The sequence below is a fragment of the Kribbella sp. NPDC023855 genome (assembly GCF_040639475.1).
Lineage (GTDB): Bacteria > Actinomycetota > Actinomycetes > Propionibacteriales > Kribbellaceae > Kribbella.
Map to the genome: position 1 here is coordinate 1 of NZ_JBFAAA010000011.1, position 56174 is coordinate 56174.

General features: G+C 67.4%; 49 protein-coding genes and 1 tRNA gene (1 of these 50 running past the window's edge). 22 read left to right on the top strand and 28 right to left on the bottom strand.

The window, feature by feature from the left end:
- The first annotated feature begins 463 nt into the window (after positions 1–463).
- Complete coding sequence (locus AB0F51_RS30235) at positions 464–1924, top strand: helix-turn-helix domain-containing protein (RefSeq protein WP_360285359.1); 1461 nt, start codon at positions 464–466, stop codon at positions 1922–1924.
- Between the two features lie 110 nt (positions 1925–2034).
- Here AB0F51_RS30235 and AB0F51_RS30240 read toward each other — a convergent pair whose 3' ends face one another.
- The 4 genes from AB0F51_RS30240 to AB0F51_RS30255 form a co-directional block, all read right to left on the bottom strand.
- Positions 2035–2316, bottom strand: coding sequence for a hypothetical protein (locus AB0F51_RS30240; RefSeq protein WP_360285361.1), 282 nt, complete (start codon positions 2314–2316; stop codon positions 2035–2037).
- Between the two features lie 16 nt (positions 2317–2332).
- On the bottom strand, positions 2333–2764 hold the full coding sequence (locus AB0F51_RS30245; RefSeq protein ID WP_360285362.1) for an ASCH domain-containing protein: 432 nt from the start codon (positions 2762–2764) through the stop codon (positions 2333–2335).
- Complete coding sequence (locus AB0F51_RS30250; RefSeq protein ID WP_360285364.1) at positions 2761–4830, bottom strand: GNAT family N-acetyltransferase; 2070 nt, start codon at positions 4828–4830, stop codon at positions 2761–2763. The genes AB0F51_RS30245 and AB0F51_RS30250 overlap by 4 nt, the downstream gene beginning before the upstream one ends.
- A 400-nt stretch (positions 4831–5230) precedes the next feature.
- Positions 5231–5303 (bottom strand) — tRNA-Thr (locus AB0F51_RS30255).
- 80 nt (positions 5304–5383) lie between these two features.
- On the opposite strand from AB0F51_RS30255, the gene AB0F51_RS30260 reads away from it, so the two are divergent.
- Positions 5384–6721 carry an MFS transporter gene (locus AB0F51_RS30260; RefSeq protein WP_360285365.1) on the top strand — a complete coding sequence of 446 codons (1338 nt, stop codon included), beginning with the start codon at positions 5384–5386 and terminating at the stop codon, positions 6719–6721.
- Here AB0F51_RS30260 and AB0F51_RS30265 read toward each other — a convergent pair.
- The gene (locus tag AB0F51_RS30265; RefSeq protein ID WP_360285367.1) at positions 6672–7877 is read right to left on the bottom strand and encodes an MFS transporter; all 1206 of its coding nucleotides are present in this window, start codon (positions 7875–7877) and stop codon (positions 6672–6674) included. The two genes, AB0F51_RS30260 and AB0F51_RS30265, sit on opposite strands and share 50 nt — an antisense overlap.
- Before the next feature lie 274 nt (positions 7878–8151).
- Here AB0F51_RS30265 and AB0F51_RS30270 point away from each other — a divergent pair, with 274 nt between their 5' ends.
- A complete protein-coding gene (locus AB0F51_RS30270; protein ID WP_360285368.1) occupies positions 8152–8841 on the top strand; it encodes a response regulator transcription factor in 690 nt (229 codons plus the stop codon).
- A gap of 197 nt (positions 8842–9038) precedes the next feature.
- Here the strand turns inward: AB0F51_RS30270 and AB0F51_RS30275 are convergent, their stop codons facing one another.
- The gene (locus AB0F51_RS30275; protein WP_360285369.1) at positions 9039–9362 is read right to left on the bottom strand and encodes a cupin domain-containing protein; all 324 of its coding nucleotides are present in this window, start codon (positions 9360–9362) and stop codon (positions 9039–9041) included.
- 59 nt (positions 9363–9421) lie between these two features.
- On the opposite strand from AB0F51_RS30275, the gene AB0F51_RS30280 reads away from it, so the two are divergent.
- A complete protein-coding gene (locus tag AB0F51_RS30280) occupies positions 9422–10357 on the top strand; it encodes a helix-turn-helix domain-containing protein (RefSeq protein ID WP_360285370.1) in 936 nt (311 codons plus the stop codon).
- Here the strand turns inward: AB0F51_RS30280 and AB0F51_RS30285 are convergent.
- Entirely contained in the window at positions 10338–11207 is an 870-nt protein-coding gene (locus AB0F51_RS30285) for an EamA family transporter (RefSeq protein WP_360285371.1), read from the bottom strand. The two genes, AB0F51_RS30280 and AB0F51_RS30285, sit on opposite strands and share 20 nt — an antisense overlap.
- A gap of 67 nt (positions 11208–11274) precedes the next feature.
- Here AB0F51_RS30285 and AB0F51_RS30290 point away from each other — a divergent pair, with 67 nt between their 5' ends.
- Entirely contained in the window at positions 11275–12126 is an 852-nt protein-coding gene (locus tag AB0F51_RS30290) for a LysR family transcriptional regulator (RefSeq protein ID WP_360285373.1), read from the top strand.
- A 69-nt stretch (positions 12127–12195) separates the two neighbouring features.
- On the opposite strand, the gene AB0F51_RS30295 is transcribed toward AB0F51_RS30290, so the two are convergent.
- The 5 genes from AB0F51_RS30295 to AB0F51_RS30315 are packed head-to-tail and all read right to left on the bottom strand — an operon-like array spanning position 12196 to position 19162.
- Complete coding sequence (locus tag AB0F51_RS30295) at positions 12196–12717, bottom strand: gamma carbonic anhydrase family protein (protein WP_360285374.1); 522 nt, start codon at positions 12715–12717, stop codon at positions 12196–12198.
- A gap of 10 nt (positions 12718–12727) precedes the next feature.
- Entirely contained in the window at positions 12728–13969 is a 1242-nt protein-coding gene (locus AB0F51_RS30300; protein ID WP_360285376.1) for an MFS transporter, read from the bottom strand.
- Positions 13966–15339: a GH1 family beta-glucosidase gene (locus tag AB0F51_RS30305; protein WP_360285377.1), complete on the bottom strand. Its 1374-nt coding sequence runs from the start codon at positions 15337–15339 to the stop codon at positions 13966–13968. Before AB0F51_RS30305 ends, AB0F51_RS30300 begins: the two co-directional genes overlap by 4 nt.
- The gene (locus tag AB0F51_RS30310; protein WP_360285378.1) at positions 15323–15928 is read right to left on the bottom strand and encodes a YbjQ family protein; all 606 of its coding nucleotides are present in this window, start codon (positions 15926–15928) and stop codon (positions 15323–15325) included. Before AB0F51_RS30310 ends, AB0F51_RS30305 begins: the two co-directional genes overlap by 17 nt.
- A gap of 27 nt (positions 15929–15955) precedes the next feature.
- Complete coding sequence (locus tag AB0F51_RS30315; RefSeq protein ID WP_360285380.1) at positions 15956–19162, bottom strand: penicillin acylase family protein; 3207 nt, start codon at positions 19160–19162, stop codon at positions 15956–15958.
- Positions 19163–19302: 140 nt separating this feature from the next.
- Here AB0F51_RS30315 and AB0F51_RS30320 point away from each other — a divergent pair, with 140 nt between their 5' ends.
- Entirely contained in the window at positions 19303–19896 is a 594-nt protein-coding gene (locus AB0F51_RS30320) for a TetR family transcriptional regulator (RefSeq protein WP_360285381.1), read from the top strand.
- Here the strand turns inward: AB0F51_RS30320 and AB0F51_RS30325 are convergent.
- Positions 19889–20830 carry a neutral zinc metallopeptidase gene (locus tag AB0F51_RS30325; protein ID WP_360285383.1) on the bottom strand — a complete coding sequence of 314 codons (942 nt, stop codon included), beginning with the start codon at positions 20828–20830 and terminating at the stop codon, positions 19889–19891. The two genes, AB0F51_RS30320 and AB0F51_RS30325, sit on opposite strands and share 8 nt — an antisense overlap.
- A gap of 104 nt (positions 20831–20934) precedes the next feature.
- On the opposite strand from AB0F51_RS30325, the gene AB0F51_RS30330 reads away from it, so the two are divergent.
- Complete coding sequence (locus AB0F51_RS30330) at positions 20935–22050, top strand: aminotransferase class V-fold PLP-dependent enzyme (RefSeq protein WP_360285384.1); 1116 nt, start codon at positions 20935–20937, stop codon at positions 22048–22050.
- Between the two features lie 55 nt (positions 22051–22105).
- Here AB0F51_RS30330 and AB0F51_RS30335 read toward each other — a convergent pair whose 3' ends face one another.
- Positions 22106–24139 carry a DEAD/DEAH box helicase gene (locus tag AB0F51_RS30335; protein WP_360285386.1) on the bottom strand — a complete coding sequence of 678 codons (2034 nt, stop codon included), beginning with the start codon at positions 24137–24139 and terminating at the stop codon, positions 22106–22108.
- 470 nt (positions 24140–24609) lie between these two features.
- On the opposite strand from AB0F51_RS30335, the gene soxR reads away from it, so the two are divergent.
- From soxR to AB0F51_RS30350, 3 genes are all read left to right on the top strand, one after another.
- Positions 24610–25086, top strand: coding sequence for a redox-sensitive transcriptional activator SoxR (gene soxR, locus AB0F51_RS30340; protein ID WP_360285388.1), 477 nt, complete (start codon positions 24610–24612; stop codon positions 25084–25086).
- Positions 25087–25239: 153 nt separating this feature from the next.
- The gene (snpA, locus tag AB0F51_RS30345) at positions 25240–25875 is read left to right on the top strand and encodes a snapalysin (protein WP_360285389.1); all 636 of its coding nucleotides are present in this window, start codon (positions 25240–25242) and stop codon (positions 25873–25875) included.
- Between the two features lie 77 nt (positions 25876–25952).
- The gene (locus tag AB0F51_RS30350) at positions 25953–26465 is read left to right on the top strand and encodes a hypothetical protein (protein WP_360285391.1); all 513 of its coding nucleotides are present in this window, start codon (positions 25953–25955) and stop codon (positions 26463–26465) included.
- A gap of 154 nt (positions 26466–26619) precedes the next feature.
- Here AB0F51_RS30350 and AB0F51_RS30355 read toward each other — a convergent pair whose 3' ends face one another.
- On the bottom strand, positions 26620–27639 hold the full coding sequence (locus AB0F51_RS30355; RefSeq protein ID WP_360285393.1) for a LacI family DNA-binding transcriptional regulator: 1020 nt from the start codon (positions 27637–27639) through the stop codon (positions 26620–26622).
- A 223-nt stretch (positions 27640–27862) separates the two neighbouring features.
- Between AB0F51_RS30355 and ugpC the strand changes: the two genes are divergently transcribed.
- Positions 27863–28942, top strand: coding sequence for a sn-glycerol-3-phosphate ABC transporter ATP-binding protein UgpC (gene ugpC, locus AB0F51_RS30360; protein WP_360285395.1), 1080 nt, complete (start codon positions 27863–27865; stop codon positions 28940–28942).
- Positions 28943–29047: 105 nt separating this feature from the next.
- Here the strand turns inward: ugpC and AB0F51_RS30365 are convergent, their stop codons facing one another.
- Positions 29048–29977, bottom strand: coding sequence for a glycosyltransferase family 2 protein (locus AB0F51_RS30365; protein WP_360285396.1), 930 nt, complete (start codon positions 29975–29977; stop codon positions 29048–29050).
- A 56-nt stretch (positions 29978–30033) separates the two neighbouring features.
- Here AB0F51_RS30365 and AB0F51_RS30370 point away from each other — a divergent pair, with 56 nt between their 5' ends.
- Positions 30034–32613: a YfhO family protein gene (locus AB0F51_RS30370; RefSeq protein WP_360285397.1), complete on the top strand. Its 2580-nt coding sequence runs from the start codon at positions 30034–30036 to the stop codon at positions 32611–32613.
- Here AB0F51_RS30370 and AB0F51_RS30375 read toward each other — a convergent pair.
- The 4 genes from AB0F51_RS30375 to AB0F51_RS30390 form a co-directional block, all read right to left on the bottom strand.
- Positions 32606–33589, bottom strand: coding sequence for an ABC transporter permease subunit (locus tag AB0F51_RS30375; RefSeq protein ID WP_360285399.1), 984 nt, complete (start codon positions 33587–33589; stop codon positions 32606–32608). The genes AB0F51_RS30370 and AB0F51_RS30375 overlap by 8 nt on opposite strands.
- Entirely contained in the window at positions 33586–34542 is a 957-nt protein-coding gene (locus tag AB0F51_RS30380) for an ATP-binding cassette domain-containing protein (protein ID WP_360285400.1), read from the bottom strand. Before AB0F51_RS30380 ends, AB0F51_RS30375 begins: the two co-directional genes overlap by 4 nt.
- A gap of 87 nt (positions 34543–34629) precedes the next feature.
- Positions 34630–35670, bottom strand: coding sequence for a CU044_5270 family protein (locus tag AB0F51_RS30385; RefSeq protein ID WP_360285402.1), 1041 nt, complete (start codon positions 35668–35670; stop codon positions 34630–34632).
- On the bottom strand, positions 35663–36400 hold the full coding sequence (locus AB0F51_RS30390) for a sigma-70 family RNA polymerase sigma factor (protein WP_360285404.1): 738 nt from the start codon (positions 36398–36400) through the stop codon (positions 35663–35665). Before AB0F51_RS30390 ends, AB0F51_RS30385 begins: the two co-directional genes overlap by 8 nt.
- 220 nt (positions 36401–36620) lie before the next feature.
- Here AB0F51_RS30390 and AB0F51_RS30395 point away from each other — a divergent pair, with 220 nt between their 5' ends.
- Genes AB0F51_RS30395 through AB0F51_RS30410 form a run of 4 tightly spaced genes read left to right on the top strand, consistent with a single transcriptional unit; the run spans position 36621 to position 40497 of the window.
- Positions 36621–36902: a metal-sensitive transcriptional regulator gene (locus tag AB0F51_RS30395; protein ID WP_360285712.1), complete on the top strand. Its 282-nt coding sequence runs from the start codon at positions 36621–36623 to the stop codon at positions 36900–36902.
- Positions 36903–36959: 57 nt separating this feature from the next.
- Positions 36960–37193 carry a heavy-metal-associated domain-containing protein gene (locus tag AB0F51_RS30400; RefSeq protein WP_360285405.1) on the top strand — a complete coding sequence of 78 codons (234 nt, stop codon included), beginning with the start codon at positions 36960–36962 and terminating at the stop codon, positions 37191–37193.
- Entirely contained in the window at positions 37190–38239 is a 1050-nt protein-coding gene (locus tag AB0F51_RS30405; RefSeq protein WP_360285407.1) for a hypothetical protein, read from the top strand. Before AB0F51_RS30400 ends, AB0F51_RS30405 begins: the two co-directional genes overlap by 4 nt.
- 14 nt (positions 38240–38253) lie before the next feature.
- The gene (locus tag AB0F51_RS30410) at positions 38254–40497 is read left to right on the top strand and encodes a heavy metal translocating P-type ATPase (RefSeq protein WP_360285409.1); all 2244 of its coding nucleotides are present in this window, start codon (positions 38254–38256) and stop codon (positions 40495–40497) included.
- A gap of 52 nt (positions 40498–40549) precedes the next feature.
- Here the strand turns inward: AB0F51_RS30410 and AB0F51_RS30415 are convergent, their stop codons facing one another.
- The 5 genes from AB0F51_RS30415 to AB0F51_RS30435 all read right to left on the bottom strand — a co-directional run bounded on the left by AB0F51_RS30415 (position 40550) and on the right by AB0F51_RS30435 (position 46555).
- A complete protein-coding gene (locus AB0F51_RS30415) occupies positions 40550–42094 on the bottom strand; it encodes a glycoside hydrolase family 13 protein (RefSeq protein WP_360285410.1) in 1545 nt (514 codons plus the stop codon).
- 24 nt (positions 42095–42118) lie between these two features.
- The gene (locus AB0F51_RS30420) at positions 42119–43087 is read right to left on the bottom strand and encodes a carbohydrate ABC transporter permease (RefSeq protein WP_360285411.1); all 969 of its coding nucleotides are present in this window, start codon (positions 43085–43087) and stop codon (positions 42119–42121) included.
- On the bottom strand, positions 43084–44013 hold the full coding sequence (locus AB0F51_RS30425; protein WP_360285412.1) for a sugar ABC transporter permease: 930 nt from the start codon (positions 44011–44013) through the stop codon (positions 43084–43086). The genes AB0F51_RS30420 and AB0F51_RS30425 overlap by 4 nt, the downstream gene beginning before the upstream one ends.
- Entirely contained in the window at positions 44013–45395 is a 1383-nt protein-coding gene (locus AB0F51_RS30430; RefSeq protein WP_360285413.1) for an extracellular solute-binding protein, read from the bottom strand. Before AB0F51_RS30430 ends, AB0F51_RS30425 begins: the two co-directional genes overlap by 1 nt.
- A 167-nt stretch (positions 45396–45562) precedes the next feature.
- Positions 45563–46555 carry a LacI family DNA-binding transcriptional regulator gene (locus AB0F51_RS30435; RefSeq protein WP_360285414.1) on the bottom strand — a complete coding sequence of 331 codons (993 nt, stop codon included), beginning with the start codon at positions 46553–46555 and terminating at the stop codon, positions 45563–45565.
- An 87-nt stretch (positions 46556–46642) separates the two neighbouring features.
- Between AB0F51_RS30435 and AB0F51_RS30440 the strand changes: the two genes are divergently transcribed.
- Positions 46643–47887 (top strand): DUF4032 domain-containing protein, encoded by a 1245-nt coding sequence (locus AB0F51_RS30440; protein ID WP_360285416.1) that lies wholly within the window; start codon positions 46643–46645, stop codon positions 47885–47887.
- Between the two features lie 7 nt (positions 47888–47894).
- Here AB0F51_RS30440 and AB0F51_RS30445 read toward each other — a convergent pair whose 3' ends face one another.
- A complete protein-coding gene (locus tag AB0F51_RS30445) occupies positions 47895–49421 on the bottom strand; it encodes an alpha/beta fold hydrolase (RefSeq protein ID WP_360285417.1) in 1527 nt (508 codons plus the stop codon).
- A 186-nt stretch (positions 49422–49607) separates the two neighbouring features.
- Between AB0F51_RS30445 and AB0F51_RS30450 the strand changes: the two genes are divergently transcribed.
- Together AB0F51_RS30450 and dgoD are read left to right on the top strand one after the other, a co-directional pair.
- A complete protein-coding gene (locus AB0F51_RS30450) occupies positions 49608–49796 on the top strand; it encodes a hypothetical protein (protein WP_360285418.1) in 189 nt (62 codons plus the stop codon).
- 6 nt (positions 49797–49802) lie between these two features.
- Entirely contained in the window at positions 49803–50948 is a 1146-nt protein-coding gene (gene dgoD, locus AB0F51_RS30455; protein WP_360285419.1) for a galactonate dehydratase, read from the top strand.
- 81 nt (positions 50949–51029) lie between these two features.
- On the opposite strand, the gene AB0F51_RS30460 is transcribed toward dgoD, so the two are convergent.
- Both AB0F51_RS30460 and AB0F51_RS30465 read right to left on the bottom strand, forming a co-directional pair.
- Positions 51030–51797, bottom strand: a complete 768-nt coding sequence (locus AB0F51_RS30460; protein ID WP_360285420.1) for an SDR family NAD(P)-dependent oxidoreductase — start codon at positions 51795–51797, stop codon at positions 51030–51032.
- Between the two features lie 113 nt (positions 51798–51910).
- Positions 51911–53110, bottom strand: coding sequence for an acyl-CoA dehydrogenase family protein (locus AB0F51_RS30465; RefSeq protein WP_360285422.1), 1200 nt, complete (start codon positions 53108–53110; stop codon positions 51911–51913).
- An 87-nt stretch (positions 53111–53197) separates the two neighbouring features.
- Here AB0F51_RS30465 and AB0F51_RS30470 point away from each other — a divergent pair, with 87 nt between their 5' ends.
- The 3 genes from AB0F51_RS30470 to AB0F51_RS30480 form a co-directional block, all read left to right on the top strand.
- The gene (locus AB0F51_RS30470; protein ID WP_360285424.1) at positions 53198–53782 is read left to right on the top strand and encodes a TetR/AcrR family transcriptional regulator; all 585 of its coding nucleotides are present in this window, start codon (positions 53198–53200) and stop codon (positions 53780–53782) included.
- Between the two features lie 81 nt (positions 53783–53863).
- Positions 53864–54781, top strand: coding sequence for a S1 family peptidase (locus tag AB0F51_RS30475; protein ID WP_360285425.1), 918 nt, complete (start codon positions 53864–53866; stop codon positions 54779–54781).
- A 40-nt stretch (positions 54782–54821) separates the two neighbouring features.
- Positions 54822–56174, top strand: the 5' portion of a protein-coding gene (locus AB0F51_RS30480) for an alkaline phosphatase D family protein (protein WP_360285426.1). Its footprint extends 294 nt past the window's final position; the window shows 1353 of its 1647 coding nt (coding positions 1–1353); the start codon lies at positions 54822–54824; the stop codon falls past the right edge of the window.

The following is a 56174-nucleotide window of genomic DNA, read 5'->3' on the forward strand; positions in this document are numbered from 1 at the left end:
CCGGCCTCCCGCTGACCAGCGGTGGAGCGCAAAACCCGGCACATCCCACACCGTCGCCAGATCGCATCCAGCCGTTTCGGCGCTAGAAACGCCTTGATTGCAAGAAGTGTGACGGTGTTCGACCTGTCAGATGCGGCAGACCTGGGTCGATCCCGTGCAGTGGCGGGCGTGTCTGAGTGTCGCTCGTCATGAATACGGCACGTGGATAGCCTCGGTGCGGTCACGGATGGTTAAAGGGCGTTCAGCGTCTGTCGAGCAACGCTGTGTCTGACGACGAGCCTCAGGACGGCGTGGGCAATAGGTCCAGAACGGTGAGCCGCGGCTGGTTGCCAACGCGAGCGACGAGGTCGTGCAGTCGCACAAGGAAGTTGGCCAGTAGGCGCCGTTTGTCCCAGGTCTCAGACGTTGAGTAAGCAAGGCCGTTCGGAATCGGGCCGGACGGGCGTTCTTGCGGGAGGTCTGGGTGGCGAAGCAGCCGTTGCCGTTGGGCACTTGGGGCAGGATCTCTTCGCGGGCTGTCAGCAGAGATGCCAAGGGTCGGGCGGATAAGTTCGAGGCCAAGGCGAGGTATCGCGACTTCGATGGTCGTACTCGGCGGGTGACCGCTTGGGGCAAGACCGCGACTGGGGCCGAGAACAATCTCAGGACCAAGTTGAAGACTCGTACCAAGTTGCGAGGGTCTTCGGAGATCAAGCCGGATGACCGGGTGGCGGTGGCTGTTGAGCTGTTCCTGGCCGAGGTGAAGGAGCTTGGCGAGCAGGAGGTCATGGCTCCGGGGACGTATCAGACCTACCGGTATCAGTACGACAAGAACCTTGCTCCGCGGATTGCTGAGGTTCGCCTCGGTGAGGTGACGACGCCGAGGGTCAACGACGTCATCAAAGCGATCAGAGACGAGGTCGGCGCGGCTAGCGCTAGGACCTGTAAGAGCATCCTGTCCGGGGCGCTCTCGCTTTCGGTCCGGCATGGCGCTTTGGATGCGAACCCTGTTCGAGAGATCAAGATCCGGCCGGGGACGAGGCGACGGCCGCCGCGAGCGCTGGAGGCTGAGGAGAGGGACGCGTGGTTTGAGCTGCTGCGGCAGGACGAGCGTGCTGTCCGAGCCGACCTCGTGGATCTCTGCAAGTTCATGCTGGCCACCGGTGAGCGGATCGGCGAGGCCTTGGCGGTCACCTGGAGAGACATCAACCGGGAGACCGGCGAGGTCGACTGCAGCCACCAGATGCAGAGGCTGAGAGGGCAGGGCCTGGTGCGCCGCCGAGTGAAGTCCGCTGCGGGTGAACGAAGCCTCCGATTGCCGAAGTGGGCGCTTGAGATGGTTCGCGCTCGGTGGAATGCCGAGACCCCACTGGACTCCCCCGTCTTTCCGGACTCCGTCGGTGGCTTCCGGGATCCTCACAACGTCCAGCGCTCGCTGCGGGACGCAAGACGTCCGATCGGTGGCCAGCGGCGCATTGAGCTCGGTAAGACGCTGAGATCCCATCGACGTAAGGCCGGCCTCACACAGGTCCAAGCAGTTTCGAAGCTCGGCTGGCGCAAGACGAGGATCAGCCTGATCGAGACCGGCCGCGTGAGGTTGGACGCCAAGGATGCGATCGCACTGGCCGATGCATACAGGTTAACCAAGGGCGACCGGGCGGCACTGCTGGAGCTCACCGAGTTGGCAGGCATGCGATCACTGGCCGACGAAATGGCATGGGTTACCGCTCACGTCTTTCGGAAAACAACCGCGACGATCCTTGAAGATGCTGGGCAGACGCCACGGAGGATTGCTGACCAACTCGGACATTCCAGAACGTCGACCACGGTCGATGACTACATCGGCAGGCGTACTCGGAATCCAGAGGCCGCGGGCCACCTAGAGGACGCGCTGCGGAACCTCCACGAGCTGAATCAGGCGCCGTCAGCGAACCCTACTCTCTAGGATTGTTCCAGCCAGGATGCTCTTGACGAGCCGTACATTCAGGCAAGCGCTGACGATGGCCGACGGTTGGCACGGCGAAGCTCTGGGTTCACCACAACTAGCCGTGGTGTTTACAGATCTGCGATGTCTGGCCGCCGTCCAAGGATTTCGGCGTCAAGGTCTCCGTTGCGGATGTCCTTCAGCGCGGCGACGTACCCGATCTCTGTTGCAGTGATGAGCATTCGAAGTGCAGCATCCGACAGAGTGTCGTAGCCCTGATATCCGGATCCGGACCAGATGTTGGCCATTGCTTCATACGCTAACCGCTCATCGGCCGGATCGTGGGCTGTGACGGCGTGCATGGAGGTGACCAGCTCGGTCCAGCTCTCTAGATCGTGCTCCGAGAAAGACATCGCGCTAGGGATCCTCTCAACGACTGACGAGACGGCGTAGTTGCAACGGGTCGGTGGGAGCTACGTAGCGGAAGCTCTGCGGTGGGTTAAACCGTGTGGTACGTCGCAGAACCTGCAGCGGTATCGGCTGATCGAGTTCCTTCGCGTCGGTCACCCTGAGGAGGTGCGCTGCTGGTGCCCCTTCGAGATAGTCCATGAATTCAGACCAGGTCACCCCGAGGCTCTCGCGGTAACGGCGCCACGCCGTGTGCGGGGTAAGCACGAGAACGTCGGCTAGGACGGCGGTGCCGACGACTGCCATCGTCGGTGAGCTGGCGTAGAGGATCAGTGGGGTTCCGGCTGGCGCCCTAACCGGACGGCGGCGGATTTCGATCGTCTTAGAGCCGTTGAGGATGGCTTCGGCGAACCGGGGGCGTAGTGACAACAGCAGCGCTGATGGTGTCGTCATCGGGCCATCCCTTCGGTGTAGATCGCCGCGAACAGGTCCGGCGAGATCCGTCTCGGGCTTTGTGGAGGAGCGCCGGAGACGCCATTGTCCGTTCCCAGCTGTGCGAGCCGTCGAAGGCTCACCGGGCGAGGGAAGAGTTCAGTGTTGGTGAACCGCAGAGCCTCGGCCACCCCGTTGCGGGCGGCACCTATCACATTGCTGAGGTTCCACACACCAAGATGCTGGAAGCGGCTGTGCAGCTCCTCGGGCGGTCCGTGGTGGACAGCGTCGAGCTGCGAACAGGCGATGATCGCCGCGGCAGCACCAGCTTTCCCCTTCCCCCCGCTCATGTACCAAAGGAGTCGCGCAGGCGAATCCATGCTCCAACTGCTGCGTCGACGGTAGTAGACATGTTCACGGTTGAGGCCGAGGCTGTCGCTGCGGGGATAGAGGCTGGACGGCACGCCCAGCAGCTCGACAGAGAAGTCTTGCTTGATCGGAATCAGGTAGGACGGCAACTGACTATCGGCTAGTTTGGCTGGCCACCATACGCGCTCGAGTTCCGAGGCGGCGATCGCATGCATCCCCTGACGCAGAGGGGGCGGTGGGTCTATAGCCGCGATACGCGCCGCTTGTACAGCGAGATGTTCGAGCGTAGAGGCATCGCCTAGCTGATCGATGACGAAGGCATGGAGCCGGCCGTTAGCCTCTAGGAATCCGTCCTCGATTGCTGCAACTCTTGCCTTGCGTTGCAGGGATTCGCCGTCGATGGACAGGACCCTGACGTTCCGAGCCAAGGCCTGGTGACGGAGCCGGAACAGAATCTGCCGGATCAAGGTCTCACCGATCGGCCCTTCACTGACACGGAGATTCAAGATAGACAAAACGTCGCCATCTTGACGAACCCCGTAGTACGCGACAAGTTCGCCGCCGGGGTTGAAGACGCCCACTCGTTCGCCGGTCCCAGAGGTAGCGAAGGTGCGGGCCGCCTGGATCAGGACCTTCGGCTTCTCACCCGCGGTCGTGTTGGCCAGCGTTCCTACACTTTCATCCTCACCACTGGCAATCAACCGCTCCGTAAAGGCCGTGTTCTGTAGCTCGATCGGTCGATAGGACTCGGCTCTGGACAGCTCGTCGATTCGGACCACCACGTCGACGGGCCGCAGGATACGGGTTCCCTGCCGCTGAGCTTCCGGTCCAAGCACCCTGATCAGTTCGTTGTCGACGGTCACGAAGACATTGAGATCTGCTGCGATCGCGTTCGCAACATGCATAAGGTCGAACTCGTCCTGGGTGCTGCGTGGATATCCGCGGATCACTTTGACTGCCTCGGCGAGCAACGAAGCTCTGATTTCGTCGAACCTGTCCTCATCGCGAGGCGCGTTCGGCCACGACTGGATCTTCTGCAGACAGTCCTGCCGAAGCTTGCCGGTGATGACTTGGATCTCCGCGTCGAGTGACTGGGTTCGGAAGAGCTGAAGGCGGTCGCTCAAGTGGTCTTCGACCAGGGACACTGCTTCATCGTGCCTTGGACGTTGCTGCTCCATCAGGTTACGGAGGATGTTCATATCGATCGCCGCGCGCACGAGGACCGTTTCAGGATCGATCGAGTACAGATGCTCGTGCTGATGATCGCGCCACCAAATAGTCAGAGGCTGGCCGGTCTTTCCCCTGCCACGTTTCTCACCAAGTGGAGTGAAGCCCAGACTGAGCCAAACCGGGGCCAGTCCGTAATCGTTCCTGCAACGAGCCAGTATTCCCAGCCGCTCCCGATGACGGCTGCTGATCTCGTCGATCAACTTCCTAGCAATGCCCTGCGCCCGGGCGGAGGGATCGACACAGAGATGGGTCAGGCGTACCCGGTTTCGCGCCAAGGCGTATAGCGCATATCCCACGACGCGTTCATCCAGTCTCGCCAGCAGTAAGGTGCCGTCCACCGCCGCAGCGTCATAGGCAGCCCATGGCAGGTGGCCCAGAGTCGTCCGCGCTTCGTTACCCAGGTCAATCGCGGCCGTGATGGAGTCCCGATCCTGGGGATCAGCGGCCACGACCTCCAGGCTCGTGCTCTGTCGAGCCCCCTGAACCATGATTGGAGATTACTGTCCGCGCCATCACGTCGCTGATGACACAGCGTGTCGGACCAAGCGGCGTTGGACGGCGGCTCCAAGAGACAGGCTTCCCACGAATCCAGCTTCGCGGTGTCCCCGCATGTCGCTCCGCCGATCGGTCGGCGTCGGCGGATCTGGCCACGACGCAATCGCAGCCGCTATTCGAACGCGGCCAGCCAGGGTGGTTGATGGCGCGCGGAGCACGCAGGAAGCGGGCGTAGCCCGCAGAGCGTCGGGTGGGCGGGAGTCGGGCGTAGCGGGCGCGACGGAGGAGCGGCTGCGGAGCGCGCGTGGGAAGAAACCCCCGGCAAAGCGGTCAGTAAGCGGTCGGTTGAGTGCCATTTGAAGATGCCCCGGAGGGCATATCTGCTGGTGAGAGAGCCGACGAGGGGACTCGAACCCCTAACCACCGCTTTACAAGAGCGGTGCGCTGCCAGTTGCGCCACGTCGGCGGGTGCACGGGAGTGCGGGTCCATCGTAGTGGATGGTAAATCGGGGGCGGGTGGGGTGGTCGGGGGCGGAGACTGGACAGATGGGGTCAGGGGTTGAGGAAGGTGGGTCGACGGGGGCTGGGGAGGGTGGGCCGGCGGGGGTTGGGTTGGTGGCAGGGAGTGGACGGGGCGAGGTGAGTGCTGGGGCCGGTGGGGGTGGGCGGGTGGGGGCGGTTGGGGTGTTGCGGGGGAATCCTGGGTTTCGGCGGTTGTTTTGGGCTCGAGGGGTTTCGTTTCTTGGGGATTCTTTGAGTTTGGTTGCGGTTTTGTTGTTTGTGGAGGGGGAGACTGGGGCGGCGTTGGCGGTGGCGTTGGTTTTGTTGGCGGGGGACTTCACGCCGGGGTTGTTCGGGGCGTTTGCGGGGGTGGTTGGGGATCGGGTTGATCTGCGCAAGGTGATGGTGGGGTGTGATCTGGCGCAGGGAGTGTTGGTGCTGGCGATGGCGGCTACGTTGCCGCCGTTGCCGATACTGCTCGTGTTGATCGCGGTGCGGAGTCTGGTGGCTCAGGTGTTTCAGGCTAGTAGCCGGAGTGCGGTGCCGGCGTTGGTTCCGGATGAGCAGCTCGAGACTGCCAACTCGACGCTGGGGGCCGGGACCAATGGACTCGATGCGTTGGGGCCGTTGGTGGCGGCGGGGTTGTTTCTCGTCACCGATGTGCGTGGGATTCTGGTGATCGACGCGGTCACGTTCTTCGTGTCGGCGTTGTTGTTGAGTGGTCTGCCGAGTTTGCCGCCGGCCAATGAGCACAGCGGTACGTCGGTGTTCGCCAATGCCAAGGAAGGGCTCGGGTACATCTGGCGAACCAAGGCGATTCGGGCGATCGGGATCGGGTTCTTTGCGGTGGTCGCGTTCAGCGGGGTTGACGACGTGGCGATGGTGTTCCTCGCCAAGGACGAGCTGCACGGCGGGGACTCGTCGGCGGCGATCCTGTACGCCGGTGTCGGCATCGGACTCGTGATCGGTTACGCGCTCCTCACTCGGCACGCGACGCGGTTCGCCATGCCGGTGCTGCTGATCGTCGGGTTCGCGATCAGCAGTCTGGGCAACCTCTTCACCGGGCTCGCTTGGGCGGTCTGGGCCGCCCTTGCCCTGCAAACGATCCGCGGACTCGGCATCGCGGCCCTCGACGTCGCGATCAACACACACCTGCAGCGCCTCGTACCGGCCGGCATGCTCGGTCGCGTGTTCGGCAACCTGTACGGCGCTATCGGCCTTGCCGCGGGCCTCTCCTATGTCCTCGGCGGTCTTCTGCTGGAACACACCGACGCCCGCACAACCTTCATCGCCGCCGGCGCCGGCGGCCTGCTAGCGACAGCCGTCACCGCCGTCAGCCTGGCTCGGCAGCGTCAACCTCGGCAGCGTCAAGCTCCGCAATAGGCCGCTTCAAAGCACGAGCCCCCGGTACTGCGACCAGCGCGATCCCCGCCATCACCAAGAACGCGGCCAGCGGCCGGTCGACCAGCAGGCCAACAGCGGTCGCAACCAACAGCCCGCCGAGGTTGCCGAACATCCAGATGAGCCCCGCGGCCGTGCCTTCGGCTTCGCCAGTACGCCGTTCGACGAGTTCCAAGACGACAGGCAAGGCGGGCAGCAACAAGAACCCGATCACTGTGATGGCAACGAACGCCATCACCACGCTCGGCGCGAAGGCCAGTGCCGCGCAAGCCAGCGCCGTGATGGTCAGGCTAGCCACCAAGAGGGCTGCTTCAGCATGGCGGCGAGCAACCAGAACCGGTACTACGGCGCTGCCGATCACCCCGGCGATCACGTTGACCAGCAGGATCGTCGAGGCCGTGCTGGCCGTGACGCCGGCCGGCTCCAGGAGTGCTTGGGAGAAGGTGGTCATGGCAACGAAGACCCCGAACGGGAAGAGCGCCAGCACGCTCAGCCGCCTGACCAAAGGATCACCCCAGGCGATCCGCAAGGTACTGCGGTCCGGTCGGCGCCGCTCCGCCTTGTGCTCCCCCGGCTTGCGCAAGGCAACGATCAGGACGACCGCCGCAACGACGGAGAAGATTGCCGACAGCCACAACATCGTCGGAAGCTCATTGCTGTCAGCAAATAGTGCCGACAGCAAGAAGGCGAGGACCATGCCCGCGAAGACACTCGCCGTACCGGCCGCGATCCCGGTCGGCCGGTCTTTAACAGCGAGGTACCGCCCGGTGATGCCAGTGACCGCGTTCAGGACCAGCGGCTGAGCAACCGACGCGACGATCTGGCCGGCCAGCAACCAGCCGTAGTCGTCACCGCCGAGTCGAAGCAGTGCCCCGACCGCGGTCAGCACGGCACCGGCGACGAGGCCGCTGCGGAACCACTTGTCCAGAATCAGCCCGGCCGGAATCGCCAGGACGACGTACAACAGGGGGAAGACCTGGGCGAGCCAGCCGATCGCGCTCTCGGACACCCCGTACCGCTCGGCGGCCACCGTCGTCACGCCGGCGAAGTTCAGCCAGACCAGCTGCGTCGCGGCGCCCACGAGAGCGAACCCGGCCACCGCAACCCAGCGACTCGGCCGCAGCCCGACCTCCACCATCCGCGCTCCCCTCGGCCAAAATGCTTACCGAACAGTAGCCCCTCCGACCCCGCGCCGCACCCCCCATCAGCAGAGGGATTTCTTCATTCTTTGACTATTTAAAGAGGAGTGGATACTGCGAGCAATTGCCTCTGAGATCAAGCACCTATTGTGGCGCTTGTCACGAAAACAACGCTGTAACGCCCAACGGACGAAGAAGACGCGCTGGCGACCACCGGCGGGACCGCCGAATTCAGCGATACTCGGGAGAGGTCTGAACTGGGGAGAATTATCGGTGCGCGTACTGCTAGCAGGAGTTGATCGGGAATGCGTGGCCGCCACCGCCCGCACGCTGCGCAGGTTGTCGATGGCGGTCGACGTCTGCCATGACGGAGCCGCCGCGCTGGAGCGCATCGGCGTCCACGCGTACGACGTGGCCGTCCTCGACAGCGAACTGCCGGCGATCCCGGCCGTCGAGGTACTCCGGAAGGTGGCCGCGACCGGCGAGGGGCCGTGCCTCCTCCTGCTCACCCAGTCGCCAGAAGTCGAGGATCGCGTCGAAGGACTGGCCCTCGGCGCCGACGACGTACTGTCCTGGCCGTTCGAGACGATGGAGCTGGTGGCCAGGGTCCAGGCCCTCGGCCGCAGGTCGGTACCTGCCCTTCCTCCCGTACGGCGTTGGCAAGGCGTAGTACTCGATCTTCCCAGGCACCAGGCCAGCCGGGAGGGCCGATTCCTTCCGTTGTCGCCGAAGGAGTTCGCGGTGCTGGACGTGCTGATGCGAGCCGCCGGCGTCGTGGTCAGCGCCGAGGAACTGCTCGAGAAGGCGTGGGACGAGCATGCCGATCCCTTCACCAACGCGGTCCGCGTCACGATGATGACGTTGCGGCGAAAGCTCGGACCACCCGCCTTGATCGAGACGGTCCCCGGCGTCGGATATCGACTTCGGCGGGTGGCCGAGACTGCGCCAGCCAGGTGCGGCTGACGCGATGCCAGCCAGGTGCGGCTGACGCGATGCCAGCCAGGTGCGGCTGACGCGAGCCGGGAGCTCGGGCTGTCCGCCCCGGAAACCCGATCCCCGACTCGCGGCGTAGTGACGTCACCACTGCCGAAGATTCAACCCGACGGCGGCTAACAGCGGCATCAAGAAATCCCCTTACGCCACCTTTATCCGTCCTGTGCTTACCCTTCGGGATAGAACAGGAACAACGTGCAGCCGTCCACCGATTGCGGCACGTGGGAAGACCCAGCCGGGGCGTGGATGAATGACCCGGCCGGATAATCCCGGATTCCATCGTTGAAAACACCGGAGACCACACAAACCTCCTCCGGACCCGGCTGGTGGACGTCGATCCCTTCCCAGCGGGACCCGGGATCCATCTCGAGCACGTGCGCCGAGGCCACCTCCCCCGACCACAGCGTCCGCAGCCGGATCCCGGGGAAGAGCTCACGGACGGGTACGTCGTCGGCGGTCGCCCATTCGAAGTTCTGCATGCCCTCGATCATCAGTTGTCCACAGCTTTGTCCCCAGTGTCTGGATAGTCCCGGTCGGGTACTTTTCTGCCATGACCACCCATCGGGTCGTGGCGCTGGTGACGGCGCCGCAGGCGAGCTTCGAGCTGGGGTGCGCCGCCGCGGTCTTCCGCGCCGAGCCCTACCGCTTCGACGTGTGCACCGAGCACCCCGGCCCGATCCGGACCACCGAGGGCTTCGACATGGTGGTGCCCAAAGGCCTGCGCACGCTCAACCACGCGGACACGATCGTCGTACCGGGCTGGTTGCCGATCGGCGCCGAGCCGACCACACCCGTACTCCGCGCGCTCCGGCAAGCCCACAAGCGTGGTGCCCGACTGGTCAGCATCTGTTCGGGAGCGGCCGCCCTGGCGGCCACCGGACTCCTCGACGGCCGCCGGGCAACCACCCATTGGCGGTACGCCGAAGAGCTCCAGCGCCGCTACCCCGCCGTGAAGGTCGACCCGGACGTGCTCTACATCGACCACGGCGACATCGCGACCAGTGGCGGCTCGGGCACAGGGATCGACCTGTGTCTCCAGCTGGTCCGCAACGACCATGGCGCCGCGTACGCCGCCCGCAGAGCCCGGCTGATGGTGATGCCGCCCCATCGCGAAGGCGGTCAGATCCAGTACCGCGCCGAACCCGACCCGGCGCCCACCGCCTCGCTCGGTGAGCTCCTCGACTGGGCGACCGACCACCTGGCCGAGCCGATCACCGTCGACGACCTGGCGAAGCGGATCAACGTCTCTCCGCGAACCCTCGCGCGCCGTTTCGCCGAGCAGCTCGGCGCGACCCCGGGCCAATGGTTGCTGGCTCAACGCATCGCGCGAACCCGTGCCCTGCTGGAGGAAACCGACCTCCCGATCGAAACCATCGCCAATCGCGTCGGCCTCTCGTCCGCCACCAACCTCCGCCGCCGCTTCCGCAACGCAGTACGGACGACCCCGAGCGCCTACCGCCGCGCGTTCAGGGCGCGACTCGGGTGACGGCCGCGGTGGCGTTGGCCGTGACGATCGCGGCGATGGCGAGCCACTCGACCAGGCCGAGAGTCTGATCGAGAACCACCCAACCGACCAGTACTGCGAGCAACGGGTTGACGCTCATGAACAAACCGAAGAAGCCGGCCGGGACGCGTCGCAACGCGACCAGATCAACCAGGAAAGGAACGGCTGACGAGAGCACACCCGCCACCACCGCGTAGGCGACGTACTGGAGAGACGGCTGGTGATGGAAAAGAATCCACAGGCCCACTGGCAGGTAAGCGATGGCCGAGACCGTCGAAGCGGCAGCGGCGCCTTGGGCGGAGGGAAGGCGGCTGCCCAGCGTGCGGTTCAAGAGGATGTACGCCGCCCAGCACGCAGCCGCGACCAACCCCAGCGCGATGCCGAGGTAGTCGGTCGTGGGCTGCGGGCGCATCAGTACGACGACGGCCGCGCCCGCCGCCAGGGCGCAGTACAGGTCGAGTCTTCGGCGGGAGGCTGACAGGGCGATGGCCAACGGGCCGAGGAATTCGAGTGTGACCGCGAGGCCGAGGCCGATGCGGTCGATGGCGGTGTAGAGGGTCAGGTTCATCACCGCGTAGACCAGGGCCAGCGCGAGGACGGGCGACCATTCCCGCCGGGTGAAGGCCCGGAAGCGCGGCCGGGTGATGCTCACGAGCACGATGGCAGCCACCCACTGACGCACGGCGACAACGCCTGCCGGACCGAGCGCGGGAAACGCGAGGGCACCGGTCGCCGCGCCGACCTGGTTGGAGAGCGCGCTGCCGAGCATCATCGCGATCCCACCGAGTCGGCCGCTTTCACGGACGGTCTCGGGTTCTACTACGGCTGTCATACCGTCAGCGTGTGCCTGCCGAAGCAATACGCAAAATGCATGTGGCGAAGATCTATACGATGGGCGTATGGATGTGGAGCTTCGTCATCTGAAGACACTGGTTGCGATTGTGGACGCAGGCAGTTTCACCGACGCCGCGATCGACCTCGGGGTCTCGCAAGCGGCCGTGTCGAGGACGTTGGCCTCGCTCGAGCAGACGCTGAAAGTCAAGCTCCTCCACCGGACGAGCCGGACCATCGCGCTCACCCCGACAGGAGCCCAGCTCGTACCGCGCGCACGTCGCCTCCTGGCCGAGATGGACGAGCTGATCAGCGAGGCAACCTCCGGCCACGCGCGGCTCCGGGTCGGCCACGCCTGGTCCGCACTCGGCCGGTACACCGCTGCCTTTCAACGGCGCTGGGCGGAACAGCACCCCGACGTCGACCTGCTACTGATCCGCACCAACACCCCGAGCGGCGGCCTCGCCGAGGGCGTCTGCGATCTCGCCATCGTCCGCACCCCACCCGACGAGAAGCACTTCGCCGTCACCGAGGTCGGTCTCGAACGCCGCTTCATCGTGATGGCCGCCGACGACCCCTGGGCCCGCCGCCGCTCGATCCGGCTCGACGAGGTCCGCACCCGCACGGTGATGTCCGACCGCCGGACCGGTACGACGTCCGCCGACCTCTGGCCGACCGGCGACCAGCCCCGGTTCGAGGGCACCGCCGACGTCGACGACTGGCTGGCCCGGATCGCGGCCGGCACGGTCGTCGGCATCACCCCGGAGAGCACGGCCACGCAGTACCGGCGGGCAGGTGTCACCTTCCGTCCGCTCCGCGACGCCCCGCCCGTTGCCGTCCGGGTCATCTGGCCGCGGCAGGATCCCCACCCCGCGACCCAGGACGCCGTCGCCCTGATCGCAGAGCTCTACCGAAGCTAGCCGAGCCGCCCGGCCCGAGGGCTAGCCCGAGCTGCCCGCCGAGGGCTATCCGGCCTGCTCGGCCGAGGGCTAGCCGACCTGTTCGACCGAAGCCGCGTGCCGCCGAGCCAGGTGGTGGTAGACCGTCGCGTTGTGATCGACGAAGAGCTTGGCGGTGCCTTCCAGTGGGATGATCTTCTTGGCCGGACTGCCAAGAGCCACGGACTCTCCCGGAATGACCGACCCCGGCGTGACGGTAGCTCCCGCGGCGACCAGCGTGCGTGCGCCGATGACGGCCCCGTCGAGCACGATCGCGCCGTTGCCGATCAGCGCCTGCTCGCCCACCGTGCAGTCGTGAACCAGGCACTGGTGACCGACGGTCGCGTTCTTGCCGACCTCGCAGATCCCGTCGCCGACGTGGATGACCGAGTTGTCCTGGATGTTCGCGCCCTCCCGGATGATCACCTGCCCCAGGTCGGCGCGGATCACCACGCCGTACCAGATCGAGGCGTCCTTCTCGACGACCACGTTCCCGACCAGGGTGGCGGTCGGCGCGATCCAGGCTTCCGGGTGCACGGTCGGGCTGACGCCCTCAAAGGAAAACAGCGGCATGACCAGCAGACTAGGCGACCGACTTGATCTTCTTCACCAGTACTGCGCCCAAGAGGGTGACCGCCGCGGCCAGGACGTACAAGACCGGATAGCCACCGAGCACCTTAACGACCGGCGCGGCGATCGCGGGGGCGATCACCTGGGGCAAGGAGTTGGCGATGTTGATCACGCCGAGGTCCTTGGCCCGGTCGCGGGCGCTCGGCAGGACCTCGGTGAGCAGGGCGAAGTCGACCGACAGGTAGACGCCGAACCCGATGCCCAACACGATCGCGCCGGCGATCGCACCACTCCAGGTCGGCCAAACCGCGAGCACCAGCGCACCGAGCGCCATCACCACGCCGGCCCAGGTGACGAAGACCTTCCGGCGGCCGAGACGGTCCGACCAGCCACCCGACCAGACCGCGGTCAGCACGACGAAGACGCTGTAGATCGCGACCAGGATCAGTACGCCGGTCCCCGGGTCGCCGTAACCAACCGCATCCTGCAGGTAGAAGAACAGGTAGAGCGTGCCCAAAGCATTGCCCAGGTTGAGCAGGAAGCGGGTCAGCCAGGCCCAACCAAAGTCCGGGTAGCGCCGCGGGCTCACCCAAAAGCCACGAACGAAGTCGACCAAACGGAACAGCGGACGCTCAGGCAGCCGCCGATCACCACTGGCCCGCAGATAAGGGAGCACCGAGACAAGCAGGAAGACAGCACAGGCGATGTACCCCGCACGGATCCCTCCGAAGGCCGTGGCCAACCCGACCCCGGCGAGGCCACCCAGCGTCTGCGCGAGCGCGACCCAGCCGCCCACCGAACCACGCTGCACCGTCGGCACCCGGTCCGGAACCGCCGCGGTGATTGCCGCCAGCAACGCGTTGCAGAACAGTTGCACCAGGCACCAACCGAGCAGCATCCCGGCCGTCGAACCCGAGACCGCCAGGATCAGCAGACCGGCCACCCCTCCGATGGCGCCGGCCAGCACCCACGGCGCCCGGCGCCCGAACCGCGAGGTGGTGAGATCGGAAATGGCGCCGAACAACGGATTCGCGACCACCGAGATGGCGGCGCCGACACCGGTCACCAGGCCGAACACGAACTCCTTGTTCGCCGGGTCGATCGCGTCGGCCTGCTGCGCCAGCAGCACCTGAATCGGTCCGATCCAGGCAGCGAAGACCCCGACGTTCGCGAGCACCACACCAAAAGTCCACCGGCGGCTCACCCGGTCGATCGGCTCGGCCAGCGCCTGGTCAGGCAGCCGCGGGGTGGTCATTCCCGGCTCTTGGCGATCACGTCGCGGTACCAGTGGTACGACGACTTCGGGGTCCTGGTCAGCGTGTCGTAGTCGACGTGGATCAGGCCGAAGCGCTGGGTGTAGCCGGCAGCCCATTCGAAGTTGTCGAGCAGCGACCACTGGAAGTACCCGCGAACGTCCACGCCGTCGTCGATCGCGCCCTTCAGCGACCGCAGATAGCCGTCCAGGTAGTCGATCCGGCGCTGGTCCTCGACCACGCCGTCCACCGGCTCGTCGTTGATCGCGCAGCCGTTCTCGGTGATGTAGATCGGCGGCAGCTTGTCGCCGTACCGGGTCTGGAAGGTGCGCAGGATCTCGCCGAAAGCCTCCGGCACGATCGGCCAGCCGAAGTCGGTCTTCGGGTAGTCGTCCATCGCGCGCGGCTCGAACGGCAGGCCCTCGGGGATCGGCAGGCCGTCGGTCGCGGCCGTGTCCGGGTTGCCGGTCGGCGCGCCGACGCGGGCGGGCGCGTAGTGGTTGAGGCCGAACCAGTCGATCGGGGTCGAGATGATCTTCAGGTCCTCGGCAACCGGACCCGGCATCCCGTCGCCGATCCCGGCCGGGTACTCACCGAGCACGATCGGGTCGGCGAACATCCAGTTGATCAGGTTGTCGTAGAGCCCTGCCGCCTCGACGTCCTCGGCACTGTCGCTGGCCGGCCAGGTCGGCGAGTGGTTCGACGCGATGCCGATGTTCGACGCGCCACCGGCCCGCAGAGCCTGTACTGCGCGGCCGTGCGCCAGCAGCAGGTGATGCGCCACCGGCAACGCCTCGAAGCCGAGCGACTTGCCCGGAGCGTGGCCACCCATGCCGTAACCGAGCAACGTGAGCACCATCGGCTCGTTGATCGTCATCCACAGCGGGACCCGGTCGGCGAACCGCTCGGCAAGAATCGTCGCGTAGTCGGCGAACCGCTCGGTGATGTCCCGGTTCAGCCAGCCGCCCGCGTCCTCCAGCTCCTGCGGGGTGTCCCAGTGGTACAGGGTCGGCGCGGGTTTGATGCCAGCGGCAAGCAACTCGTCGATCAGCCGGTCGTAGAAGTCCAGCCCGGCGCCGTTGGCCAGGCCCTTCCCGCCCGGCTGCACGCGCGGCCAGGAGAATGAGAACCGGTAGACGTCGACCCCGAGCTCCCGCAGCAGCGCGACGTCCTCGACGTACCGGTGGTAGTGGTCGCACGCGACCGCCCCGGTGTCGCCGTTCACGATCCGGCCGGGTTCGGCACAGAACGTGTCCCAGGTCGAGGGCCCGCGACCGTCCTCGGTCACGGCCCCTTCGATCTGGTACGCCGACGTCGAGACGCCCCACAAGAAATCGGGGCCGAAGGCAAACGGGTTACTTGTCACTGGCATCAGCCTCTTTGTCGGGGGCAGTGTCCTGGGGCCGGGGCTTTTCCGCCGGCCGGACGATGACGGCTGTTCCGTACGCCGCCACCTCGCTCATCGTCTGGGCAATCTCGGTGCAGTCGAACCGCATCGCCAGGATCGCGTTCGCACCCATCTGCTGGGCCATCTGGCACATCCGCATCACCGCGACGTGCCGCGACTCGGCCAGCATCTGGGTGTACTCCGGCACCTCGCCGCCACCCAGCGACCGGAAGCTGGCGGTGAAGTTCGACCCGAAGTCGCGGCTCCGCACGGTCAGCCCGAACACCTCGCCGAACACCTTCTCCGCGGTGTACCCGGGCAGGTCGTTCATCGTCGAGACCAGCACCGGGTACGGCGAACCCTGCGGCGCGACGTGGGGCACGTTCTGCTGCCGGGCCGGCTGGTACCCGCCGGGCGCCTGCCCGTAGCCAGGCTGTCCGTACCCCTGCGGCGGACCCTGCTGGTAACCGGGCTGCGGGGCGTACCCCGGCGGCGGTCCCTGCTGGTATCCCTGCGGCGGCGGACCCTGCGGCGGGTAGGGCTGGTTCGGGTTCGGGGGAAAGTTCTGGTTCATGCCGTCATCTTTCCAGGCACTTGGGGGTCATTGCCGGTAGACCTGCAGCTCGTAGACCGAATACCCGTACGACGTCGCCCGCCGGGTGCCCGTCATCCGCACGTACCGCGCCTGAACCGGCGCGAACCGGGCCACATCCTCTCCCCCGTTGCCCGTGCTCGTCGCGAACACCTGCTGCCAGTTCACGTTGTCCCGCGACACCTCGATCCGGTACGCCGACCCGTACGCCGCCTCCCACTGGAGCACCACCCGGCCGACCGCCTGTTCAGTGCCGAGGTCCACTTTCAGCCATTGCGGATCCGACCAGTTGCTCGCCCAGCGCGTCGTCGGATTGCCATCGACGGCCTTCGACGGTGGCGAGTCGAACCAACCTCGCTCGTAGCTGCTCGCGGTCGCCGTCCTGCCCACCGCCAGGTTGCTGAGGTCGTCCCCGCGCCGCGCCGGGAACTCGATCACCTGCTGGTACGTCGGCCGGTTGACCCACGCGATCCGGTCCTGGGTGATACCGCCCATCGGCTGGTGCACGATCTGGTCCGCGCAGTACTGGTCGCCCGCGGCGCAGTCACCGGTTCCGGGGTACGTCGTCGTCGCCGGCACCTTCGTTGCCGCTAGCAAGGAATCGGCGAGCACCGATCGGCAGGCGGCGAGCGATCCGCCACCGCAGTACGTGATCGGTTGTGCGGTCTTGACCGGATCGCCGAGCACCTTGCGCAGGTCGCGCTGGACGAATCCCCACCAGCCGTTCTGGAAGGCGGAGCCTTGCGCGCTCGGCCGCTCGTCGATCTTCTGGGCGCTCACCAGCGCGTTGTAGAGGTCCGGCCCGAGGCCCTGGAACTGGGCCGGCACGAGCAGTGGCCACCAGGCGTCGAGGATCCGGATCGCCGCGGCGTGGTCGTAGGTTTTCGAGGCCTCGTTCGGCGACTTGCGATGACTGCCCGCCGCCTGCCAGGCCTGCAACTTCGCGACCGCGTCGGCCACGGCCGGGTCGGTGATCGGCGCGCTCTTCAGGACCCGCAACAGATACGGGAGCACCTGGTCGGCGCGCAGGTCGACCGTCGCGGCCGACTCCATCGCCTCGACCAGCTTGCCGCGGGTGAACTTCTGACCGGACCCGATCACGGCCTTGATCCGGTCGTCCAGCGGCTGGCTGCGGTAGACCGAGTTGTAGCCGAAGTTGCCGTCGGCCGCCGAGAAGCCCGGCGCCTGCTTGTTGTTCCAGCTGGTCAGGTAGTCCTGGTTGACCACCTGGGGATGCTGCGCCGGCGGCGTGTACGTCGCCCGGTTGGTCGTCGGGTTCCAGCCCTGCCACTCGTACGTGCTCCAGGTCGGCAGGTTCGGGTCGGCACCCGCGGCACGGACCGGGTTGTCACCGGAGTTGTAGTACGCGATCGAGTTCTTGTCGGTGTAGAACCAGTTGAAGGTGTAGCCGATGTTCTCCGCCGCCTTCTGGAAGTCGGCCGCCGAGTGGATCGCGTCGGGATCGTTGAACAGCATGAACCCGAGCGCGGACCCCGCCTCGTTCCCGTACGTCGCACGGTTCTTGGTGAACAGCACCGGCCGGCCGGCCACCGTCCCGCGATGCGTGACGATCCCGTACTTCGTGCGCTGGGCAACCAACGTGTACGACCCGGCGGGCTCCGACGAACCGAGGCTCGAGTACCACGCGTTGTGCCGCTCCAGCTTCTCGATCGGTACACACTGACCGCGGAACACGTAGTGCGTCGAGTTCTTGGTCGGCGTACCGCCACCGGGCTCGCACAGCGGCACGGCGTACGTGTCGGTGATGTCCTGGCCGGCCGAGGTCGCGCTCCAGGAGTAGTCGGCTCCGCGGCCGATCAGCGTGTAGAAGTTGAGCCCGGCGAACGCGACACCGCGCGAACTGACGCCCGGTCCCTGGAGTTCCTGGCGGAGCAGGAGTTGCGGTGCGAAGTACCCGGTCTGCGGGCCGTAGACGGCGATCGGGTTGCCGCTCGCGGTGTGCTGACCGGAGACGAGCAGCGCGTTCGACATGCCCTTGGGTCCGAAGCCTTCGGGGAACAGTCCCGCGTCGAAGATGCCACGGAGCGATTCCTTGCCCTGGGCCCGTTGCGGCGGCTTGATGCCGTCGCTGCTCTTCGGCTTCAGCGTCGTGGTGGCGGTCTTGGCGGTGGCGGCCGAGCCGGTCTGGTTGATCACCTCGGGTTCCGGCGTCACCGAGCCGCGATCCGGCATCGCCCGGCCGGCCGGGTTCGCGCCGACATCTCCGTAGGGGAAGGACGTTCCGTTGTGCACGGTCGTGTTCGCCTCGGGGTCGTTCTGGGAGCGGAACGACTCCCAGACCTTGGTGCCCTGGGCAACGCCGTACTTCGCCTGCGCCTCCAGCAACGCGAGCGCGGAGGCCATCTCGCCGCCACCGCCGGTCCCGAAGATGCCCGCCACCACGGCCGCGGTGGCGACCACGTCGGTCACCTTCCAGGGCTGCGGGGTCGGCAGGCCGAGAGCGACGTACTCGCCCGGATAGGCGATGCCGACGGTGTTGATGTAGTGGTTGACGCCGTCCACCCAGGCCTTGATGTCCTTCTGCATCTTGAGCCCGTTGGCGCCGTAGCGCTCGTCGGCGTCGTCATACTGCTGCTGCAGCTCGGCTTCGGTGTACGGCGCGGTCCGCCAGAACTCCTGCTCGAACGCGCGGTTGCCTGGTGCTCCCCCGGCGAACGGGGTCAGCTGGCCGCGACCGAGATGCCGGAAGACGTCCATCACGAAGAGGCGGTCCTGCGCACCGGCGTACCCGGCGCCGAACATCGTGCCCTCACGGGTGGTGCCGGTGATGTGCGGGATGCCGCGGGACTTGTCGCGCACGATCGTGACGTCCGCGCGCGGCTGGAAGGTGCTCGCGACGTCGGTCGGCGGAACCCCGAAGGACGCGTCGTCGAAGTACGGGTCGAGGCCCTCGTCGGTGATGCCCTGGGAGTTCCAGACCAACCGCTCATAGGGCTTGAGGGTGTCGCTGAAGTGTGGCGGTCTGCTCCCGAAGCCCTTGAAAAGAAGGAGATCCGCGAAGGTCGCGTTGCCGTTCTGCCCCGGTGGGACGATGTCGGAACACTGCCCCACGCAGTAGTCGGCGGGTGGAGTGGCGGCAGCAGCGGCTGGCTCGGCCTGGCTGGTACCGGACAGGCCGGCGGCCAGTACTGCGCTGACGGCGAGCGCGGCTGTCGTCGTACGGACAACGTGGGTGAGTGCGGGGCGGCGCGTCACGGGTCCTCCCTAGGAGCATCTTCAGCTGGATGACGCCAGGGAACGTCAGAAACTGACGATGACTCACTAGTAGCATCAGGTCAAGAGTCTTGGACGCTTGACCTGGAAGCCGTAGTGTGAGACCGGTCGAGAGGAGATCGATGCCCCGGGTCCCCGCACAGGAGCGGCGTGCCGACCTTGTCCAGGCCGCGATCCAGGTCGCCACCCGGGAAGGTCTGGCCGCCACGACCACCCGCCGGATCGCCCAGGAGCTCGGCATCTCGGTCGGGATCGTGCACTACTGCTTCCGGTCCAAGGAGGAGCTGCTGCACGAGGTGATCCGGGTGATCTCGGACGCTCAGGTGGTGGCGGCCCGCTCGGCGATCACGCCGGGAGGCGATCTGGCCGGCAGCGTGCGCAACGCCTTCCTCGGCTTCTGGCAGCTGGTCGAGTCGACGCCTGAGGAACAGTTGCTCACCTATGAGTTGACCAGCTGGGCCTTGCGTAATGCGGAGACCGAGCCGTTGGCACGGGAGCAACGGGCCAGCCAGCTGGCCGGGATCGAGGCGATCCTGGCGGCCATCTCGGCGGCGACCGAGGTGGAGTGGAAGGTGCCGGCGGAACAGCTCGCGCGGATGACGCTGGCGATCACCGACGGAGTGACGCTGGGCTGGCTGGTCGACCGCGACACGGCGTCCGCAGTACAGGCGCTGGAGACCTTCGCCGACCAGTTGCTGGCGCTGGCGATCAGTTGAGGGACGCGGGCTTGGCGGCGAACGTGTTGCAAGCTGCCGGGTCTGCCGCGTCGAAGCCTGCCCGGGACCAGCGGCTGTGGCTGGTCTTGTTGCCGTGGGTGCGCTTCGGGTTCCACTCGTCACCGCGGTTGCGGACGGTCCACTTCCACTTCAGCAGCCAGGATCCGCGGGCCGGGAAGAACTGCTTGTCGGCGCCGAGGTAGACGCCACTCAGGCAAGAGGCCTGCAGCTCACGCCGGCGACTCTCGAGCAGCTGCATGGTCGTGCTGCTGCTGACCTGCTCACGGAAGTGCGACGCCTGCAGGATGCCGGCCATCGCCTGGACGTGATGCCCGTACTCGTGCGCGATCAGGAACGCCATCGTCGTCCGGGCCCAGAGCGGGTCGTAGGTCGCGTGGTTCTTCAGGTCGTAGTCGGCGCTCATGAAGATGGTGCCGTCGCAGTACACGGCGGTGCTGGTGAGGTCGCAGAACGAGTTGGCCGACTTACCGGCGTACACGACCAGCTTGGGCGGCCGGAACTTGAAGCCGGCCTCGCGTATCACCGGCTCCCAGGACTTGTTCAGGCACGCCAGGAACTCGGTGTAGTAGAGCCTCACCTTGGCCAGCGAGGTCGCTCTGGCCGTCGGCTCCTTGCACCGCGAGGCGGGGATGCGCCCGACCTTGTAGAGCCGGCTCTGCAGCACCGTGCGGTTCTGAATCGCCATCGGTTCCGCCGTTGCGGTCGGCCCGGTCGGCGACGGCGACTCCGGTACTCCGGAAGGCGCGCTCGGGGCGAGCGTCGGGGTGGGGGTGGTCACCGCGGTCGTCGGGGGGACCGTGCCGGTCGTAGGGCGGTCCGACTCGGCCAGCCGGGCGGCGAGCACGCCAGAGCCCGCGGCCACCGCCAGCGCCGCACAGATCAGCACCACACGACCCCAGCGCCCATTCCCCACCGGCAGACCATATCCCGGCGCTGACAACGACTGCCACCACCGGCAACTTTTAGTGACGGAGCCATGGCAGATCGATGCTCGAAGCTACTATGGTGAATCGCACCATGGGGATACATGAGCGGCATCGGCTGACCGAGGTCATCAACGCCAAGGGGACTTTCACGCCGCTCGGGGTCTCGCGCAGCTCAGCCGGAGTGGCTGCCGCCGTCGCCGGGGCACTTCCCGAGTTCTTCGTGATGGACGAGCTCGCCGACCGGGCCAGCGACGCCCTCGCGCACGCGACCGGAGCTCAGGCCGGTGCGATCACGCACTGCACCGCGGCCTCGATCACGCTGGCCGTGGCGGCCGTCATGACCGGTGTCGATCCCGACCGGATCGCGGCGCTGCCGGACACCAGCGACCTGCACGACCACGTCGTCCTGCCCGCTTCGCAGGTCGTCGACTACGGCCAGTCGAACGTGCAGGCGATCCGGCTCTCCGGTGCGTCCGTGACGCTGGCCGGTAGCGAAAAGCGTTGCAGCATTGACGAACTGGACGAAGCACTGGCCGGCCCGGACGTAGCTTGTCTGCTGCTGGTGGCATCGCGACTCGTGCCGGGCGAGGCGATGGACCTGACCGCCGCAGTACGGGCTGCTCATCGGCGTGGCGTACCGGCGATCATCGACGGCGCCGGCCAGTTCCCCCGGGCAGCGGACCTTCTTGCGACGGGGGCGGACGCCGTACTGATCAGTGCGCAGAAGTACCTGGCCGCGCCGACCGCCGGGCTGGTGCTCGGAACGCATCGACTGGTGGCAGCGGTGCGTGCCCAGGGCAAGGGAATCGGGCGCGCGATGAAACCGACGAAGGAAGCGATCGTCGGTGTGCTCGCGGCACTGGAGGAATGGCACGCGATGGATCGGGCCAAGTGGGAGGCCGACCAGGCGGCGAAGGTGCTCGCGTTCGTCAGTGCGGCCAACGAGTTGCCCGGGCTGACTGCCGAAGTACTGCCTGATCCGACTGGTCTGCCGCTGTCGCGCGCGCTGCTGACGGTGTCCGGCGGAATCGATGCCACAACACTGGCCGCCGAGTTGCAGGCCGGTACGCCGCCGATCTACGTCGAGACGGCGCACGCGCTGGACGGCCGGCTCGTCTTCGAACTGGTCCCGCTCGACGCGGACGAGCTCGAGATCATCCTGACCCGGCTGGCAATGGAGCTGCAGGCAACGGAAAAGGGCGAGTAGGCAAGCAAAAACCCCGGCGACCGTTGCCGGCCACCGGGGTTCTGTTCACGCTGGATCAGCGGTAGGTCTTGTTGCCGCCTTCGTAGCGGTTGCTACCACCCTCGGAACGGCGCGGGCCGCTGCCCGAGCGCTCCGGACGACGGCTGCCACCGCTGGCGCCACGGCCCTGGTAACCGCCGCTGCCACCACCGAAGCGCTTGCCGCCGCGGTTGAACCCGCCGCCGCCACGCGTCGGCTTCGGCGCGGGCAGCTTGACCGGGTAGCCCGACGGCTTGGTGCCGCCGGTCAGCTCGGTCACCAGACCGTCACCCGGACGGGCGCGGACCGGCTCGGTGGCGACACCGGCCGACTCGGCCATCCGGATCATGCCCCGGCGCTGGTGCGGCAGGAGCAGCGTGACGACCGCGCCCTTGCCACCGGCGCGCGCGGTACGACCGGCGCGGTGCAGGTAGTCCTTGTGCTCGGCCGGCGGGTCAGCCTGGACGACCAGGCCGACGTCGTCGACGTGGATACCGCGAGCCGCGACATCCGTGGCGACCAGCACCGGGACCGAACCGTCCTTGAACTGGTCCAGCGTCCGGTTCCGGGCGCCCTGGGTCAGGCCGCCGTGCAGCGCCGCGGCCATCACGCCACGGTCGCGCAGCTGGGTGGCGACACGGTCGGCGCCCAGCTTGGTCCGGACGAACACGATGGTGCGGCCGTCGCGGCTGGCCAGCTCAGCCGTCAGCGACTGCTTGTGACCCGGCTCGATGACGAGCAGGTGGTGCTCCATCGTGGAGACGGTGGCCTGGCCGGACTCGGTCGAGTGCGTGACCGGGTCCTTCAGGTAGGTCTTCACGATCTTGTCGACGTCGTTGTCCAGCGTCGCCGAGAAGAGCAGCCGCTGACCTTCCGGCGGCGTCATGTCGAGCAGCGTGGTGACGGCGGGCATGAAGCCCATGTCGCACATGTGGTCGGCCTCGTCGAGCACGGCCACCTCGACCGCGCCCAGGTCGGCAGCGCCCTGCTCACACAGGTCGATCAGCCGGCCGGGGGTGGCGATCAGCAGGTCGACGCCGCGACGCAGCGCGTCGATCTGCTTCGGGTAGGGCAGACCGCCGGCGATCAGCTTGATCGAGACACCCATCACGTGGGCGAGCGGCTCGAGCGCGTCGTGCACCTGCATGGCGAGCTCACGGGTCGGCACCAGCACCATGCCGCGCGGACGGCGCGACTCGGTGTGGCCGCCGGCCAGCCGCATCAGCGTCGGCAGACCGAAGCCGAGCGTCTTGCCCGAACCGGTCTGACCGCGGCCGAGCACGTCCTTGCCGGCCAGCGCGTCCGGGATGGTGGCTTCCTGGATCGGGAACGGCGTGGTGATGCCGTCCTTCGCCATCCGCTGCACCAGCCGCGGGGCGAGCCCGAGCGCCGCGAAGCCATTGCCCTCGGCAACCTCGCCGAGGTCCTCGATCGGCTCGAACTTGCGCTCGGGGCGGTCGTAGGCACGGTCGCCGCGGTCGTAGTTGCGGGCCGGACGGTCGCGGTCGAAACCACGGCTGTCGCGGTCGCCACGGTCGAAGCTGCGGGCCGGACGGTCGTCGCGGTCGAAGCTGCGGGCCGGGCGGTCGTCGCGGTCGAAGGTGCGCGCCGGGCCGTCGTCACGAGCGGGGCGGTCGTCACGGGCCGGGCGGTCGAAACCGCGGCTGTCCCGGTCGTTGCTCCGGAAGGCCGGCTTGTCCGAGGAGCCCTGGTAGCTGCTCTTCGGGTACGACGACGTCGGCTGGGTGCTCTTCGGGTAGGAAGAACGGTTGTCGCTGCCACGGCTGGGGGTCCGCTCGGCGCGGTAGCCCTTCACCGGGGCGTCACGGCGCTCGCCACGGCTGCCGCGGTCGGAGTACTGCGAGGGGCCGCCGCGCCGCTCGGGGGCGGGGGCAACCTTCTCGACCCGGGCGGAGCTGCGCTCGGTACCGGGGGTGCTGGGTGCATCGAGTTCGGCGGCCATCCGCTCGCCGTACGACTGGCTCTGGAACTTCTTGTGCCGCGGCTTCTTCCGGTCGGCGGCCTCGTTGCCGTCGGCGGGTACAAACTGGTCCTGGTGGTGCTGGGACACGCAATCTCTCTCTCAACGTCACGGACGGATGCCGGATCGGAGCCGCACGGGAGCACCGGCCACAAGCTTCGCAGAGTTCACTGCACTGGCCGGTCATCGTGCTGGGCAGGAGATTAGGCATCGACCTGCGGGTGCTATCGCGTTGCACCCATCTTCGCCGGTGGTCCATCAGCGGGATGCTGAAACCGACGGGTCGGAGCGCCTGGGGAATGCTCTGGTGACGCGATCGCGCACCGACGCCGAAAAGTATACCCCGAATCGGCTCGCGCCCTGACCACACCCACTCAGGCGACCTCGACCCCGGGCGTTCGTCGCCCGCGAAGGGTGGAGAAGGCAGGCTGTCGAGCGAGCACCGGGGTTGGCGCCTCGCAGTACTGGGATGAATGCCTGCACTGTGCTCAGTGAGGCGTGACTGACTCGACATGCTCAAGTTCGCTTCAGCTCTTGTGCGGGCGTCCTAGGGTGAAGGTATGGCGGAGGAGACCATTCCCAGCAAGGACCACTGGCTGTCGATCGGGGAGATCGCGCACCGCTCCGGAGTCGCCTCGTCGGCCTTGCGGTTCTACGAGGACCAGGGCCTGATCACCTCCCGGCGGACCGCCGGGAACCAGCGGCAGTACCTGCGCAGTACGTTGCGCCGGATCGCCTTCATCCAGGCCGCCCAGCGAGTCGGCCTGGCGCTGGCCGAGATCAAGGCGGCGCTGGACTCACTGCCCGACGACCGTACTCCGACCCGCTCCGACTGGAGCCGGCTGTCGAAGTCGTGGCGCGGCCGGCTGGACGAGCGGATCGCCGAGCTCGAGCGGCTGCGCGACGACCTGGACGGCTGCATCGGTTGCGGCTGCCTGAGCCTGCAACGCTGCAACCTCTACAACAAGGCCGACCGGCTGGCCGAACGTGGACCGGGTGCCCGCATTCTGAACGTCGGCATACCCAGCGAGTTATGACGGTCATAGAGCCGGCGTCGGAGAACGAGGGTTAACCCCCGAGTTCTTCCCGATCTGGTGCGGTTTTCTTCACCGCTTGGCAACATCCCGGTCTGTAGCGATCAGTAATCCACTGGTCGCTTTCCGCCACAGACCCGGAGTGAGGCCCTCCCCATGTCGCATCGCCGTCTCCTGACTTCCCTGACCGGGCTGGCAGCAGCCGCCGCCCTCGCCGTACCGGCGTACGCCGCCGCCCCCAGCACAACCGCCACGCCCACCACCATCGCGAAGTACACCGGATCACCCCAGGACGAGGCCGCCACCAAGGCGTTCTACGAAGCGGTGATGAAGTCGGCCCGCGCGAAGCAGGCCCAGCAGGCCAAGGCGGGCAGGAAGGCCACCGCGGTCACCGTCACCTACGCGGTCGACGCCCCGACCTTCGCATCCCAGATCGCTTCCAGTACGTCGATCTGGAACTCCTCGGTCAGCAACGTGAAACTCGTTGAGGGCAGCAACTACGACTTCTACTACACCGAGGGCAACGACTCGCGTGGGTCTTATGCCTCGACCGACGGCCACGGCGGCGGCTACATCTTCCTGGACTACGCCCAGAACCAGCAGTACGACTCCCTCCGCGTAACCGCCCACGAAACCGGCCACGTCCTAGGTCTCCCAGACCACTACTCCGGCCCCTGCTCCGAACTGATGTCCGGCGGCGGCCCCGGCCCCTCCTGCACCAACCCCAACCCAGACGCCACCGAACGCGCCAAGGTCAACACCCTCTGGTCCAACGGCTTCACCAAGCCCTGACCCCACCCAGCCGGCTGCGCCCGCCCCCGCAGCCGGCTGTTTGACCTTCAAGTCGCTTGAACGCTGACGCTGGCCAGATGCCAACCAATACAGCCGCCGCTTCCGATCCGACCATGGAAGCCATCACCCAGGCAGTCGCAGAAGGCCGGTCGGGCGGCGTCATCTCAGCCCGCGACAAATTCCTGGCTCTGTGGTCGACCATCGGCGTCACCGGCGACCCACTCCACCGCTGCACCCTGGCCCACTACCTAGCCGACCTTTACGAAGACCCGGCGCAAGCTCTCGCCTGGGACATCCGTGCCTTGGACGCCGCCGACGCGATCACCGAACAACGCACCCAGTCCCACCACCCCGACCTCCACATCGCCGGCTTCTACCCCTCCCTGCACCTCAACCTCGCCGACAACTACCGCCGCCTCAGCTCCTTCGAAGCAGCCACCACCCACATCACCGCCGCGCAGTCCCACTCCCACCACCTCCCCCAAGACGCCTACGGCACCCTCCTCCACACCGCCATCCAAGAAGTAACCACCGCCATAACCCACCAAAACCCCACCCCACGCCCCACCGCCCCGTCCCCCACAACCTGACCCCGCCCCGGGGAGGCTATGTGCTGTGAACCCTGCTCGCCCTAGGCCGAGGCCCACGCCACCCCCAGCGCGCGGCACTTCCCCAGCCAGCACAGGCCTGGCGCACTGTTTTTTGTTTTGTTGTTGCTTTTTTGCAGTTGCTGGAGTTGTTGGGCTAGCGGTGGGGGCCGGTGGTGTTGCGGACTACTAGTTCTGGGCGGAAGAGGAATTCTGTGTGGGGGGTGGTGTGGCCGCGGACTTCTTCGAGGAGGGATTGGACGGCGGCCAGGGCCATGGCGTTGACGGGTTGGCGGATGGTGGTCATGGGGGGATCGGTGAACTCCATCATGGGGGCGTCGTCGTAGCCGACTACTGAGAGGTCGGTGGGGACGGCCAGGCCGCGTTGGCGGGCGGCTCGGATGACGCCTAGGGCCATCATGTCGGAGCCGCAGACGACCGCACTGACGCCTACGTCTAGGAGGCGCTGGGCTGCTGCGTGGCCGCCTTCTACGCCGAACATGCTCAGTTCGATCAGTTCGTCCAGGTCGGAGTCAGCCAGGCCGAGTTGGGCCTTCATGGTGGTGCGGTAGCCGGCGAGTTTGCGCTTCACCACCGTGAAGCGTTCGGGGCCGGAGGCGAAGCCGATGCGTTGGTGGCCTAGGTCAACCAGGTGGGAGACGGCCAGTTCCATCGCGGCGTACTCGTCGGAGGAGACGAAGGGGGCCTCGACGCCGGGGAGCCAGCCGTTGACGAAGACGACGGGGAGGTGGCGTTCGACCAGGGACTGGTACCGGCCGTGGTCGGCGCCGGTGTCGGCGTGCAGGCCGGAGACGAAGATGATGCCGGAGACGCCGCGCTCGAGCAGCATCTCGACGTACTCCTCCTCGCTGGCACCCGACGGCGACTGGGTGCACAGCACCGGAGTGAAGCCGCGTTGCGACAGGGCCGACTCGATCACCTGGGCGAAGGCGGGGAAGATCGGGTTGATCAGCTCCGGCATCACCAGGCCGATCAGCCCGGCCGAGCGGCGCCGCAGCCGGGTCGGGCGTTCGAAGCCGAGGACGTCGAGGGCGGTCAGGACCGCCTGTCTGGTCTCCTCCGCGACGCCTGGCTTGCCGTTCAGTACCCGGGACACCGTTGCTTCGCTGACGCCGGCCTTGACCGCGATGTCGGCCAGCCTCGCTCTACTGCTCACGGCGGCACCTTACCCATCGGTCACTGAACTTGCAGCAAGATGTTGCAAGAAATTGCAGGGCCGTTCTGCGCAGAAGTGTCCAGCAGGTGAACACAACGGACATCTCACACCCGGTAAACCTTGTCAGGAGCTGCCGCTCAAGTCAGGATGGGCGCACCCCCGCCCGGGGGCCTTTACTCGGATCGTCCGGCACGTTCCTGCCGGTGAAGGAAGGTACACAGTCATGGCTACTGTCTCGTTCAAGGCGGCATCCCGGGTCTACCCCGGTTCTGAGAAGCCCGCCGTCGACAAGCTCAACCTCGAGATCGAGGACGGCGAGTTCATGGTCCTCGTCGGCCCGTCCGGTTGCGGCAAGTCCACCTCGCTCCGGATGCTCGCCGGCCTCGAAGAGGTCAACGAGGGCTCCATCTACATCGGCGACCGCGACGTCACCCACCGCCCGCCGAAAGAGCGGGACATCGCGATGGTGTTCCAGAACTACGCCCTGTACCCGCACATGTCGGTCGCGGACAACATGGGCTTCGCGCTGAAGATGCAGGGTGTCTCCAAGGAGGACCGCGCCAAGCGGGTCCAGGAGGCCGCCAAGCTGCTCGGCCTGGAGGAGTACCTCGACCGCAAGCCGAAGGCGCTTTCCGGTGGTCAGCGTCAGCGGGTCGCGATGGGTCGCGCCATCGTGCGTAACCCGCAGGTCTTCCTGATGGACGAGCCGCTGTCGAACCTCGACGCCAAGCTCCGCGTCCAGACTCGTACCCAGATCGCCGAGCTGCAGCAGCGTCTCGGCGTCACCACCGTCTACGTCACCCACGACCAGGTCGAGGCCATGACGATGGGCGACCGGGTCGCGGTGCTCAAGGACGGTCTGCTCCAGCAGGTCGACACCCCGCTGAACCTGTACGACAACCCGAAGAACCTGTTCGTGGCCGGCTTCATCGGCTCGCCCGCGATGAACCTGCTGACCGGCGACCTGGTCGAGGGCGGCGTCAAGCTCGGCGACTACACCGTCCCGGTGTCGCGCGACATCCTGGCCAAGGCCGGTAACGACAAGACCGTCTCGATCGGCGTCCGTCCGGAGGCCTTCAAGGTCTCCGACAACGGCCTGCCGGTGCACGTCGCCGTGATCGAGGAGCTCGGCGCTGACGCGTTCCTCTACGGCACCGCCGAGCACGACGGCAACCACCAGCAGATCGTGGCCAAGATCGGCGCCCGGATGAACGTCGAGAAGGGCTCGCTGATCCACCTGGAGGCCCAGCCGGACAAGCTGCACCTGTTCTCGTCTTCCACCGAGGAGCGCCTCACCGCCTGATTCCCAGGTCCCGTACTACGGACGCCGGCCCCGGAGCGACTCGTTCGCTCCGGGGCCGGCGTTTGCGTCAGGACCGCGTTGCGCCGCGGACCGGCGTCGGGCGGCTCAGTTCCGCGGGGTCAGGTTGGTGTCCTTGACCAAATAGTGCGGCCGCTGCTTGGTCTCGTAGTAGATCCGGCCGATGTACTCGCCGATCAGCCCGAGCATCATCATCTGCAACCCGCCGAGCCCGGTGATCGCGGCGATCAGCGTGACGTACCCGGGCATCTCCACGCCCTGCGTCGCCGCCACCACGATCACCCAGATCGCGTAGACCACCGCGACCAGGGTCAGCATCATGCCGATGTAGATCGCCACCCGCAGCGGCTTGTTGTTGAACGACAGCAACCCGTCCAGCCCGTACTCGAACAGCTTGCGGAACGACCACCGGCTCCCGCCGTTCTCACGCTGCACGTTCTCGTACTCGAAGATGACCGAGTCGAACCCGATCCAGGCGAACAGCCCCTTGGAAAACCGGTTGTTCTCCCCCAGCTCGAGCAGCCCGTCGACCGCGCGCCGCGACAGCAGCCGGAAGTCGCCGACTCCGTCGACGAGTTCGACATCGGCCCAGTGATTGATCAGCCGGTAATAGGCCCGGGCGAGCAGCGTCCTGGTGGCCGGGTCACCGGCCCGGGTCCGCCGGGCGATCACCTGGTCGAAACCGTGGCCGTGGAGCTCGACCAGCCGGCCGATCAGCTCGGGTGGGTGCTGCAGATCGGCGTCCATCACGATCACCGCGTCGCCACTGGAGTGCCGCAGGCCGGCGAGCATGGCGGCTTCCTTGCCGAAGTTCCGGCTGAACGAAAGGTAGCGCACGCTCGGGTCAGCGTTGGCGATCTCGATCAGGGCGTCGAAAGTGCCGTCGGTACTGCCGTCATCGACGTAGATGATCTCGTACGACGCACCGGTACCGGCCAGTTCCCGACGGACAGTCTCGTGGAACCGGGCGATCCCGTCTGCCTCGTTGAAACAGGGAACTACCAGCGTCAGCCGCATTGCACTCCAGGGGAGATCGACCACCTGGCGAGGAGTGTAGCCTGGCGCCCGGACCGTTGAACCGCCCGCACTTCCCGGAGGACAACCCTTTGCAGTCGGTGCACGAGGCAACCGTCAACGGCACTCCTCCGCGCGGCAAGCCGGCGGCGCTGGTTGCCGGGCTGGTGGCTGCGGCCGGGTTCGTCGTGGCGGGGATGATCCGCGGGACGTATCCGTTCGGCCCGGCGTCGCGGAGTACGAACGACCTCGGGGCACAGTATGTCCCGTTCTTCGCCCATTTCTGGGACATCCTGACCGGGAACGCCCAGGGCGACCTGTTGTTCAACTGGCAGAGCGCGTTCGGGGTCGGGTTCCTCGGCGACTACGGGGTCGATCTCAGCAGTCCGTTGTCGTTCCTGGTGGTGCTGTTCCCGCGCGACGACATTGATCTCGCGGTGTTCGTCATCACCACCCTGAAGCTCGCGTTGGCTGCGGCCGCGATGGCAGCGCTGCTGATCCGGATGCGACCGGGTCCGTGGTGGCTGGCGGCGGCCCTCGGCGCGTCGTACGGGCTGTGTGGGTGGGCGATCGATGACGCTGCCTACGTCCCGATGTGGCTCGACGGCCTGATCGCGTTGCCGATGTTCTGCCTCGTTGCGGAGTGGTCACTCCAGCGCAAGCACCGAACGATCAGTGTCCTCGTGGTCGCCGTGTTCTGGGTGTCGAACTTCTACACCGCTTACATGGCGACGATCGCGGCCGGGCTGTTCCTGGTGGCTCGCCTGCTGACCAGCGAGCAGGGCTGGCTCGACCGATTGCGCGGAGTACTGCGCCATGCCCTCGTGACCGTGCTCGGCCTGGCATTGTCGGCCCCCATCCTCATCCCGGTCTTCAAGGCGAACGGCCTGGCCGCTCCCTCCCCTCCCGGCGTCTTCGTCCCTGTTCCGCTGGAGAACTTCTTCGCGCGACTCCTCCCCCTCTCTGAAGGCGTAGGCCGAAGCGCCAGCCTGTACGTCGGTACCGCGGCCCTGCTCCTGGCCGCGACGCTGCCCTTCAACTCAGCGGTCAAAGCGGTCACCCGGATCACCTGGACCCTTCTGGCCGTCCTCGTCACCGCCTCGTTCCTCTGGACGCCGACGCACGAGATCTGGCACGGCTTCGACTCCCCGAACGGAAGCCAGTACCGGCAGGGCTTCGTTCTCTGCGGCATTCTCGTGATCGCCGCCTGGTTGTCGGTCGCCGACCGCATTCCCAACTGGAAGGCGTTGGCCGGCGGTACCGCCATCGTGGTCACGCTCGCCATCCTGACCCAGAACAGTCCCCTGCTGACCAACGGCAGCATCATCGTCCTCGCGTGCTCGGGCGTCCTCATCCTGCTGGCGCTCCTGGCCGTCCAGTACGCCGGCCGCCCGCACCTGGTCGCGCTCATCTCCAGCGTCGTGGTCATCGCGGCGGTCGGCGTGGAACTCACCTGGACCGCGGTGGTCGTCGACGAGCAGCGCTCCAAGGTTCTGAGCGCCGCCGCACCACCCTGGGGATCACACCAGAGCGAGCTGGCCGACAAGGTCCGTGAGGCCTCCGACTGGCCGCAGTACCGGACTGATCCTGGGACGAAGCAGACGCCCAATGATCCTTTGCTGCTGGGCGGTCAAGGCGGCGGGTACTACAGCAGCCTGCTTCCTGCGAGCCTGAACCGCACATTCACCGACCTCGGCTTCGGCTGGGTCGGGTACGGACGCGCTTCGCATTCGCTCGACAACGCCGTGACGGACGCGATCTTCGCAGTCGGTGCCCGGCTCGACAACGACACCATCCGACGGGCCGAGGCCCTGCCGCTGGTCACCGTGCATCCCGAGCCGCCCGCCGACGCGCCCCAGCCCGACAACGCTTTCGCCTTCCAGGAAAGGCTTCTGGGCGCGAAGGTGTACGACGTACCGGAGTACAGGGGGCGCCGCACCGCTACGCCAGGTGTGGTTTCGCTGACCGCGCAGTGCCCGGTCGGCTCGTCGGTCCATCTCATCCTGCCCCGGGTCACGGGGAGGGCGCGGCTTGGTCAGTACGGCGAATGGAAGGAGTTCTCCGCACCGCGGCGGCCCGGTATCACCACGAGCAGCGCGATGCTGGAGCTCGGGTCGACGCCCGGGAGCGGAGTAGTTGCCATCGAGCTCGAGATCGTCGCCTCGTCGGGACGGCTCCCGATGACCGGGGCGATCGGTTGTCTCGACCAGGCCAAGCTGAGGGCCGCGATTGCCGAACGGCGCGCGTCGGGCGCCACCAAGGTGAAGACCGGCGGCCACTCGATCGTGGCAACGCTGAAGCCCGACAGCACCGGACTCGCGGTGGTCTCCGTACCGCGCGTGCCGGGCTGGCGCTGCTCGGTCGATGGCGGCAAGGCGCAGGAGCCCACCGAGTTCGGAGGACTCCTGGCTGTGAAGCTGCCCGGGCCTAGCAAGAGGCTGAGCTGCGGCTACCGGCCGCCAGGCCTGGAAGTCGGCCTGGCAGCCGGCGCAGGCGCCGCCCTGATCACCCTTGCGCTGCTACTGATCCCGGTACTCCGGCGGCGCCGTCGCAAGCTGGCGCAGACCCAGCAGACCCAGCAGACCGAGCAGCCGGAGCAGCCGAGGCAGCCGGAAGAGGCAGAGCAGCCCGCTAGTTGACGTCGCGCCGCCGGAAGACCAGCGCCCCGAGCAGCACCAGCGCCACGGTGGCGATGCTGAGGTACCAGGCGCCGTGCTCGAACGACAAGTGCTTCTCGATCATGTTGCAGGTGTAGTTACCGCCTCCGCCGTCACATTCTTCGACGAAGTACTTCGCTCCGTGGCCGATGAACGCGTCGAAGTTGAGCCTGATCAGCCAGGGCTGGGTCTGCACCAGGAAGCCGCCGAACACGGCCTCGACGATGACGACGTAGCCCATCACCAGCCCGATCGCCGCCGCCGTGTGCCGGAGCAACAGCCCGACCACGCCACCGAGCGCCGCTCCGACCGCCGTCATCAGCACTATCCGGCCGGCCCGCTCGAACAGGTCACCCCAGACCTCGCCCGTCGTACTGGCCGTGGTCCCGTAGTGGTCGACGATCAAATAGGTCCCGAGCATCAGGATCGCGGTGATCCCGATCGCCACCGGCACCAGACCGATCGCGGCGCCGGCCAGTTTGCTGCCGTAGACCCGCAGGCGGCGCGGCTCGAACGTCAGCCAGTTGCCGATCGACCCACTGCTGAACTCGGCGCCGACGAAGCTCGCCCCGATCAGGAACGCGATGAACACCAGCAGGTACGACGTGCCCTGGAGCAGGCTCGGCATCAGCTCGGCGAACACCGTCTGCGGCTTGCCGAACTGCTCGAGCGTCGGCGGTCCCGGGCAGAACTCCTTGAGCGGAGGCTTCGGATCGGGCGACGAGGCATAGGAGGCCTCACACTCCTTCTGGTACTGCGCGCCGTTCAGCTTCCAGTCCTTCTGCGCCTCCTCGAAGTAGGTCTGGGCCTGGCGTTGCTCGGCCGCCGAGAGCGGCCGGGCCTCGCGCCAGGTGGCGAACAGCAGGAACGCGGTGATGATCAGCACCGCGGCGACGCCGATGACGGTCAGTCGGCGGGCGACCAGCCGGCGGAGCTCGACCCCGGTGAGCCGGATCACTGGTCGCCTCCCAGGCCCTCGTCGGCGGTCAGTTCCAGGAAGACCGACTCCAGGTCGGCACGGACCGGGACCAGCTCGGACACGTACAGCTCCTGCTGGGCCAGGCGCTTCGTCACGTCGGCCGGATGCTCGGCGCCGTCGACGAGGAGATACTTGCCTTCGGCCCGTACCGACAGTCCGGCGGCGGTCAGGATCGTGGTCGCTCGCTCCTGGTTGGCCGCGTACTCCCCGGCCAAGGTGTCCAGGGCCACCTTCACGGTCGCCTTGCCGCTGCCACCGATCACCTCGGCAACGGTGCCCGAGGCAAGCAACCGGCCGTGGCCGATGATCGAGACGGTGTCCGCGACCTGCTCCACCTCGGCGAGGATGTGGCTGCTGACCAGGACCGTCCGGCCCTGCTCGCCCAGCCGGCGCATGGTCTCGCGGATCTCCCGGATACCGGCCGGGTCGAGGCCGTTGGTCGGCTCGTCGAAGATCAGCAGGTCGGGCTCCTTGAGCAGGGTGGCGGCGATCGCCAGCCGCTGCTTCATGCCGAGCGAGTAGGTCTTGAACCGGTCCTTGCCCCGCTCTTTCAGCGAGGTCTGTTCGAGCACGTCGCCGACCCGTTGGCGGGGCGCCCCGATCGCGTCCGCGAGCAGTTCGAGGTTCTTGCGGCCGCTGAAGGCGGGGAAGAACTTCGGCGACTCGACGATCGCGCCGACCCGGCCGACGACGTCGGGCAACCGGTCCGGCACCACCTGGTCGAACACGGTCATCGTGCCGGCGTCGGCCCGGACCAGGCCGAGCAGCATCCGGATCGAGGTGGTCTTGCCGGAACCGTTCGGCCCGAGGAAGCCGTGCACCCCACCGATCGGCACCTCCAGGTCCAGACCCTGGACCGCGACCACGCGTTTGCCCCGCCGGGTCCGATATGTCTTCCGCAGCGCCTGCGTACGGATCGCCAGGTCGGGCATGCCGCCCCTCTCGTTCAGACCCCCTCGGCGAGGGGGACGCTATCCTTGCAGGAGGAGACGTCCACCTCGCCGGGTTTGTTGCTCGGATCAGCGAGCCGGCCGTACGCCGATCCGGTCCGCGATGCCGGTGGTGACCGAGCTGAAGCTGCGCGCCCGGCCGCGATCCTCACCGCTGGTGGCCACCGTGCGCTCGCCGATGAAGTCACCCGAGCGCGGATCGATGATGATCTCCTGGCGCTCTTCGCCGTCGTCACTTCCGTAGGCGATGCCGACCCTGCCGTCCAGGTTCGCCGCCCGGTCCGACACCTCCAGGTGGTCGAGGTGGCCGAGCGCCCGGTACAGAGCGGACCGCACGTCGGCGGGTACCTGGCCGGTGCGCAACGCGTCCGCGGCGTACACGAGCAGTTCGGTCTCTCCACGGCTGTTGCGGGGGGCGTCCTTCTTCAGCCGGTCGTACAACGCCTTCGGATCACGCGGGAGACCGGCGGCCCACTCGGGCGTCGGGTCCTGCCAGCGGCCCGCTCTGGTGCACGGCTGCTGGCCCGCGTCCAGATAGAAGTCGCCGCACTTGGCCCGGAGAACCTCCGGCTCGCTGCCGGACATCAGCTTGTTGACGGCGTCGAAGTCCTCCTGCGAACCGCTGACCAGCTTCCGCCGGCCCGTGGACGCACTGCGCTGCATCCACTCCTGGGTCCGATCGGCCGGGATCCAGGTCTCGATCAACGACTCCTCGAGGTAGCTGACAGCCCTGTTCGGAGCAATTTCCGTCATGTTCTCGTACCAGGCGTGGGTCACCCGGTAGAGGTACTTGCCCGGTGGGACCACCGGGTCCTTGGCGACGACGTGATCCGCCGCGGCGTTCAACTCGGCCTTCGCCTCGGCGCTTCCACCCGGGGAGTTCGTTGTGATCGCGAATCCGCCCACCACCAGAGCGACGATCGCCGCGGCTGCCGTCAGCGCGTACGCCCAGCGGGGCCGGCGGCGTACCGGACGATGGACGGCTGCCAGAAAGGTGGCGCGGGTGGCGCCGAGCTCGGCCTGGTCGGTCCGGACGTCGCCGTGCAGGGCGCCGAGAGCGCGATCGAGGTCGTCCTCGGACCACAGGTCGATCAGCTTGTCGTCAGTCATGGTGCATCGCCTCCTCGGTTCCAGCTGGTGTCAGTTGAGCGCCGGCAGCCTTGCTGCGCAGTTGGCGGCGAATCCGGTGCAACCGTGAGCGAACCGTGCCGACCGGGATGCCGAGTGCCTCGGCCACTTCGACGGTCGTGAGCTCGGCCCACGAGGTCAGCAGCAGGACGTCGCGGTCGCCGTCGGACAGTTCGGCGATCGCCGGCGCGATCTGCCGGGCCATCGCCTGGGCGTCCACCCGGTCGGCCACCGGCCCGTCGTGCGAGGCCTGGTACGCCGTACTCCCGGCGTCGGCCCGTGCCGTCGCCCGGAGTCCGCGGATCTCCTGGCGGACGTGCCGGTGGGCGAGGTTGGTCGCGATGCCGTAGAGCCAGCCGCGAACGGCGGCCGTGGCGGGGTCGTAGGTCCGGCGTTGCCGGAAGGCGGCCAGGAAGGTCTCGCTGACCAGGTCATGGGCGGGTTCGGGGCCTACCCGGCGGGCGAGGTACCGGTGCAGCGGCGCGGCGTAGGTGTCGAAGAGACGACCGAACTCCACCGCCGCGTCTGCGCCACCGAGTTGGGGCCGGTCCTCGCCAGACGTGGCCCCAGCCGCGGCCGAGCCTTCGCCGGTGGGGGTCCGACCTTCGCCAGTGGTGGCCAGGCCTTCGCCCCTGGCCAGGCCTTCGCCGGGTGACGGACCGCCGTGTGTGCCGATGTCAGCCTCCGGGCTGTTGTAGCGGATGACTCTCATGCCTGTTGTTGCCCGCTGGGCGTCGCGACGTTCACGGTACGGCGCGATCGGGGTCGGCCGGTGACCCGGCGGACGCTCTGCGTGATACCCCCACCCCGTATGGATCAGGACTTGCATTCCATACCCATAGGGGGTAACTTTTCGGGTGTCGACATACCCCGCAGGGGTAGCAGTTTGGGAGAAGGAGACCGCCATGACCACCGAAGAGAGCACCGAGCACGTGCACGGGTACACCTCGGAGAAGTCCAGCCACCTGAAGCGGCTGCGCCGGATCGAGGGGCAGGTGCGCGGCCTGCAGCGGATGGTCGAGGAGGACAAGTACTGCATCGACATCCTCACCCAGGTGTCGGCGGCCACGAAGGCGCTGCAGTCCTTCTCCCTCGAACTGCTGGACGAGCACCTGTCGCACTGCGTGGTCGACGCCGCGCAGAAGGGCGGCGTGGAGGCGGAGGAGAAGATCCGCGAGGCCTCCGACGCGATCGCCCGGCTCGTCCGCAGCTGAGCTGCGCGCTACCCCTGCACCACCCCGAATCAACACATCCGAGCTAGGAGTCTTGCCATGACCACCACGACCTACTCCGTCAACGGGATGACCTGCGGACACTGCACCGCCGCCGTGACCGAGGAGCTCGGCAAGCTGCCGGGCGTCCAGGAGGTCAAGATCGACCTCAACGCCGGCGGCACCTCCGCCGTGCACGTGACGAGCGAGTCGGCGCTGGACGAGACCGCCGTCCGCGAGGCTGTCGACGAGGCGGGCTACGAGCTCGCCGCCGCACCGGGCGCGGGCGCATGACCAGGGCTGTCGCGGTCCGGCTCGGCGCGTTCGCTGGTGCACTGGCGCTCGCCTTCGCCGGCGCGTTCGCACTCGGCTCCGTGGTCGACCCGGTCGCGGCAGCCGACCCGGCGCCGCCTGGCGGCCACGCCGAGGGCATGCCCGCGGGCGAGGCCGAGGGTGGCGAGCACGGTGGTGGACACAGCGAGCCCGACGCGCAACCGCCAGGGCTCGCGGTGTCCCAGTCCGGCTACACGCTGGTGCCGAAGGCCACGTTCTTCGAGCCCGGCAAACCGCAGACGCTGAGCTTCACGATCCAGGGTCCGGACGGCAAGGCCGTCACGCAGTACACGGAGACCCATGAGAAGGACCTGCACCTGATCGTCGTACGGCGGGATCTGTCCGGGTTCCACCACGTGCACCCGACCCGGGCCGCCGATGGGACGTGGAGCATTCCGTTCACGTTCACCGCTGGTGGCACGTGGCGGCTGTTCACCGACTTCCAGCCGACCGCACTCGGCAAGACGCTGACACTGGGTGCCGACGTCAACGTCTCCGGTCTCTACATCCCTGTCCCGCTGAACGAGCCCGTGAGCGTCTACTCGGTCGACGGGTACGACGTGACGCTGGCCGGGACGCCGGTCGCCGGCAAGGAGTCCGAACTGACCTTCAGCATCAGCAAAGCGGGCAAGCCGGTCACCGACCTGCAGCCGTACCTCGGCGCCTTCGGGCACCTGGTGTCACTGCGCGGCGGCGACCTCGCCTACCTGCACACCCACCCGTCCACCGAGGCGAAGGCGGGGATGAAGGGCGGACCGGAGATCGAGTTCGGTACCACCTTCCCGACCGCCGGCACCTACAGCCTGTTCCTGGACTTCCAGCACGCCGGCGAGGTCCGCACCGCGGAGTTCACCGTGAACGTCGGCAGCACCGGTACGGCGATCGTTCCGCCCACCGAGCTGCCCAGCGCGAGCCAGACCCCGGCGCCGAGCTCGAAGCCGGGCCAGACACCGGGTCAGACACCGGGCCCAACGCCGGGGCACGAAGAAACCCCGCACGGCCACTGAAAGGAGGCCCAGCAATGACCACACCGGACAACTCCGTCGAACTCCTGATCGGTGGCATGACGTGCGCCTCCTGCGCCAACCGGGTCGAGAAGAAGCTCAACCGGATGGAAGGCGTCACCGCCACCGTCAACTACGCCACCGAGAAGGCGAAGGTGACGTTTGCCGAAGGCATCAGCACCGACGACCTGGTGGCCACCGTCGAAGCGACCGGCTACACCGCTTCGTTGCCAACTCCCCCTGTTGCCGACAGCCCCGAAGGCGCCGAGCCGGCCGATGAGCTGAAGCCGTTGCGTCAGCGGCTCATCGCCAGCATCGCCCTCGCCGTACCGGTGATTGCTCTGGGCATGATTCCCGCGCTGCAGTTCGACTTCTGGCAGTGGGCGTCGCTGACGCTGGCTGCCCCGGTCGTGACGTGGGCGGCCTGGCCGTTCCACAAGGCCACCTGGACGAACCTGCGGCACGGCGCCGCGACGATGGACACGCTGATCTCGGTCGGCGTCGTCAGCTCCTTCATCTGGTCGCTCTACGCGCTGTTCCTCGGCGAGGCGGGCACACCGGGGATGAAGATGCCGTTCACGCTGATCCCGTCCCGCGGCAGCGGCGCCGAGGAGATCTACCTCGAGGTCGCGGCCGGCGTGACCACGTTCATCCTGGCCGGCCGGTACTTCGAGGCTCGCGCCAAGCGGCGCTCGGGTGCCGCGCTGAAGGCCCTGCTCGAGTTGGGCGCCAAGGACGTCGCCGTACTGCGGGATGGCGTGGAGGTTCGCATCCCGGCGGAGCAGCTTGCCGTGGGCAACGAGTTTGTCGTCCGGCCGGGCGAGAAGATCGCCACTGACGGCGTGATCGTCACCGGCAGCAGCGCGGTGGACGCGTCGATGCTGACCGGCGAGTCGGTACCGGTCGAGGTCGGCGAGGGTGACACCGTCGTCGGCGCGACCGTGAACGCCGGCGGGCGGCTCGTAGTACGGGCGACTCGGGTCGGGTCTGACACTCAGCTGGCGCAGATGGCGCGGCTGGTGGAGGACGCGCAGAACGGCAAGGCCGCCGTGCAGCGGTTGGCCGACCGGATCTCCGGGGTGTTCGTGCCGATCGTGATCGGGCTCGCACTCGCGACCTTGGGCTTCTGGCTCGGGAACGGGTCGCCGGTCGAGGTGGCGTTCATGGCTGCTGTCGCAGTACTGATCATTGCTTGCCCTTGTGCACTGGGGCTGGCGACGCCGACCGCGTTGATGGTCGGGACCGGGCGTGGGGCTCAGCTGGGCATCCTTATCAAGGGTCCGGAGGTGCTGGAGTCGACGCAGCGGATCGACACCGTCGTACTGGACAAGACCGGGACCGTGACGACCGGGCGGATGGCGCTGGTCGACGTACTGCTGGCCGAGGGTGAGGAGCGAGCCGAGGTACTGCGGCTGGCGGGGGCGCTGGAGCACTCCAGTGAGCACCCGATCGCCCAGGCGATCGCGCGAGGCGCTGCCGATGAGGTTGGCAAGCTGGCTGCGGTCGAGGACTTCGGGAACGTGGAAGGGCTCGGCGTACAAGGGATTGTCGATGGGCATGCCGTACTGGTCGGTCGCACGAAGCTGCTGGAGGAGTGGAGTCAGTATCTGCCGTCGGAGCTTGCGCATGCGAAGGAGCACGCGGAGGCTGAGGGCAGTACTGCGGTCGCTGTCGGGTGGGACGGCAAGGCGCGGGCTGTGCTGGTTGTCGCCGACACGGTGAAGCCGAGCTCGGCCGAGGCGATCCGGCAACTGAAGGCGCTCGGGTTGCGGCCGGTGCTGCTCACCGGTGACAACGAGGCGGTGGCGCGGAAGGTGGCGGCCGAGGTCGGCATCGACGAGGTGATCGCCGAGGTGATGCCGGTCGGCAAGGTCGACGCGGTGAAGAAGCTGCAGAGCGAAGGCCGTTCGGTGGCGATGGTCGGCGACGGCGTGAACGACGCCGCCGCTCTGGCCCAGGCTGACCTGGGACTCTCGATGGGCACCGGCACCGACGTGGCGATCGAGGCGAGTGACCTGACCCTGGTCCGAGGCGACCTCCGCTCGGCCGCCGACGCGATCCGCCTGTCCCGGCGCACCCTGCGCACCATCAAGGGAAACCTGTTCTGGGCTTTCGCCTACAACGTCGCAGGCCTCCCCCTAGCAGCCGCCGGCCTCCTCAACCCCATGCTGGCAGGCGCCGCCATGGCTTTCAGCTCAGTCTTCGTAGTAACCAACAGCCTCAGACTAAAAAGCTTCCAACCCCTCACCCCCACCAAGTAACTCCCTACAGAAGGAGCGGCGAAGTGGCCGCTCCTTCTGTGCTGTCTGCAGGTCAGCGGAGCCAGGCTGTGGTGTCTGGGGGGAGTTTGGCTTCTTCCAGGGGGTTGCTGGTGAGGAGGAGCTCGGTGTGGGTGGGCAGCGGGATGGGGTTTGCGGTGAGGTTGGTGATGGAGGTGAGGTGTTCGCGGGCGAAGGCTAGGACGCCGGGGGGTGTGGTTAGCCAGGTCAGGGTGCCGTCGCCCAAGAGTCTGCGGCGGAGTTCGAGGGCGTTGCGGTAGAGGGCGAGCATGGAGTTCTGGTCGGCCGACTGGGACTCGACGGTGAGGTTTTTCCAGTCGGCGGGTTGCGGTAGCCACGTCGTACCGGAGCCGAAGCCGAACGGGGGTTCTTTGCCGGACCACGGGATGGGGACGCGGCAGCCGTCGCGGCCGCGGTCGGTGCCGCCGGAGCGGACCCAGAGCGGGTCTTGGAGCAGGTGGTCTGGGAGGTCTTCCACTTCAGGCAGACCGAGCTCCTCACCCTGGTAGACGTAAAGGCCACCGGGGAGAGCCATCGCGAGCAGGGCAGCCGCGCGGGCTCGGCGCTCGCCGACGACGGGATCGGTCGGCATGCCGTGCTTGCGGTCCTGGTGGGAGAAGGACGTGTCAGGTCGCCCGTACTTCGTCACCGGGCGGGTGACGTCGTGGTTCGACAGCACCCACGTCGGTGGCGCGCCGATCGGCACATGGGTCGCCAGCGTCAGGTCGATCGACGCCCGCAACTCCTCCGCGTCCCACGGCCGGGACAGGAAGTCGAAGTTGAACGCGGTCTGCATCTCGTCGGATCGCAGGTACAGCGCGAACCGCTCCTGGTCCGGCATCCACATCTCGCCGACCAGGAACCGCCCCTCGTACTCATCGGTGATCCGCCGCCAGCCGCGGTACACGTCGTGCACCTCGTCGTGGTCGGTGTACGACTCCTCCACACTGTCCAGGTCCTTGAACAGCACGGCCGCACTGTCGATCCGGATCCCGTCGACGCCACGGTCCAGCCAGAACCGCAGGATGGCGTGGAACTCCTCCACCACCTCGGGATTGCGCCAGTTGAAGTCCGGCTGCTCCGGCGCGAACAGATGCAGGTACCACTGGCCGTCCGGCACCTGTGTCCAGGCCGGTCCGTTGAAGATGGACTGCCAGTCGTTCGGCGGCTGCCCATCCGCTCGACCGTCACGAAAGAGGAACCGCTCCCGCTCAGGCGATCCGGGCCCGGCCGCCAGCGCCTGGACGAACCAGTCCTGCTGATCGGACCCGTGGTTCGGCACGATGTCGATGATGGTGCGGATCCCGAGCGCGTGCGCCTCCTCGATATACGCCTCGGCCTCGGCCAGGGTCCCGAAACTCGGGTCGATCGCCCGGTAGTCGGCCACGTCGTACCCGCCGTCGGCCATCGGCGACGGGTACCACGGGTTCAGCCAGATCGCGTCGACTCCGAGGTCCGCGAGATAGGGCAGCCTGGATCGCAGCCCGGCGAGGTCACCGATCCCGTCACCGTTGCCGTCGGCAAAGCTGCGCAGGTAGACCTGGTAGATCGCGGCTCCGCGCCACCACGTTTCCGACATTGCTTCTCCTTGAGGGTTTAGGGATCAGCCTTTGAGGCTTCCGGCGGTGAGGCCCGCCATGATGCTGCGCTGGAACACGAAGAAGACCAGGATCGTCGGCAGGGATGCGATCACCAGCGAGGCGATCAGCACGTTCTGCGGCATCTGTGCGGACAGCGACGCGATCCCGACGCTGATCGACATCTTGTCCGTCTCCGGCAGCACCAGCAGCGGCCAGACGAAGTCCTTCCAGACCGTCACCACGGACAGGATCGACACCACGCCGAGGATCGGCCGGGACACCGGCAGCACGATCGACCAGAGGATCCGCATCGGCGACGCGCCGTCGATCTCCGCCGCCTCCAGCAACTCACGTGGGATCGAGTCGAAGAACCGCTTGAGCAGGAAGATGAAGAACCCGTTCGCTGCCGCCGGCAACCAGATCGCCCACGGGGTGTTGAGCAGGTCGAAACCGAAGATCGGCACGTCCTTGGCGACCAGGTAGGTCGGCAGCAGCAGCACCATCGGCGGGATCATCAACGTGGCCAGCATCAGCGCCAGGATCAGCTTGCCGAAGTACGGCCGCAGCTTCGACAACGCGTACGCCGCGGTGACGTCGATCGCAAGCGTGAACAGCCACGCGCCACCGGCGTACAGGGCGGTGTTCTTCAGGAAGACGCCGAGCTGGAGCTGGTTCCAGGCGTCGGCGTAGACGCCGAAGTCGAGGCTGGTCGGGAAGAAGCTGGGTGGGATCTGGGCCAGCTCGTCGGGCGACTTCAGCGCACCGGTCACCATCCAGTACAGCGGGAAGACGAAGGCCAGCGTGAAGGCGATCACCACCACGACCAGGACGGTCCAGTAGATCAATTTGCCGCGCGGGGACTGCAACGACAACGGCGACACCAGGCTCCTGGTCTCGGAGCCGCGGGCCTTGTCCTTCTTCCTCGTACTCCGCGGCGCCGGCGCCGGTGTGGTTGCCTCCAACACCCTTCGCGGTTGCAATGTCGTTGTCATCGGCCACCTTCGTTGTCTCGGGAGACGCGCAGGTAGATCGCGGAGAACACCATCAGGACGACCATCAGCATCAGCCCCAGCGCGCCACCGCCACCGAAGTCGCCGAAGTTGAAGGCGTACTGGTACATCAGGTAGGCCACCGTGACGGTCGCGTTCTCCGGACCACCACCGGTCAGCAGGTACGGCTCGATGAACACCTGCATCGTGGCCACCACCTGGAGCAGCAGCATCACCAGGAGGATCAGCTTGGTCTGCGGAATCGTCACGTGCCAGACCCGGCGGAACAGCCCGGCGCCGTCGAGCTCGGCGGACTCGTACAGCTCGCCGGCGATGCTCTGCAACGCGGCCAGGTAGATCAGCGTGCCGGTCCCCAGATTCATCCAGGTGGAGACCAGGACGAGCGAGATCAGCGCGGTCGAGGAGGAGTCCAGCCAGCTGAGCGGCCCGAGGCCGAACACGTTGAGGATCTGGTTGAACAGTCCCGCACCGGGATCGTAGAACCACTTGAACAGCAGCACCCCGACGGCGGGCGGCAGCATCACCGGGAGATACACGACGAACCGCAAGTACGCCCGTGCGTGCCGCAACTCGTTGAGCACCACGGCGAGCACGAACGGCACCGCGTACCCGACGATCAGGGCCAGCCCGCTGAAGGCGGCGGTGTTGATCCAGGCCGACCGGAAGGCCGGATCGCCGATCACGCTGCGGAAGTTGTCGAAACCGACCCACCGCGGCGGATCGACGAAGTTGTTCTCCTGGAAGCTGAGGATCACCTCGCGGACCATCGGATACCAGGAGAAGAAGGCGAAACAGATCAGCGCCCCGCAGAGGAACCCGTACGCCGTGAGGTTCCTGCCCACCGCGCGGCGCGCCGCCCCCTGCGGAAGGGAGCGGCGCACCGGCGGCTTGGCGGCCAGTTCGGTCATCAGGTGTTCTTGGCGAGGATCTTGTTCGCCTTGCCCTCAGCATCCGAGAGCAGTTTGTCGATGTCGGCGTCCTTGCGGGTGAGGACCGCGGACATCGCCACATCCAGTACGGCGTACAGCTCCTGCGCCTTCGGCGGCTCGAGCTTGTTGGTGATCTTGGCCCGCGCCTCGACGTACGGCGTGAAGTGCTCGACCGGTACCGTCGCGAACTTCTTCCGCAGGGCGGTGATCTCCTGGCCGGGCTTGCTGTCCCCGTAGAGGTCAGGGATCGGCAGGCCGACCGGACGGCCCTGGGCCTTGGCGCGCTCGTAGTTGAACTGGCCCTGGCCCGGCGTCAGCTCGTGGAACTCCAGCCAGAGCAGGCCGGCCTTGATCTTCTCCGGGGTGGCCTTCGGGTTGAACATGTAGCCGTCGCCACCACTCAGCGACGCCTTGCCCTCCGACTCCGGTACCGGCGCGACGCCGTAGTCCTCGAACTTGCCCTGGAAGTCGTTGTTGACCGACTGGACCACGTCCGGCGCACCGATCATCATGCCGAGCTTGCCCGAGCCCATCATCCGCATCAGGTCTTCCCACTGCAGCAGCTGCTTGGTGCCCATGCTGTTGTCGTCCCAGCGCATCTTCTTCAGGTTCTCCAGCACGGCCTTGCCCTCGGCGCTGTTGAACGCCGCGTTCTTGCCGTCGTCGCTCACCATCGAGCCACCCCGGGCGTACAGCGAGGCGGCGAAGTGCCAACCGCCGGTGTTGCCCGCGCTGTACTCACCAAAGCCCGTGTAGCCCGCGCCGAGACCGGCGATCTTCTTGGCGGCTTCCTGCACCTCGGCCCAGGTCTTGGGCGGCGAGTCCGGGTTCAGACCGGCCTGGGTGAAGAGCTTGCGGTTGTAGACCAGGCCCATGTTGTAGTTGTTGCGCGGCAGGCCGAAGGTCTTGTCGCCGTCCTTGAAGACGCTCTGCACGTCCGCCCGGATGTCCTTGAGTGCCTTCACGTCACCGACGTACTGGCTGATGTCGGCGGCCTGCTTGGCCTTGATGATCTTCTGGACGTCGGTGTAGTAGACGTAGAACACGTCCTCCTGGGTACCGCCGGCCAGCTTGGCCTGGAAGGTGTCCGGGTTGATGCAGGGGAACGCGTCCTTGCTCTGGATCGTGATGTTCGGGTGCAGCTTCTGGAAGGCCGCCACGTCCTCGTCCCAGCCGGCGCGTTCCTTCGGGTTGCTCTTCGGCGGCTGGCATCCCACGGTGATCGTCACCGGCGCGTTCGCGTCGCCCGACCCCTGGGCGGCCGGCTTGTCCTCGTCCCCGGATCCACAGGACGCGGCCGCCAGGCCGAGCCCTGCCACGAGCAACAGGCTGAGTGCCCTGCGGTGGCTCGTTGTCCTCATAGATCTGCCCCTCTGCTCTCGAATGTGGTCCGTACGGTAGGCAACTCGACCGAAGAGCGCAATACTTCGATGAGATATTGCAAGAACAGGACGACGGCTCGGAATGTGAGGGCATGCCAAAAGGGCGAAGCAGGTGGTCACCTACTTCGCCCTGAGTGATCGATCAGTTACCCAACGGCCTTCGCCGTCGAGGCGCGCACCACCAGTTCCGGCTCGAACAGCAACTCGTCGGCCGGTACTGCGGCGCGCTCGATCAGCGCGACCAGCATGTCGACCGCCGCGCGGCCCATCGCGTCGATCGGCTGCCGGACCGTGGTCAGCGGCGGATCGGTGCAGTTCATCATCGCCGAGTCGTCGTAGCCGATCACCGAGACGTCGCCGGGCACCGACAGGCCGGCCCGGCGTACCGCGCGGATCGCTCCGAGGGCCAGGATGTCGCTCGCGCAGACGATGCCGGTGACGCCTTGTTTCACCAGCCGGGTGGCGGCCGCGTGCCCGCCCTCGAGCGAGAACATGGTGTGTTCGACCAGCGCGGGATCGGCCTCCGGCGAGGCCAGGAACGTGTCCAGCTTGCGCCGGGAGGGGATGTGGTCACGCGGGCCGAGCACCATCCCGATCTTCTGGTGTCCCAGCGCCCGTAGGTGTCCGAGCGCCATCTCGGCGGCGACCACGTCGTCCGACGAGACCTGCGGGAAGCCGAGGTGGTCGACGGCCGCGTTGACCAGCACGGTCGGCAGCTTCCGCTCCTGGATCAACTCGTAGTGCGCGTGCGGCGCATCGGCCTGCGCGTAGAACCCGCCGGCGAAGACGACACCTGAGACCTGCTGCTGCAGGAGCAGGTCGACGTAGTCGGCTTCGGACACTCCACCGACCGTCCGGGTGCAGAGCAAGGACGTGAAACCTTGCTGGGCCAGTGCTCCCCCGACGACCTCGGCGAAGGCGGGGAAGATCGGGTTCTGCAACTCCGGCAGGACCAGTCCGACCAGGCGGGCGCGGTCGCCGCGCAACTGGGTCGGCCGCTCGTAGCCGAGCACGTCGAGCGCGGTCAGCACCGCCTCGCGGGTCGCCTCGGAGACCCCGGGTTTGCCGTTCAGCACCCGGCTGACGGTCGCTTCACTCACGCCGACCTTCTTGGCCACCTCTGCAAGACGTCGAGTCATAGCGCAAACACTACGCCATATTCCGCAAGTTCTTGCGGCCGCTTACGTTCGTTACCCGATCCGTCAGGAACTGAGACACTGGTCGACGTGCCTCGTTTCGTCGCCACCCGCCCGGACACCGGACTGCTCTCGCTCCCGTGGGACATCCCGCTGGAGGACTGGCCCGACGACCAGCTGGTCGCGCTGCCGCGCGGTATCTCACGGCACGTGGTCCGCTTCGTCCGGGTGAACGGCACCGTGTACGCCATCAAAGAGGTGATGGAACACCTCGCGATGCACGAGTACCGGCTGCTCCGCGACCTCGAACGCCTCGACTCCCCGTCGGTCGAGCCGGTCGGCGTGATCACCGACCGGGTCGACAAGAACGGCGAACCGCTCGACTCGATCCTGGTCACCAAGCACCTGCAGTTCTCCCTGCCGTACCGCGCGCTGTTCTCCAGCACGCTGCGACCGGACACGGTCAACCGGCTGATCGACGCGCTCGTCGCGCTGATCGTCCGGATGCACCTGCTCGGGTTCTTCTGGGGCGACTGCTCGCTGTCGAACACGTTGTTCCGGCGCGACGCGGGCGCCTTCGCGGCGTACCTGGTGGACGCGGAGACGGGCGAGCTGCACCAGGACATCTCTGACGGGCAGCGCGCGCACGACCTCTACACCGCCGAGATCAACCTGTTCGGTGAGCTGTCCGACCTCGAGGAGGGCGGTCTGCTCGACGCGGACATCGACCCGTTGGAGACGATCCACTCGATCACCGCCCGGTACGAGGCGCTCTGGAAGGAGCTGACCGCGCCGGAGGAGTTCCACTCCGACGAGATGCACCGGCTGGACTCGCGGATCCGGCGGCTCAACGAGCTCGGTTTCGACGTCGCCGAGATCGACATCATCACCGACTGGGACGGCAGCCAGGTCCGGATCCAGCCGAAGGTCGTGGACGCCGGCCACCACAGCCGCCGGCTGCTCCGGCTGACCGGCCTCGACGTCGAGGAGAACCAGGCCCGCCGGCTGCTGAACGACCTGGACTCCTTCGCCGCCTCGACCGACCAGCAGAACGAGGACGAGGAGATCGTCGCGCACCAGTGGCTGACCGAGGTCTTCGAGCCGGTCGTCCGCTCCGTACCGCGCAACCTCAACCGCAAGCTCGAGCCGGCCGAGGTGTTCCACGAGGTCCTGGAGCACCGCTGGTTCCTCTCGGAGCAGGCCGGCCACGAAGTCGACACGATGGAAGCGGCCCGCTCCTACGTCGACGAGGTCCTAGCCGCCAAACCAGACGAGAAACTAACCCTCCCCCCAGCCCCGCCCCCCGGCACCACCATCGACCCCGACCGCGACTGACCGCGGGTTACGACCCGGCACTTCTGGGGGGCTGGATGCCTGGGCAGCCCCGGTCTATCTGGCCGGTTTCGAAGTAGGTGACGACTTCCGCTGCGCAGGCCGGGACCTTGGTGGTGGAGACATGGGCGTCGTCGGCGACCGTGTAGATCGTGCCGCCGATGGTGTTGCGGGTCTGACGGGACCAGTCGTAGACGGACATGAACTCGTAGCGGTGAGCACTCAGGACCAAGGAGCCGGTGGTTGGGCGGAGGGTGGCTTGCTGCGGCCGGAGTGGCCAGCGGGAGCAAAGGGCGGTGGTGCCCCAGGCTCGTCCGGTCACCGGAAGACGCTGCTGGAGTTTCTGGTAGTCGTGCCAGGCCCTCTCGAAGGTCGGGCGGCTGCTGTCCTCATTGCAGGTGACAGCCAGGTTCATGGTCATGTTCTGCATCTCGGGTGCGCCCGGAAGCGGCGCGGACGGCTGCCTACCGAGTAGCAGCTTGACGGTCGGCGGTGCGACCGGGCCCGTCGCGGTGAGCAGCTCGGACAGGGCCTGACCCGCGGGGACCCACTCGGTCGACGTACGGCCGGCCAGGTTGGCGATCACCGAGCCGTCGATCGGTCGCGGCAGGTCGGCGTACAGCTTGGGGTTGGCGTCGTACGCCTCGACCAGCCTCAGCACCTGCGCCCGCACCTGCTGGGCTGTCCTGCCCAATCCGTACGTCGTCTTTCGATCCGCCAGCCACGCCGCAAAGCGCCCGAAGTTTCGCTCCATCGCCGCAGCACTCTCCTGGATGTGCCGGTCGAAACGGGTCCACGGCGGTGCGGGGCTGTCCAGGAAGACCCGTCCGGTGTTCTTCGGGAACAAGCTCCGGTACACCGCGCCCAAGCGGGTGCCCCAGGAAAAGCCGAGCAGGTTCAGCGTGCGGTCACCCAGCGCGGCCCGCACCTGGTTCACGTCCTTCGCGACGGTGTCGGTGGTGAGCTGCCCGATGAACTCCGGATCCGAGTTCGCGCACTTGTGGTTGACGACCACTTGGGCGTCGTAGATCTTGCGTGCCATCTGCTCGGTCAGCGGACCCGGCCGGTCCGGACCGTTCAGGGGGAGCTCGCAGGCGACCTTGGTGCTGTAGCCGACTCCCCGGGGATCGAAGCCGATGATGTCGTACTGCTCGTTCAGCGAAGCCATCTCCTGGTTGCGGAGCATGACCCGCAGGACCGGGTCGAGATATCCACTGCCACCGGGACCGCCGGGCAGCACGGCGACGCTTCCTCTCTTGTCACCGGTGGCTGCGAGTCGCGTCATCGCGATCTCGATCGTCCGCCCGCCGGGATCGTTGTAGTTCAACGGCACCCGGACCGTCCCGCAGTCGAGCCGGTCCATCAAACCGCGGAACGTCGCGAGCTGATCCGGAGCAACACCCAAGCTCCGGATCACCTCGTCGGAGTACCTGGGGCACGACTTCCACGAAACAGCCGTCGCAGCTCCAGCCGGCGAAAGCTGCGCAGCCACCACCGCCAGCACCACCACAGCGCCGAGCAAGCATCGAATTCTCATGCCCCTGATCCGACCATCCCCAATGTTTCCTCACCGTTTCCCCCCAGGACGAAGCGCCGGCTTCCCTCCTCGGCGGAGGCCGGATGGTGGGTTCGGCGTGGCGTCGTCGGAGATTCGTTCGGACTTCTGTTACTCAACCCCGCGCGGATCATCGTCGGCGGCGAACTCGCGCGGGCCGGGGACCTGGTGCTGGAGCCGATCCGCGCCACCTTGCGCCGGACCGCGATGGGCCTCACCCGCGACGCCGAGGTGGTCGCCGCGGAGCTCGACCTGGGGGCCCGCGCGGGCGCGTCCGGCGCGGCCGCTCTGGTCCTGCGACAGACCGACCAGTTGGTCACTGCCCTGCTCGCCGCCGGGAGAACGCCAACCGAATGAGGCCGTGTGAAGATCGTCGGGTACGAGACTTTCCTGGTGGCGCCGCGCTGGCAGTTCCTGCGCATCGACACCGACGAAGGCATCAACGGCTGGGGCGAACCGATCGTCGAGGGCCGGGCGGAAGCTGTCCAGGGCGCCCTCACGGCGCTGATGGAGCAGCTCGTCGGCAGCGATCCGCTCCGGATCGAGGACCACTGGCAGACGCTGGCCAAGGGCGGCTTCTATCGCGGTGGCCCGGTGCTGTCGAGCGCACTGGCCGGGATCGACCAAGCGCTGTGGGACATCAAGGGCCGCTACCACGACATCCCGGTGCACGAGCTGCTCGGCGGTCCGGTGCGTGAGCGCGTCCGGGTCTACACCTGGGTCCACGGCCGCGACAACGCTGAGCTGGTCGACGACGCGCAAACCAAGGCGGGCAAGGGATTCACCGCGATCAAGCTCAACCTGGCCGAGGCGCTGCCGCCGATCCCATCAGCCGCCCAGATCAGCGCGATGGTGTCCCGGGTGGCGGCGCTGCGGCATGCACTGGGTGACGGCGTCGACATCGCCCTCGACTTCCACGGACGATTCAGTACTGCGGCGACGCGGCAGATCTTGCCATTGCTCGAGCCGCTGCTGCCGATGTTCGTCGAGGAGCCGGTGCTGCCCGAGTTCGCCCGGGACCTGCGCCGGGTCACCGAATCGACGAGCATCCCGATCGCGACCGGCGAGCGGCTCTACTCCCGGTGGGACTTCCGCGACGTGCTGACCACCGGCATCGCGGTGGCGCAGCCGGACATCTCGCACGCCGGCGGCATTTCCGAAGTACGCCGGATCGCCGCGATGGCGGAGGCGTACGACGTGGTCGTCGCACCCCACTGCCCGCTCGGCCCGATCACGCTGGCCGCGTCCTTTCAGCTGGACCTGGCCACCCCGAACTTCCTGATCCAGGAGCAGAGCCTCGGCATCGAGTACGGCGGCGGCAACGCGCTGCTCGACCATCTCGTCGACCCGGACGTGTTCAAGTTCGTGGACGGCCACGTCGAGCGGCTGGCCGGCCCAGGCCTGGGCATCGAGGTCAACGAGGACGCAGTACGAGCCGCAGCTGCCGAGCCCCACACCTGGCGCTCTCCGCTGCTACGCCACCCCGACGGCTCCTTCGCTGAGTGGTGAGCCTGGGGTGGGGGCGCTGGGTGAGCTCAGCGATAGGGGTGGGGTGACTCGGCGCCGGGATGGAGCCGACGTCGGGGTGGTTCAGCGTGGGGGCATGCGGAGGGCGCCGTCCAGGCGGATGACCTCGCCGTTGAGGAGTTGGTTGGTGACGATGTGGTCGACCAAGGCGGCGTACTCCGAGGGGCGGCCGAGGCGGGCTGGGTGGGGGACTTGCTGTTCGAGGACCTTGCGGGCTTCCTCGGGGAGGCCGGCCAGCATCGGGGTTTCCATCGTGCCGGGGGCGATCGTGACGACGCGAATGCCCTTGTCGGCAAGGTCGCGCGCGGCCGTCAGGGTCAGGCCGACTATGCCGCCCTTGCTCGACGCGTATGCCGCCTGACCGATCTGGCCGTCGTACGCGGCGATCGACGCGGTCATCACGACGACGCCGCGGTCACCGTCCTCGCCGGGCTCGAGTGCGATCATCCGCTCGGCGGCGAGCCGGAGCACGTTGAAGGTGCCGATCAGGTTGACCTCGATCACCTGCCGGAAAGTTGCCAACGGCAACGGACCTTTGCGGCCGACGACCCGGCCGGGGGTGGCGATGCCTGCGCACGTGACGACCAATCGCAGGTCACCCAGCGACGCCGCCGCATCGAGAGCAGCCGTGACGGCGGCCTCGTCGGTGACGTCGGTCGGCACGAAGACGACCCGCTCCCCCGCCTCGTCGGCGATCGCCTTCCCCGCCGACGAGGGCAGGTCGCAGATCACCACACCGGCACCGGTCGCGGCGAACCGGCGTACGGTCGCCTCCCCGAGCCCGGAGCCACCACCGGTGACCAGCACGACATCGGACGGGCCAAGCTTCATCGAACACTCCTTGGTGGGGGGGTCGCCGGTTGCTCGAGCGCCGGCGGTGTTCAGGTGGGTGCAGCGCAAGGCAGAGGAGGTGCCTCGATGCGGTGTTCATCGTGGCACCTCCTCTAACGCCGCGATGTGCCCGCCTGGGCGCCGCCGGTGCCGAGCAACCGGCGATTCACCCCACGCAGTAAATCGCGGCTGATCACCAAGCGCTGGATCTGGTTGGTGCCCTCGAAGATCTGGGTCACCTTGGCCTCGCGCATGTAGCGCTCGGCCGGGAACTCGCGGGTGTAACCGTAGCCACCGAGCACCTGGACCGCGTCGGTGGTCACCTTCATCGCGGCGTCGGTACAGATCAGCTTGGCGATCGCGGCCTGCTGGGTGAACGGCCGGCCGAGGTCGCGGCGCCGGGCCGCCTGGATGTACGTCGCCCGGGCGGACTCGGTCGCCGCGGCCATGTCGGCGAGCAGGAACTGTAGTCCCTGGAAGTCGGAGATCGGGTGCCCGAACTGCTCCCGGCCCAGCGCGTACGACGCGGCGAGGTCGAGCGCCGCCTGCGCCAGCCCGACCGCGCAGGCCGCGATCCCGAGCCGGCCGGAGTCGAGCGCCGACAGGGCGATCCGCATCCCGTCGCCCTCGTTGCCGATCAGGTTGGCAACGGGCACCCGGACGCCGTCGAAGTTGACCAGCGTCGTGGTGGAGCCGGTCAGCCCCATCTTGCGTTCGGGAGCGCCGAAGCTGAGGCCTTCGACCGAGGCAGGCACATGGAAGGCCGAGATGCCGTGCTTGGGATCGGCCGAGGTCCGCGCGAAGGTGGTGTAGAAGTCGGCGTGCGAGCCGTGGGTGATCCACGACTTGGTGCCGGTCAGCACGTAGTGGTCGCCGTCGCGAACCGCCTTCGTCGTCATCCCGCTGATGTCCGAACCCGCCTGCGGCTCCGACAGCGCGTAGGCGCCCAGCAGGTCGCCGCCGATCATGTCGGGCAGCAGCAGCTCGCGCTGGTCCGGCGTACCGAAGGTGGCGATGGCGTAGCTGGTCATGGTGTGGACGGAGAGGCCGACGCCGACCGACATCCAGGCGGCCGCGATCTCCTCCAGCATCTGCAGGTAGACCTCGTACGGCTGCTCGGCGCCGCCGTACTGCTCGGGGTAGGGCAGGCCCAGCAGGCCGGCCTTGCCGAGGGTGCGGAACGCCTCCCGTGGGAACACCTCGGTTTCCTCGGCCTTGGCGGCGAACGGCGCGAGCTCGTGCTCACACAGGTCGCGGACCAGACCCAGCAGCTCGGTGGACTCCTCGGTCGGGAGCAAGCGATCGACAGCCATCGGACACACTCCTCTCAACAGCTACCGAAACGATACTACGATTGATACTGAAGAACATAGTTCAGTATCGTTCTATGCTGTCTCGATATGACAACAGTCGTCCCTGGGCGCCGCACCCGCAGGCAGTCGGAGTTGCTCGACCGGCTCCTGTCCCTGTTCCTCACCCAAGGCTTCAGCCGATTCACCCTGGACGACCTGGCCGCCGAGCTGCGCTGCAGCAAAACCACCCTGTACGCGCTGGCGCCGAGCAAGGAACAGCTCGCCGTCGAGGTGGTCAAGCACTACTTCAAGAACGCCACCGCGGAGGTCGAGTCGGCGGTCGCCAAGCAGACCCGGCCGGACCGCCGAATCGCGGCGTACCTGAACGCGGTCGCCGACGCGCTGCGGCCGGCCAGCCGGACCTTCCTGGACGACGTCTCGACGTTCGCGCCGGCCCGCTCGGTGTACGAGCGGAACACCCGGATCGCGGCCGACCGGGTCCGCTCGCTGATCGAGGATGGCATCGCCGCCCGGGTCTTCCGGCCGGTCGACATCGGTTTCGCCGCCGAGATGATCGCGCACACCATGCAGGCGATCCAGCGTGGCGACATCGCCCGGCGGACCGGCCTGACCGACGCCGAGGCGTACCGCGAGCTCTCCTCGTTCGTGCTGCACTCACTCCGCCAGGACTAGAACGGGAGCAGGCCGGGAAATCGCTGTCAGCAACCGGTCAATCTCGCGCGGTTGAACCTCTGGCAGTGGAAGGCTGTCCCCATGACGACAGCCCACCTCCGCCGCGCCGTGGCGATGCTGGCCACCGGCACCCTAGCCCTCACCGTCCTCCCCGCCGCCGCCGTTTCTGCCGCCCCCACGGCTGCCCCGACCGCTGCCCCCGCAACCGTCCCCACGCAGCGTGAACCCCGCACCGCGGCTGCCATCACCGCCGCCCTGAACGAAGACGTCAAGATCCCCGGTACGGCCTGGATGACCAAGCCCGACGGCACGATCGTGGTCTCCTACGACTCCACTGTGGTGGGCGGCAAGCTGACCGCGCTGACCAGAGTGACCAAGCAGTTCGGCAACCAGGTCGTGCTGGAGAAGCTCCCTGGCAAGCTGAAGAAGCACCTCGGTGGCGGTGGGGCCATCTACGGTGGCGACTACCGCTGCTCGCTCGGCTTCAACGTCCAGCGCAAGGGGCGGTTCTACTTCCTGACGGCCGGCCACTGCGCCAACGAGGCCGCGAACTGGTACCACGACGCGAACCACACGAACCGGATCGGCACGGTCCACCACTCCAGCTACCCGTGGAACGACTTCGCGCTGGTCCCCTACCGCACGGGTCTCAAGCCCGGTGGCAGCGTGAACCTCTACAACGGCCGCTCCCAGGACATCACCACGGCGATGAACCCGGGCCTCAACCAGCTGGTCTACCGCAGCGGTTCCACCACCGGTCTCCGCAGCGGTCGCGTCACCGGCCTGAACGCCACGGTCAACTACGACGACGGCCGCGTGGCCGGCCTGATCCGGACCAGCGTCTGCGCCGAAAGCGGCGACTCCGGTGGCCCGCTGTTCTACCGCCAGTACGCCTTCGGCCTGACCTCCGGCGGCACCGGCGACTGCAGGTCGGGCGGCGTCACCTACTTCCAGCCGGTGTACGAGGCGCTCAAGCTGTACGGCGTCTCCGTCTACTGATCCGTTCCTGAGCTTGGCCCCGACCGGTAGCGTTTTCTGAATGCAGCTGAAGTTGGGGCCTCTGCTCCGGTACGTCGACGAAACGCGGGCGACCGTCTGGGTGGAGACGACCGAGGCCGGTGAGGTCGAGGTCCTCGGGCACCGCGCCCAGACGTGGTCGGTGCACGGGCACCACTACGCACTCGTGCTGGTCGAAGGACTGCGGCCAGGCAGCGTGACGCCGTACGAGGTGCACCTGGACGGCGCGAAGGTGTGGCCGCTGGACGACAGTCCTTACGGGCCGAGTGTGATCCGGACGCCCCAGGCCGACGGGGCCTTCCGGCTGGCTTTCGGATCGTGCCGGCGGTCCGCGCCGTTCGACGAGCAGGGATTCAAGGATTTCGGGCCGGACGCCCTGGTGGCGCTGGCCGAGCGGATGGCCGCCGGTGACGCCGAGTGGCCCGACGCACTGTTGCTGCTGGGCGATCAGGTCTACGCCGACGACCCGTCGGACGCAGTACTGGAGAAGTTGCGGTCGGCTCACGGTGGCCGGCAGGGGTCCGAGGTCGCCGACGAGATCGGCAACTTCGAGGAGTACACCTGGCTGTACGACGATGCCTGGCTGACGCCGGCAGTCCGGTGGCTGTTCTCGACCGTGCCGCTGTGCATGTTGCTCGACGACCACGATCTGCGCGACGACTGGAACACGTCGCTGACGTGGCGGCGCTGGGTCAGCACACAGCCGTGGTGGCACGACCGAGTGGTCGGCGCCTACGCCTCGTACTGGGTCTACCAGCACCTCGGCAACCTGTCGCCGGAGCAGCTGGACAAGGATCCGACGTACGCCGCGATGCGCGGGCTGGACCACGAGGACGAGCGCAGCTCCTACCTCGACGCCTTCGCCTGGGAGGCCGACGAGGACCCGGCCTCGACCCGGTGGAGTTTCTACCGCGACTTCGGCGCCCGGTCTCGTGGCGTCCGGCTGGTCGCTGTGGACTCTCGCTGCTCCAGGCATCTGGAGCCCGGCGAGCGGGCGATGGTGGACGCACACGAGTGGGAGTGGGTCCGGCGGCACACGGTCGACGCGGTCGAGCCGATCCACCATCTGCTGCTCGCGTCGACCCTGCCGTTCCTGCTGTCGCCCGGACTGCACCACCTCGAGGGCTGGGACGAGGCGATCTCGTCGGGCGCCTGGGGCCGGCCCGGGGCGCGGCTCGGCGAGAAGATCCGGCAGGGCATGGATCTGGAGCACTGGGCCTCGTTCCGCAACTCCTTCGACGATCTGACCGACCTTTTGACCGATCTGGTCCGCTCCGACGATCCGCCGACCTCGATCCTGATGCTGTCCGGCGACGTGCACTGCAGCTACCTGACCGAAGCCGCACTCCGCGACGCCGACCACCCCGGTACTGCG

Excerpts from the sequence above, each read along its gene's own strand:
- AB0F51_RS30240 (WP_360285361.1), bottom strand. The coding sequence starts at position 2,316 with ATGTCTTTCTCGGAGCACGATCTAGAGAGCTGGACCGAGCTGGTCACC.
- AB0F51_RS30285 (WP_360285371.1), bottom strand. The coding sequence starts at position 11,207 with ATGACAGCCGTAGTAGAACCCGAGACCGTCCGTGAAAGCGGCCGACTC.
- AB0F51_RS30265 (WP_360285367.1), bottom strand. The coding sequence starts at position 7,877 with ATGGTGGAGGTCGGGCTGCGGCCGAGTCGCTGGGTTGCGGTGGCCGGG.
- AB0F51_RS30400 (WP_360285405.1), top strand. The coding sequence starts at position 36,960 with ATGACCACCACGACCTACTCCGTCAACGGGATGACCTGCGGACACTGC.
- AB0F51_RS30390 (WP_360285404.1), bottom strand. The coding sequence starts at position 36,400 with ATGAGAGTCATCCGCTACAACAGCCCGGAGGCTGACATCGGCACACAC.
- AB0F51_RS30380 (WP_360285400.1), bottom strand. The coding sequence starts at position 34,542 with ATGCCCGACCTGGCGATCCGTACGCAGGCGCTGCGGAAGACATATCGG.
- soxR (WP_360285388.1), top strand. The coding sequence starts at position 24,610 with ATGGCGGAGGAGACCATTCCCAGCAAGGACCACTGGCTGTCGATCGGG.
- AB0F51_RS30275 (WP_360285369.1), bottom strand. The coding sequence starts at position 9,362 with ATGATCGAGGGCATGCAGAACTTCGAATGGGCGACCGCCGACGACGTA.
- AB0F51_RS30415 (WP_360285410.1), bottom strand. The coding sequence starts at position 42,094 with ATGTCGGAAACGTGGTGGCGCGGAGCCGCGATCTACCAGGTCTACCTG.
- AB0F51_RS30475 (WP_360285425.1), top strand. The coding sequence starts at position 53,864 with ATGACGACAGCCCACCTCCGCCGCGCCGTGGCGATGCTGGCCACCGGC.
- AB0F51_RS30310 (WP_360285378.1), bottom strand. The coding sequence starts at position 15,928 with ATGAACCAGAACTTTCCCCCGAACCCGAACCAGCCCTACCCGCCGCAG.
- AB0F51_RS30410 (WP_360285409.1), top strand. The coding sequence starts at position 38,254 with ATGACCACACCGGACAACTCCGTCGAACTCCTGATCGGTGGCATGACG.
- AB0F51_RS30465 (WP_360285422.1), bottom strand. The coding sequence starts at position 53,110 with ATGGCTGTCGATCGCTTGCTCCCGACCGAGGAGTCCACCGAGCTGCTG.
- AB0F51_RS30250 (WP_360285364.1), bottom strand. The coding sequence starts at position 4,830 with ATGGTTCAGGGGGCTCGACAGAGCACGAGCCTGGAGGTCGTGGCCGCT.
- ugpC (WP_360285395.1), top strand. The coding sequence starts at position 27,863 with ATGGCTACTGTCTCGTTCAAGGCGGCATCCCGGGTCTACCCCGGTTCT.
- AB0F51_RS30300 (WP_360285376.1), bottom strand. The coding sequence starts at position 13,969 with ATGACCACCCCGCGGCTGCCTGACCAGGCGCTGGCCGAGCCGATCGAC.
- AB0F51_RS30320 (WP_360285381.1), top strand. The coding sequence starts at position 19,303 with ATGCCCCGGGTCCCCGCACAGGAGCGGCGTGCCGACCTTGTCCAGGCC.
- AB0F51_RS30365 (WP_360285396.1), bottom strand. The coding sequence starts at position 29,977 with ATGCGGCTGACGCTGGTAGTTCCCTGTTTCAACGAGGCAGACGGGATC.
- snpA (WP_360285389.1), top strand. The coding sequence starts at position 25,240 with ATGTCGCATCGCCGTCTCCTGACTTCCCTGACCGGGCTGGCAGCAGCC.
- AB0F51_RS30435 (WP_360285414.1), bottom strand. The coding sequence starts at position 46,555 with ATGACTCGACGTCTTGCAGAGGTGGCCAAGAAGGTCGGCGTGAGTGAA.
- AB0F51_RS30280 (WP_360285370.1), top strand. The coding sequence starts at position 9,422 with ATGACCACCCATCGGGTCGTGGCGCTGGTGACGGCGCCGCAGGCGAGC.
- AB0F51_RS30295 (WP_360285374.1), bottom strand. The coding sequence starts at position 12,717 with ATGCCGCTGTTTTCCTTTGAGGGCGTCAGCCCGACCGTGCACCCGGAA.
- AB0F51_RS30290 (WP_360285373.1), top strand. The coding sequence starts at position 11,275 with ATGGATGTGGAGCTTCGTCATCTGAAGACACTGGTTGCGATTGTGGAC.
- AB0F51_RS30305 (WP_360285377.1), bottom strand. The coding sequence starts at position 15,339 with ATGCCAGTGACAAGTAACCCGTTTGCCTTCGGCCCCGATTTCTTGTGG.
- AB0F51_RS30260 (WP_360285365.1), top strand. The coding sequence starts at position 5,384 with ATGGGGTCAGGGGTTGAGGAAGGTGGGTCGACGGGGGCTGGGGAGGGT.
- AB0F51_RS30350 (WP_360285391.1), top strand. The coding sequence starts at position 25,953 with ATGCCAACCAATACAGCCGCCGCTTCCGATCCGACCATGGAAGCCATC.
- AB0F51_RS30460 (WP_360285420.1), bottom strand. The coding sequence starts at position 51,797 with ATGAAGCTTGGCCCGTCCGATGTCGTGCTGGTCACCGGTGGTGGCTCC.
- AB0F51_RS30470 (WP_360285424.1), top strand. The coding sequence starts at position 53,198 with ATGACAACAGTCGTCCCTGGGCGCCGCACCCGCAGGCAGTCGGAGTTG.
- AB0F51_RS30430 (WP_360285413.1), bottom strand. The coding sequence starts at position 45,395 with ATGAGGACAACGAGCCACCGCAGGGCACTCAGCCTGTTGCTCGTGGCA.
- AB0F51_RS30425 (WP_360285412.1), bottom strand. The coding sequence starts at position 44,013 with ATGACCGAACTGGCCGCCAAGCCGCCGGTGCGCCGCTCCCTTCCGCAG.
- AB0F51_RS30420 (WP_360285411.1), bottom strand. The coding sequence starts at position 43,087 with ATGACAACGACATTGCAACCGCGAAGGGTGTTGGAGGCAACCACACCG.
- AB0F51_RS30330 (WP_360285384.1), top strand. The coding sequence starts at position 20,935 with ATGGGGATACATGAGCGGCATCGGCTGACCGAGGTCATCAACGCCAAG.
- AB0F51_RS30445 (WP_360285417.1), bottom strand. The coding sequence starts at position 49,421 with ATGAGAATTCGATGCTTGCTCGGCGCTGTGGTGGTGCTGGCGGTGGTG.
- AB0F51_RS30385 (WP_360285402.1), bottom strand. The coding sequence starts at position 35,670 with ATGACTGACGACAAGCTGATCGACCTGTGGTCCGAGGACGACCTCGAT.
- AB0F51_RS30405 (WP_360285407.1), top strand. The coding sequence starts at position 37,190 with ATGACCAGGGCTGTCGCGGTCCGGCTCGGCGCGTTCGCTGGTGCACTG.
- AB0F51_RS30245 (WP_360285362.1), bottom strand. The coding sequence starts at position 2,764 with ATGACGACACCATCAGCGCTGCTGTTGTCACTACGCCCCCGGTTCGCC.